We start from the raw sequence: 57671 nt of genomic DNA on the forward strand, positions 1-57671 counted from the left end.
CGCCGAAACGCCGTCCGGCGGGGTGCGCACCATTCATATCCTGGTCGGCATTCTGCAGGATCCCACGTTGCAGCGCAGCCTGTACCGGCTGAGCGACGAGTTCAAAAAACTGCCGATCCCGCAGCTGTTCGATGATTATCCGGCGATTCTGGCGGAGTCCGTCGAGCATGAGGAAGAGGAAGAAGAGGTCTACAGCGCCCACGGCGATGCGCCGGAGGCGTCCGAGACGGTCGATATTCTCGATAAATGGTGCGCCGATCTGACCCGCCAGGCGCGCGACGGTGAAATCGACCCGGTGATTGGCCGCGAAGCGGAGCTGCGCCAGGTGATCGACATCTTGCTGCGTCGCCGGCAGAACAACCCGATTTTGGTGGGCGAAGCCGGGGTCGGCAAAACGGCGGTGGCGGAAGCGCTGGCCTGCAAGATAGCCCAGGGGCAGGTGCCGCCGCTGCTGCAGGGCGCCCGGCTGCTGTCTTTGGATCTGGGGCGCATGCAGGCCGGGGCGAGCATGAGGGGCGAATTCGAATCGCGCCTGAAAGCGCTGATCGACGCCATCGCGCATTCGGCGGTGCCGGTGATCCTGTTTTGCGACGAGGCGCATACGCTGGTGGGCGCCGGCGGGCAGGCCGGCACCGGCGACGCCGTCAACCTGTTGAAACCGATGCTGGCCAGGGGGGCGCTGCGCATGGTGGCGGCGACCACCTGGTCGGAATACAAACAGTTTATTGAGCCGGACGCCGCGCTGACGCGCCGTTTCCAGTACGTGTTGGTTTCTGAACCCGACGAAGAGAATGCGGTGAACATGATGCGCGCCATCGCCCCGCATTTTGCGCAGCACCACAGCGTCAAGATCCGCGAGTCGGCGCTGCAGGCGGCGGTGCATTTGTCGCTGCGCCATCTGCCGTCGCGGCAACTGCCGGACAAAGCCATCAGCCTGCTGGATACCGCCTGCGCGCGGGTGGCGCTGAGCCAGCATGCGCTGCCTGAAAAAATCGAGTCGCTCGAGGCCGGGTTGGCGGTGAAGCGCACCGAAATGAACGGCCTGCAGGAGGAAAGCAAATTCGACGATCTGGCGCTCAGCCGCATCACTGAATTGCAGCAGACCCTCAGCGATATGGAAGGCGAACTGGCTGTGCTGCGTCAGCGGCAGGCGCAGGAGCAACAGGCGGTCACCACCTTGCTCGACGCGGAGCGGCAGTCGCCGGAGCGCTTGCCGCAGTTGGCCTCCGAGCTGGGAGCCTTGCAAGACGGCGGTCTGCCGTTGGTGTATCCGTGGGTGGATGACCGCGTCGTGGCGGAAGTGTTGTCGGATTGGACCGGCATCCCCACCGGCCGCATGCTGCAAAGCGATCTGGACAATGCGCTCAATCTCAATCAACTGCTGAGCCGCCAGATATTCGGCCAGCAGACGGCGATCGATGAAATCGCGCAGGCGGTGCGCATCTCCCGCGCCGGCATTCAGGCGCACGATCGGCCATTGGGCGTTTTCATGCTGTCCGGCCCGAGCGGCGTCGGCAAAACGGAGACCGCGTTTGCGCTGGCGGAGGCGATGTACGGCGGCGCGCATAACCTGATCGTCTTCAATATGAGCGAGTTTCAGGAATCGCATACCGTTTCCACCCTGAAAGGGGCGCCGCCGGGCTATGTCGGCTACGGCAAGGGCGGCAAGTTGACGGAGGCGGTGCGCCGCAAACCTTATTCCATCGTCTTGCTCGACGAATTCGACAAGGCGCATCCCGATATCCACGAGGCGTTTTATCAAGTCTTCGACAAGGGCGTGATGGAAGACGGTGAGGGCCGCATGATCAGCTTCCGCCAGTGTTTCATTTTAATGACGAGCAATATCGGCGCCGGCGAAATAGAAGCGACGCTGGCGGAAACGCCGGATCTGAAAACCGAAGCGCTGCGGCCGATGTTGCACGACGTGCTGGCGCGCTTCTTCCCGGCGGCGCTGTTGGCGCGCATGAACGTCATTCCCTACGTGCCGCTTTCTACCGAAGCGATAACCCATATCGCCACCAAACAGATTTCGCGTTTACAACAGCGTTTGCACAAAGAAGTGGGCGTGTCGCTGGTGCTGGAAGGCGACATTCCAGGCTGGATAGCCAAACGCATCAGCGCCCATCCTTCGCGCGGCAGAGCGGTCGAGTCGCTGTTGCAGCAGGCGATTTTGCCGCCCATCAGCAATGAAGTGCTGAAGCGCAAACGGACGGGACAGGAACTGCAGAATATCCAACTCATGGTCGAGAACGATAGTTTAAGTGTTTATTTCGACTGATTTTTAATTTGCCGCCGGCCCGTAAACGCGGGGCGGGGTTCGATATCGGATCAGAGAGGTTGTTATGCCTTTAATCGAAATTGATAACCCGGTGTTAGCCGAATTAAATGCGTTTCCACTCAGCTTCACCACCAAAGAAGGGTTGTCGAGCAACTCGCAATATACGCTCGAATTCGAATGTGAACAGGCGGACGTTGATTATGAATCTCTGCTGGGTCAAGGGATCAGCATTCAAATAGAAAGGCCGGATTTCGGCGCGCGGCCGTTTTACGCTTACGTGATCGGCGCTTCCGATTCAGGGCAGCATCAGGATAAGTTCGTTTATAAGCTGGAGCTGAGCACCTGGCTGTGGTTTTTGATGCAAAACCGCAACAGCCGCATTTTCCAGGATTTGAACGTGCTCGACATCATCGAGCAAATCTTCTCGCGCTACGGTTTTGCCGACTACCGTCTGGATATTCAAGGCACTTATCCGACGCGTGAATATTGCGTGCAGTTTTCCGAAACGGATTTCGCGTTTATCAGCCGCCTGCTGGAAGACGAAGGCATCTGGTATTACTTCGATCACGCCGAGGATAAACACACGCTGGTGATCACCGACCGGCAGAATTTCGACGATCTGGATTTCGGTTACGCCGTGTTGCCGTTCATGCCGGACAGCGAAGAAAACCGCGCTATCCGCGAAGGGATCCAGCGCATCCAGCGCTCCCGCAAAGTGCGCCCGAATGAAATCGTGCTGCGCGACTTTGACTTCCAGAACCCGCGCAAGAACCTGCAAACCAAGGTGGAAGAAAGCCGCCTCGGCCTGCAGAACACCCCGCTGGAGTGGTACGACTACGCGGCGGGTTATGTGGATACCGAACGCGGTGAAAACCTGGCGCGGCTGCGCCTTGAAGAAATGCAAAGCGACGGCCATCTGCTGTTTGGCGAGAGCAACGCCGTCGGGCTGATGGCCGGTAAGGATTTCTCCTTGATTTTGCACCCGGACGCCAACCGCAACCGCCGCTTCAAACTGACCCGTTGCGACTATGTGTTCGTGCAAGACGGCCCGGACAGCAGCAGCGACGGCCGCAACGTCACCTGCCGTTTCAATGCGTTGAACGACGACGTGCCGTTCCGCCCGCTGCGCGAAACGCCAAAACCGCAGATGCCGGGCATCCAGAGCGCCACCGTGGTCGGCGCGCCCAACTCCGAAGTGCATACCGACAAATTTGCGCGCATCCGCGTGCATTTCCACTGGGATCGCTACAAAACCACCGAGGAAGACAGCTCTTGCTGGATCCGTGTGGTGCAGGCCTGGGCGGGGAAAGGCTGGGGCGTGATCGCCATGCCGCGCGTCGGCCAGGAAGTGCTGGTGACCTATGTCGACGGCGATCTCGATCGTCCGATGGTGACCGGGATTGTGTATAACGGCGACAACCCGCCGCCTTATCAGTTGCCTGAATACATCAACTACTCGGGCATGGTGTCGCGTTCGCTGCGCTTCGGCAAGCCGCAGCATGCCAGCCAGTTGACCTTCGATGACAACCGCAACAACGAACGCGTCATGCTGCATGCCGAACGCGATCTGCAAACCACGGTGGAGCGCAACCAGGCCACCGAGGTGGGAATGGACAAGTTCGACATCATCCGCCGCACCTTTACCGACTGGTTCACCAACCACGTCTCTTACAAGGATTACGTCTTCAGCATTACCGGGTTTGACGCCTCGATTAAAGGCGTCAGCGCGTCGATGACCGGCGTCAGCCTCACCGCCACCGGCGTGAGCACCTCGTTCACCGGCGTCAGCACCTCGTTCACCGGCGTGAGCACGTCATTTACCGGCGTCAGCACTTCGTTCACTGGGCTGAGCACCTCGTTCACCGGGCAGAGCACCAGCTGCACCGGCGTATCAAACTCGATGACCGGCGAAAGCAACTCCTTCACCAGCATCAGCAACAGCATGACCGGCGAAAGCAACAGCTACACCACGGTCAGCACCAGCCAGACCGGCAGCAGCACCAGCTTTACCGGCGTCAGCGTCAGCACCACCGGATCGTCGACCAGCACCACCGGCTGCAGCATCAGCACCACCGGATCGTCGACCAGCACCACCGGCTGCAGCATCAGCACCACCGGCAGCAGCGTGAGCACCACCGGCAGCAGCGTCGGCACCACCGGCAGCAGCGTCAGCAGCACCGGCAGCAGCGTCAGCAATACCGGCAGCAGCGTCAGCAATACCGGCAGCAGCACCAGCACGACAGGGGTGTCGATCAGCTATACCGGCGCGTCACTGTCCGAGACCGGCGTCGATTTGAAAAAAGTCGGGATGCAAAGCAAAAACTAACGAGGCGCGGCAATGAGAATCATACGGCCACAGCAATTGGTGGCGATTAAAGGAAGTTACCAGATCGGGACAGACAGCCGGCTCGGCATCAGCGTCGTGGCCGGATGCTACCTGTCCCGGCCTGAACACTTCGTGAACGAAGCCGAAATCTGGGAGGCGTGGAAGCGTGTGCCGCTCAGCCTGCCGATATTGGATGTTGCCGAGCCGAAGCCGTTCGCCGAATACCTGATCGCCGGCCATGCCGGTATCGGTCAGCCGGTGAAAACGCTGAATGTCAGCGCCGACATCGGCGGGCTGAAGCGCCGTTGGCGGGTCGAGGGCGAGGGACGGCGCGGCGCGATGGAGGTGGAACCCTTCCTCAGCGTGCCGCTGGATCACACCTCCGCCTGGGGCGGCAAAGACAACAAGGAGAACCCGTTTGGCCGCGGCTGCAATGACGGGCTGCGGCCGCTGCTGATGACGCTGTCTCCCGAGGGGACAGCGCAGGAGCGCTCTCCGCTGGCGGCGCCGGCGCCGGTGCCGCACGAGTTTGCGCTGCGCAAGGCGCACATCGATAAGGTGGCGGGCCAGATCGCCGGCAAAGCCTATCTCGAGACGGTATTCCCCGGGCTGCCGGCCAATATCGATCGGCGTTATTTCCAGATGGCGCCGCCGGCGCAATGGTTGCCGGAAGCGGCGTGGCCGGATCGGGTGCCCTTCGAGCTGCAGGGCGTCGGCGCGCAAAGCGAGGCGATTCGCGGCGAGCTGCCGGCGGTGCGCGGACGGGCGTTCATCCGCCGTCACGATAGCGACAGTCTCGAGGAAATCGAGCTGCAGCGCAAAACGCTGTGGTTCCTGCCCGACAGCGACATCGCTTTGCTTATCTTCACCGGCAATGCGCCGTTGACGCATCTGCTGGACGAGTCCATCGAGTCCGTCATGCTGGCGTTGGATCGCTGCGATGCGCCGCGCTCGTTCGACTATTTCCAACAGGTATTCCGCAAGCGCAGCGACGATGACGCCTCGCCATTTGAGTTTCTGTTCGATCCGGATCTGATGCCGGCGGAGATGGGGTTGAACGTCATCCAGGCGGTGTCGGATCACCCCAGCGACTTGCGTTACGATCCGTCGCCCACCTCTCTGGGCGATTCCGCCGTGTTCTATCGACGCATCCGCGAGGCGATCGCCTTGCACCAGCAACAAACGTCGGTGGAGCCGGCTTCCGTGACGCTGCCCGATTTGCCGGATCTTCCCGCCGAAGACGGCAATGACGCGTTTTTCCCCGATAGCGCGACCGTGGAAGGAAAGACCTTCAGCGGTTTGCGCTGCGAGGCGCTGTCGGGCCGGCATTTTCTGCAGTGCCGCTTTGAGCGCTGCGATTTCTCGCAGGCTTCTTTTGAGAACTGCACCTTCGAAAACTGCGTTTTTGATGGGGTCAACCTGACGCAGGCGGCGCTGCGCCAGATCCGCATGATCTCGTGCACGCTGCAAAAGCCGTTGCTGGCGGAAAGCGTGTGGCAAGAGGCGGTCTTCGAACGGGTGACGCTGGCGGAGCCTCAGGGGCAAGGCCTGCGCGCCGACCACGTGAAGCTGGATAACTGCGTTTTCGAGCGGGGCGATTTCACCGCGAGCCGCTTTGAACACGCGGCGATCGGCAACGGCATGTTTAATGGCGCGACGCTGATCCGCGCGCAGTTTCTGCAAGGCGAGCTGGACGCGTGCGTGTTTAACCGCTGCCTCGCCGAAGAGGCGGTTGCGCTGGAGATGACGCTCACCAAAAACTCGTTCCTTGGCGGCAACTGGCGCGGCGTGCGGTTCGAACGCTGCCGTGTCGAGAGCCTGACGGCGGGCATGCAGGCGAACTTTTCCCACGCCGTGTTCAGCGATAGCTGTTTCACCAAAGTGGGATTGAAAGCGGCGCGTATGGAGAGGTGCCAACTGCAGTACAGCGTTTTCACTGAATGCAACTTTGACGAGGCCGATCTGACGGCCTGCGCGATCGCCGGCTGCGATCTGGCCGGCGTGCGGTTTAAAGACAGCCTGTTGACGCACTCACGTTGGCAAAACAGCAGCGCTCAGCAAGGCCTGTTTTATAACGCCGATCTGCGCGATGCGGCATTTGACCAGTGCAATCTGGCGGCGGCGCATCTGGCGATGACCTGGCAGGACGCCGGCACGCGGTTCAGCGGTTGTCTGCTGGAGCGTGCGTGTTGGGTGCCGCGCAGAATCATTCATGGGGACTATGCGCATGAAAACTGAAAGCCGCGTGATTCAACAGGCGCTGCCTGACCGAGAGGCGATCGAACTGGAGGTCGCCCAGGCGGTGGCGCAGACGCCGCCCATGCCGCGGATCTTCAAGAAACGCCGGTTCCACGATCGCGAGCTGAAAGGGTTGACGCTGAGCGACTGCTTTTTCATCGACTGTCATTTCGAACGCGTCACGTTTGAAGGTTGTGATTTGCGGGCGGTGCGCTTTGAGGGCTGCACCCTGCAGCAGGTCAACGTGATCGGCGGCAGCCTGATGCGCCTGTCGTTCAACGAATGCCGGTTTGACAACCTGACGCTGCAACAGGGGCTGCTGTGCAATTTGGCGTGCAACGACACCACGCTGCAGGGGTGTTACGTCGGCGATTGTCTGCTGGATGACTGCGGTTTGATCCGGTGCGAGGTCAACGGCGCGGAAATTGAACGCAGCAGCCTGGGGCATCTGGCGGTGCAGTCCAGCACCCTGACCAACCTGATGTTTCATCAGGACGTGATACAGGACGCCAACTGGTACGCCTGCCAACTCACGCAGTGCCTGTGGCAGGCGTCGACCCTCGAGCGCCACATCATGGGGAGCTGCCGGCTGGAGACGTGCAGCTGGCAGACGATCGCGGGGCAGGCGCGAATCTGGTTCACCTGCCGCCTGTCGGGCTGCACTTTGGCGCAGCTACAGCTGCAGGGCGCCAGTTTTCACCGCAGCGAATTGGAGGGGTGTTCGTTCGCCGACAGCGATCTGACCTCGGCGATCTTCGCTGAAGCTCAGGCGCTGCGCTGCGATTTCGAACGCGCGACGCTGACCCTGGCGCAGGGGCAGAAGGCCCGGTTCAGCGAATGCGCGATGAATGGCGCCAACTGGGGGCGCGCCATCTTGCCGCAAGCGGAATTCAGGGCGTGCGATCTGGCGTTAGCCAATCTTGAGCAGGCCGAACTGCGGGAAGCGAACCTGATCGAACAGCCGTTGACCGCCGCTCAGCAACAGAGCGCTCGCCTGCATGGCGCGCAGCGTCATCGCGCCGAAAACGTGCCGCTTACCGCCGATCCGTTCTTGAGTGCGATCGACGCCTGGTATGCGCATCAACAACCGGGGCCGCGGCAACCGTCGTATCAACGGCCAACAGGAGTAAGCAGATATGTATAAATCCAGAAGAGAGCATCAGAAGGTCTATGCCAACGCCAGGGTGACGCCTTTGCAGTTGGTGCGCAGCGCTCCGCTTCCCGAACAAGGGGGGCGCAAGGTGGTGACGCTGGCGGCCGACGCCAACGGCAGTCTGTATGTCGACGGCATGCGAGCCCATTGTCTGGCGGTCGCCACCAGCTGTCTGGTTCAGCCGCTGGCGGGCGATCGCGTTTGCGTCATCGCCGACGGCGATAAGTTGGTCATCACCGAGATCTTGTCGCGGCAACAGGCGAACGCCGTCATGACGCTGGACAGCCGCTGCGCCAACTTGCGCATCGTGGCGCCGGAGATTGAGCTGCAGGGCGGCAAGCGGCTGACGCTGCGCAGCCCGCACTTCACGCTGCTGACGCGCAGCAGCCGTTGGGTGGCCGAAACGCTGCACCAAATCTCTCAACGCCTGTTTGTGCGCAGCAAGCACGCGAGCCGGCGGGTGGAGGAAACCGACGAGGTGCTGGCGAAGCACATCATTCAGGATGCGCGGCAATCCCTCGTCATCAACAGTGAAATTGGTTCTCTGAAGTCTTCGGCGGTGCTGAAGATCGACGGCGGCCAGATACATATGGGGTAAACCACCATGACTGCAGCCAATAACAACATGGCCGGGATCAGCTTTGCCGGCTGTGACCCGATGATACCGGCGCCGGGCCCGAACACCGCGCCCAACAACACCGGCATACCGAACGTGCCTAACTGTTTCCTTTGCGGCGGCAATGAACAGAACCTCGGCAGCATTCGCGCGGCCACCGTCGATTCGGGCGGGGTGATCGGCGCCGCCTCCGGGACGCATTCGGCCCAGATGCAGCCGGTGCAGGGATCGGGCAAGTATTTCACCGGCGGCATGCCGGTCACGCGGCTAGGCGATTCCAGCACGACGAACAATAACAACATGGTCGCCACTCAGGTCGCGCCGAGTCAGACCAAATGTTTCGTTAATGCATAGGAGTTCAGCATGGTGAAAACGCTCCGGGGGATGGCGACAGGGGGACTGTTGGCGGTGGGGATGCTCGGCGGATGCAGCTGGTTTTCTCATGATGAGGCTGCGGATGCGGGGCGCCGGTTGCGGTTTATCGACGTCGAGGTGACCGCCAACGACAACGTGAACCCGAATGCCGCCGGGGAGGCGCAGCCGGTCAAGGTGTGCGTGATAGAAACCAATCGCTCGGGGTGGATGCCCGAGGGGATTGGCGACGGCGCTCCTTGCCGCGAGACGGCGCCGTCGGAAGGGGCGCTGAGCCGGCACCAGAGCATTTTGCAACCGAGGGAGACGTTGCGTTATCGCTTCGAGGTGCCGGCGGGGCAAGAGCGATGGGTCGTCGTCGGGGCGGAGTTTCAGCAAATCAGCGGCGTGTTGCCGCTCGCCGAGCAAAAGTCCCCTGCGCAGGCTGATTCGCAAATGAAGGTGATGGTGGGGATGACGTCACTCAGCATAGTGACTAACGACAAAATGGATGAATGACATGTTACCTAAACAACGCGTCGCCTGGGTAGAAGGCATGTTGATGGAACCGCAGCATTTCCAGCAGCAGGAACGTTTTTTCGAGCACTTGATTGAAGCGCGCTTGCGCAGCGTCGAAACCTTCACCTGGGGGTTCCTGACGCTGGAGATCGACAACGGGCTATTGGAACAGGGCAAGTTTGCGCTGAAGAAAGCCAAGGGCGTTTTCCCCGACGGCACGGCGTTCAGCATGCCTGAGGATATTCCGCTGCCGCCGCCGCTGGTGCTGGGAGAAGGCTGCCAGGGGAAAGTGGTGTGCCTGTCCGTGCTGATGGACATCGCCGGCAACGCCCAGATCGATCTTATCCAGGATGCGCGAAAAAGCAGCCGTTTTCGCACCATGGACGCCGAGGTGCCGGATCGCAACCACGGCGTCAGCCTGGAAGGGACCCCGCGCGTGTGCACGATGCAACTGGGCAGCCTGGTGACGCGGCTAAGCCTGGAGGACGCGGTCAGCAGCGCGGAAAGCGTGCTGCCGGTCGGTTTCGTGCGCGAGCTGACCAGCGATCGTCGGGTGCTGCTGGATGAGCGCGCCTTGCCGCCGATGCTGGATTTCCGCGCCATCGGCTGGCTGCCCGCTTTCACCACCGAATTGCTTGGGCTGATCAGCCAGCGTCTGGAGTCGGTTTTCCGCCCGGACGTGCATATGACGATCGGCGGGCTTTCCGAGCTGCTGGAGTTGCTGTTGCTGCAAACCTTGAGCGAGTTCAATTTGCGCATCAGCCAACTGCTGGCCAGCCCGCAGGTACATCCTGAAACCCTGTTCGACACGTTGCTGAGCCTGCTGGGGCGGCTCAGCATCATTCCCGGCGGCGAACGCCTCTGGGATCGGGCCGATTTGGTGTATCTGCACGATGAGCCGCACAACTGCTACTTCCAGCTCTTCGCCTCGATTCGCCGCGCGCTGTCGCTGGTGATCGAAGCGCCGGCGGTGGCGTTGCCGTTTATCGATCGCGGCGACAGCATTTATCTGTGCCCGAACGATTCGCAGCTGCGCCTGGAAAAACTGGTGTTCGCCGTCAGCTGCGGTTTGTCCATCGAGCATCTGCGCTCGTATTTCCCCGCACAGGTCAAACTGGGGCCGGTCGAGAAAATCATTCAGCTGATCGATCTGCAATTACCGGGCGCTCGCTTGCTGCCGATGGCCTCGCCGCCGCGGCACATACCGTATTACCCGAACAGCATCTATTTCGAGGTTGATCATGCCGACCCGATTTATAAGGAAATGATGGCCGGCTCGGCGATGGCGCTCAGCATCGTGGGTGATTTCCCCGACCTGCGTTTTGACGTCTGGGGATTAAGGCAAGGGAGGGTGGGATGAACGAATTCGAGAGAAAAATACGCGAGGCGATGGCGGTAACGCGCAACAACGCGACGCCGCGCCTTCCCGCGTCCGGCTCGGTGGGCAAAACGACGGCGGAGATCGCCGCGCTGTCCTTCGGCGCGCGGGCGCTGGCCGCCAAGCTGCGGCCGGGAAGCGCCGGGGTGGCGACGCCCCCCGAACCCAAGCCTTATGAAGCGGAAAGCGTTGCGCCGGAAAGCAGCGAGCCCGCGCCGGGCGAGCGCCCGGCCGAGGCGGCGCCGACCTCGAGCGGGCTGTTTGGCCGCGCCGCGCTGAGCAAGCCCGGCGTGATGATGGGCCATTGGGACAACCCGCTGATCGCCGCCGCTATCCCGGTCCTGCTGCAGGTGGAGCGGGTGCGCGATCAGAAACAGCTGAATCCGGGCGCGGTGCGCGCGCAGATCGTGCGTGAGATCCAACAATTTCAGCAGACGCTGCTGGCGGATCACATCGCGCCGAGCGATGTGGACAAGCTGGCCTATCTGCTGTGCTCCTACGTGGATGAGTGCTGCATGAGCACGCTCGAATCCGGCGAACTGAATCTCAGCCTGCTGGTGGAGTTTTATCGCGACGCCTGGGGCGGGGAAAAGTGCTTCGAGCATCTGCAGGCCTATCTGGCCGCCTCGCCGCGCAACAAGGCGATCCTGGCGTTTTACGATCTGATCCTGTCGCTGGGCTTCGAAGGGCAATACCACGTGATGGAACGCGGCGCGGTGTTGTTGGCCGACGTGCGCAACCGTCTTGACGGCTATCTGTACAGCCAGAACCCGACGCAGACGCTGGCCGATGCCGAGCCGAGCAAAGTGGTGCGCAAGGCGACCCGCATCACGCCGCTGAAGCTGCTGTGCTACGGTCTGGCCATCGCGCTGCTGGCGTATGCCTCGGCCGCCTGGTATCTGCACGATCAGTCCCGCGCGCTGCGCAACGCCATTTTGGCCTGGACACCTCCGCAGCCGCGCAAAATCAACATCATGGAGACGCTGCCGCAGCCGCTGCCGCAAATCCTCAGCGAAGGGTGGCTGGAGGTGCGCGCCGATCCGCGCGGCTGGCTGTTGATCTTCACCTCCGACGGCGCATTCGCCACCGGGCAGTCGAAGCTGTCGGAAGAGTTTAAAAAGAAACGCAACATCGAGCGTTTGGGGGAAGCGCTGGCGCCGTGGCCGGGCGATCTGGAGGTCATCGGGCATACCGACAACAAACCGTATCGCAACACCTCCAACAACTCCAACCTGAAACTGTCCGAGGCGCGCGCGCAGACGGTCGCCGACAAGCTGCGCGAATCCTTGGCCAACAGTAAATACAACCGCACCGTGACCTCGGTCGGCAAGGGCGATCAGGAGCCGCTGGACGACAACGCGACGGAAGAAGGGCGCCGCCGCAACCGCCGCGTGGACATCCTTTGGAAAATCGGCGAGAGGGAGATGGCTTCACCGTCTGCAACGTTAAATCAGGCAGGGGTAGCCGCCGAGGTCCCCGAGGATAACTAAGACATCCGCCGGCGTAGAGATAATAAGGAAATTATATGATACGTAGATCATTCATATTGGTGATTGCCTTGCTGCTGTGTGCGGTGGTGTGGTGGATTGGGCCGTTGATCGCCATCGGCACCTATCGGCCGCTGCTGTCGGTCTGGGTCAGGGGCATCATCATCGCGCTGATCCTGTGCTGGGCGCTGTGGCCGTTCGTGGCGACGTTCTTATCCTGGGTGTTCCGCCACGCGCGAGCGCCGGCCCCGGCCAAACGCAAGACCGCCCAGCGAGATCGCGTGACCTCGCGCTTTTACGACGCTTTGCGCACCTTGCAGTACGTCGGCACGGCGAAGCAGCGCACCCCCTGGCAGCGCTTCAAATACCGCCTGACGCGCCGTTACGTCAGCGAAAAGCCGTGGTTTCTGGTCATCGGGCCGCCGGGCAGCGGCAAAACCTCGCTGATCGGCGAAAGCGGCGAACGCTTCTTGCTGGCCGAGCACTATGGCCTGCAGCAGACGGTGGACGTCGGGCCGACCCAGGATTGCAACTGGTGGCTGGCGGAGAATTCGGTGTATGTCGACACTTCCGGCGAATGGCTGCAGTTGAACGGTCTGGGGGAAGAGGGCGCCAGGGCGCGCGACACCCTGTTCAAACTGATCCGCCGCCATCGCCGCCATCCGGGCATCGACGGCATCATGCTGTGTCTTGATGCGCGTTGGTTGCTGCACGCCTCGCTGACGGAGAGAAAGTCGGTCGCCGACGCGCTGCGCGTGCGCCTGCTGGAGATGGCCTCGTGGTTCCGCAGCGAGCTGCCGGTCTATCTTACCATCAGCCACCTCGATCAACTGGTCGGCGGCGAGACCTTCCTGTCGATGCTGGGCGACGATCTGTTGCAAAAAGGCATGGGGTTCAGCCTGAACCGCGCCGAACAGGGAGAAACCCCCTTCGAACAGTATGAAACCCTCTACCGGGAGATGGTGGCGCGCGTCAGCCATCACGTGCTCGAACTGTTGCACGATGCGCCGGACGGCCAAAACCGCCAGCAGCTGCTGTTCTTCACCGAGTCGCTGGGGTCGCTGGGCAACCCGCTGTATTCCCTGTTAGAGCAGATCTTCCCGCAAACGCCGGTGGGCTACGCCTGCCATCTGCAGCAGGTGTGGCTGGGCAGCACCATCGCCTTGTCGCCGCAGGGGGCGATCTACAACGCGGAAGCGGCGGATATCTATGAAGCTCGCCCGACCGGGCGCATTTATCACCCGGAGCTGGATTACGCCCGGCAAGAACGCGGGGTGATGCAGCAGTCTTCGCACGCCAGGCCGCTCGGCAGCCGCATGAGCTCCCTGGGCCGCTATGTGCTGGTGCTCATTCTGTTGGCGGTCTCGTTTAATCTGCTGGCGATGCGTTACCTGTGGGAGAGCGATTACATCTCCTACATTGCGGCGCGCTTCGATGAGACAAAACGCATCGTGCGGGAAATTCCGGTGACTAACCGCGTCAGCGACGATGTCATTTCCGCCTATGAGCAGCTGGGCTACATGAACGCGCAATTGGGCGGCGAAGTGTCGCCGGTGCCGAATCCCTATTTCGAGCACAAGCTGATCAACAGCGCGGCGCAAAAAACCTACCAACGCCATTTGCTGCAGATCTTCTGGCCGGCGGTGGAAAACTATATCGCGGACGAACTCAAGAATGACGTCTCGGCGTCCAACAAGGACGTCTACGGCACCCTGAAAGTGTACCTGATGATGGGCGAACCTTCGCATCGCTCCGCCGAAGCCTTGGTCGACTGGTTCATGGCGCGCTGGGAAACCTTTATGCCGCAGGGTTACACCGACATGAACAAAGGCATCTTCGCTTACCATCTGCGGGAGATGTTCTCTTTGCCGGACGCGCCGGTCATGAAGATGAACGGCGATCTGCTGCGCCTGGCGCGGGTGAAAGCGATGAACATTCCGATGCAGGTGCGGGTGGTGCGCCGCATCGAAGAGAAACCGCTGCCGGCGGCGATCAACGATATTTCGTTGGCCGACGCCGCCGGACCGAACGTCTCCTTGATGCTGCGCCGCAAGAGCCAGGCGACGGTCACCGATACCGCCGTGCCGGGGTTCTATACCCGCGCCAGCTATCGCGACGTTTTCCTGGCGCAGCTCGATGACGCCGCCAAGGACATGATCGAAGAAGAGTCCTGGGTGCTGCGCGACAGTGGGGAAGGGAAAAACGCGGTGAACTCGCTGGCCTCGGCGCAGAAGCTGGCCGACGAGGCGAGGAAGCTTTACCTCATCGAGTATGCCGACAAATGGGATGCGTTCATGCGCGACGTGCGCGCCCGGCCGGTCAACGGGCTTGAGGATGCGGCGATCCTGGCGCGTCAACTGTCCGATCCTTCTTCTCCGCTGGCCAATCTGGTGCGTTTCGCCGCGCGCGAAACCAGCATGACCGGCACCAACCAGGGCGATGCGGCAAGCTGGTTCGATCGCCAGCGCAACCGCATCGAGCAGCAGCGGCGCGACATCCTGGGCGAGATTTCCGGCGAGCGCGCGCGTTTTCGTCTCACGCCGGAGCGCGCGGTGGAAGATCGCTTCGAGCTGCTGCGCCGTCTGGGCTATCAGCTGTTGCAGACCACCAACGCCAGCAACGATCCGCTGAGCCGCAGTTTCGAAGCGCTGTACAGCCAGTTGACCACCTTGTCCACCTCGCTGCGCGGCGGCCAGGTGGTGCCCGCCGGGGGCACGCTGAAGCGCCTGCAGCTGGATGCGGCGCGCCAGCCGGAACCGGTGCGCAGCGTGATGATGGATCTGTTGCAGGTCGGGGACAGCCAGACGATTCAGCAAAGCCAGAAGAACCTGAGCAAAGGCGCTTCGTCGCTGGCCTCCGGCTTGTGCAAGAGCAGCATCAGCGGGCGTTATCCGTTCTCGCGCAACGCCAGAGCGGAGGTCGGCATCGAGGACTTCTCGCGCATGTTTGGCCAAAGCGGCGCGATGCAGCAGTTCTTCGATGAGAACCTGGCCCCTTATGTGGACGTCAACGCGCAGAAATGGAATGCCAAACCGGGTTCAGAGGGGATCGTCAATGCCAGCACGCTGGGCGCGTTTGAAAATGCCCGGCTGATCCGCGATACCTTCTTCACCGCCGGCGACAAGCTGTCCTTCTCCATGTTCATCAGGCCGCTGTCTCTGACCCCGACCATTACGGAAGCGACCCTGGATATCGATGGGCAGGTGATTAACTACAGCCATGGTTTCAGCCAGCCTACCCGTATCGATTGGCCGGGCCCGAAAGGCGGCAGCTATGTTCGACTGACCTTCCGCACCGGCACCGGCCAGATCCAGGTCGCCAGTTTCGACGGGCCCTGGGCCTTGTTCCGGATGTTCGACGCCAGCAATCCCGTGCCGCTCGCCAGCGACAGACGAGAGCTGACGATGTCGATGTCGTCGGTGGTGGGCGTGCTCAAACTGGAATTGCGCTCGACGATGAAAGATTTCCCACTTTGGTCACGGGCGTTGCGAGGATTCTCGTGCCCGAAAGCGATGTAAACACAACCGTAAAGAGGTGATAAACATGTTAGATCCAGCCAAAATTTTAGAAACCATGAAGGCCGGCGGCAATTTGGGCACCAACTCCCAATCGTCACTGAGTCAACCGTTTATGCAAGGCGTCAGCAATATTCAAATGTCGGGGCCGGATGCGGCCAAGTCGGTCATGAGTAACGTGACAAAATCTTGCGATGATATGTTCGGCAATATGAAGGGCATTTTTAATGGTCTGCAATCGAATGTGAACGCACACCAAAAAATGCAAACGGGCGAGCAGCCGAAAGATTTTAATGTTTCCATGGACGATCTTCGTCCGGCGATTGCGAAAGGGTTCCCGCACGAAATGGCGGACTTCTTTTCCAAAGTACCGAAACTGTAATCAAAAACTTGATGGATAAAATACCGGGAGGCGGAAATGCCTCCCGGCATTCACAAGGAGTGGTGCGATGATCTATGACTGGATGCTCAAAAACGCCAATAAACGCATGGGTTTTTTTATCATGGTGATACCCAGCTTGTTTTTTTGGATATTGGTTTATCTGACCTTATCTATTTTTTGATTCTTTGAAGTAAAAAAAAGCACCCGCGAAGGTGCTTAAAATGAAGCGAATTAAAAAATAGGAAGGGATGATTATGAGTTGTTATTACAGTTTAGAGATGATCTGCAATCCGCTGGAAATCAGCGCATCGACAGCCAGACCAATACCTTTACCGATGGTGCCGACAACGGTTTTGGCATCCGGGTTAACACCGGCAATCGCGGAAATGGTATCAATACCTGTACCTACCGCACTGCCAATCAGTGTGCCTACGTCACCAAAAAAACCAGCACCGTTAACTTGTTCAATTTCTACTGCGGATAGTTCTTTCATGATTGAAACTCCTTTTTCAGTTAGCCCTTTACTTCAGGCCATTTAATTATTGCAAATTAGGTCATTTTTTCAATAAAACTCGCGCTGTTTTTTTATACTATTGTGTTTTTTGTTAGATTGATTTTGCATCGTTAGATTATATATTGATGAAGTCTGGATTATTATGTCTCACTCGCCTTGAACGGCGGCGGTTTTATGAGGTTATTATTTTAAATCGGAATGATATATACCAGAAGGGAGACCTTATGAAGGTATTGACGACGCCGGAAAGACCTTTCCGGTATGATGAGCTTGCGGATAAAATTATCCGCGAGGCCAGGAGCCGCTTGGGGTGCGCCGTTTTGCGGTTTTTAGACTGCATGATCCTGGGTTATGGCCCGCCGGTGATAGTCTTTGATATCTATAATAATCACGGTAAGTTGCAAACGTTCAAAGTCATTCTTCCTCTTGGGAGCGACAAGCAGCTAAAAAAAGATCACCTCGGATTGGTTTCCTGCCTGGAGGCAAAAAAGCTGATGAGGATCAAAAAAATATAATTCACCCCGCTCGTCAACGATGCCGCGTTATCTCTCTGTGCTGCGCATCACTCCTGAAAAATCTTTAATCCTACCTGGCGTTTCTTGCGTGGGCGGCCGATGGGTTCGCCTTCTTCTTTTTTGTTGCCGTCTACATGAAAGGGCGGGAATCACTTACTGCCATAAAGTGTAGCTTTTTTTTATGCAATTTTTTTACAATAAAATGAATATGGTTATACTCTGTTTAATAGGGTCTGCGATGATCCCGCCGCCACGGGCGAAAAAAGCATTATCCTGCCTTTATCATAAGTAAATTCCTAATGCATAAACGGATTCTCTTAACAATCAATGCCGCGCAATGTTATGTTCTATATTATGTGTTTTTTCGATATTTATCTGGATATATTGCGCTCTTGGAGTAAAATTAACGTATCAGAGAAAAATCTTAGCACCGTGATGCTGATGGCAATGATGCCTTATAAATATATCTTACGATAGCAATTTCCCTTGCGAAGCGCGGCAGCTTACCGCGTCTTGCTTTTGTATGCTCTCCAGGGCAGATGATTTATATAACCCTATATATAAAATGCACCTTTGCGAGGCAAGGTCTTTTTTGCTTCGCCTATAACGCTTTTTTATTAAAAAGCACGTTAAAACAAAAAATAATCACAGCAATGATATTGCAGTAAGGAGAGTGAGCAAGCGTAGTCAAAAGGGAGGTTTGTTAATGGAGCGCGTCAATATCGCTATTGTGGATAAAAATCAATTCTTCAAGCTGGGGTTGAGTCTTGCCTTGCAAGAAGGTTTTCTCACGAATGGTATTAAGGCCAAGATCACGGGAGAAGAACGTGCCAACATCATATTCAGGGCGCCGGACAAGCGGGTGTCCATAAATTTTTGCCATACCCAGCTTTTGCAGGGCAACTTTTCTTCTATTCCGCTCTATTTTTCAATATTGGAGCATAAAAAGACATTCCCTAAAATTCATTGCAATTTGGAAGCCGGAAGTATTACGCGCAAAGACAGCGTGGCGGCGATCGTGGACAAGGTCATGTTCTGCTATCGCAAGAAAAATAGTTTGGTTTCAAGCTATTGCCCGCGTTGCCGTACCCAGTTGACCTTTAGCGAGGGGAAAGTGTGCCGTTTGATTCATTTGGGCTATTCACAAAACCAAACGGCGATGTTGCTCGGCATCAGCCCGAAAACGGTGAGTATTCATAAACGTTCGGCCATGAGAAAACTGAACATCGATAATAATATTGAATTCTTGCGCTGGTTAAAAATGCACAGCGACTCTTGTTAATCAGGGAAAGGAAGCGAACGGTCCGGCGCCGTATTATCAACGGCGCTGAGCGGTCATCTTTTATTGATTTCCGCCCGGCATGGAATCGGTTTTATAGGGAGATAAAACATGGCTGTCTTTGTGAGGGAAGCGGTTTCTCATAATCATTTCAAATTATTGCAGGAGCTTTATGGCAGAGATTTGGGCGGGGAGCGTTTCCTGCACTGGAAGCATTTGCTCGATCCGCATTGTGGGGCGCCGATGGAAAAAACGGGCATATTTTACAAGGATCAAGAACGTTATCTCGGGATGTTTGTATCCAGTTTTTATCCTTTTAAAATCAATAAATTGTCTTTTAATGTCAATATGCTTGGCGATCTTGGGATCCACCGTCAGGTCAAATCTTCCACCGTCTTGAAAGATTTTTTCCTGCAGGCTAAGCGTTCGGATGTGGCGGCGGATATCTGCTTTTCCGATGACAGGAAGATCAGGGTTTATGAAAAGATTTTCAGAAAGTATTTAACCACCAATACGCAAATCTATCCCTTCGTCGAATTAACCTTAAAGCCTGATAAGTTTATGGCCTTTCGTTTTACCGAGGGCGGCCAAGCGCGGCAGGCCAGTTTTATCAATAATCTGGGGCGAGAAAAAGATCATCGCGCATTTGAATATATTGAAAAACATCCTCTGTATCATAAAATTCATTATATCAATAAAGGCAATCTCTACGCTGTGATTGGCTGTTCCAGTGAGTGTGCCGAACTTTTGGATATTTCCAATCCTTCCAGGGAGTGTTTTTCCTGGGCCATCGGCGTTTGTCGGCACCTGCATAGCCGTTGCAAAGTGATGATCCCTATTGGTTTTTACAAGTCGATTTGCGCTCAGGCGGCGGAGGTCATTGCAGAAAAGCGCATCAACATGCTGATCGGTTATTACTCAGAAAAGATAAGCGAGCTGATGCCGAAAGAGGTTTGGGTATGCCGCATGGATCGCCGTTAAGCAGGGCACGTGTATTCTAAATGGAGTGTTTGTCATGGAAGAGATTCCTGTATCACCCTATTCAAAAGTTTTTATCGATGAATATGACCGCCATCCAGAAGGCTGTAATTACAACGTATTGGTGCTGCAGCGTATTGAGGGCGCGCTGGATCCCATCAGATTACAAGCTGCGCTGAATGCGCTGGTGCAAGATCATGTCCTGCTGAACAGCCATATTCATGAACAGAATGGCGAGCTGTATTGGCGTCGCAATGACGCAATCCATCCTTTGCAGCATTACACGGACCGCACGCTGCTGACCCAAGTGATTCGCCAGCCCTTCGACATTTACCGCGGGCCGCTTTATCGTTGGGCGCTTTTCGCCGAGGGGGCGGGGCGCTATACCCTGGCGCTGGTGGGCCATCATCTGGTGATCGACGGCGCGTCTTCCGACGAGTTTTTCTCATTGGTGAGCCAGTACTATGGTCAACAGCGGTTATCGACACGCCTCGAGGCGGCCGAGATTGCCGCCATCAACCGGCAGCTGCAGCGCGAGGTGGAACAACTGGCCGCCGACGGAGCGCTGGCGCACTGGCGGGCCGAAGCGGCAAATTTGGGCGCGATAGACGTGCCCTTTGAGAAAAGCGGCGCCGTGCGAAACGATGAGGCGGCCGAGCTGCGTTTCCAGGTGCCCAAAGCGCAATGGAAAGCGCTGAAGCAGGGCGCGGGAATACGGCGAATGAATGACTTTCTGGCGTTGCTGGTGCTGTGGGGCATCTTGATGGCGCGCAGCGGCAATCAGGAAACGGTCTATATCAGCTATCCGGTGTCGATAAAAAAGGGGCAAAGATTTGCGCTTGGCGGGCATGTAAACACCAGCGTGATGCCCCTCTCGCTGCGTGACGGCGAAGGTTTCGCCGCCGTTTATCAACGCGCGCTGGCGTTTATTACCGCCGCGGCGCCGCACTCGCGCCAACGGTTTAACCAACTGCCCACGCAACAGGTGGTGCAGGCGCTGGGGATCCGCGCGATGCCGATTTCCTTTGCCCAGACCAACCTGCGCGATGCGGCCTTGGCGCTGGCCGATTGCGCCACTTCGCCGCTGTTTGAAGCCAACCACGATATGGCCAGTGCGTCGCTTTCCCTGGAATATGAGGATCGGGCCGACAGCGATGCCTTGCAGTTCCGGCTGCGTTTTCGTCAGGACATGTTTGACGAAGAAGATATGCGCGACTGCGCGGAACATTTCATGCGCTTGATGCAAGCGGCGATGCGCGCGCCTGACGCGCCTTTACGCCACCTCGCCTTTTATCCCGCCGCCGACATGCCGCCAGATGACAACGCGGCCCCCGCGTTGCCGAGAGAAACCCTCAGCGCCCGGTTTGAGGCGATCGCGCTGCGTTATCCGGATAAGATTGCGCTGGAGTTTGAGGGGCTGTATGTCAGCTACCGTGAGCTGAACGGCATGGCGAATAGCCTGGCGCGCGAAATTACGCTCCGCTACCAAGCGCTGACCGGGAGCGCCCCCCAGACGGACACGCTGATTGCGCTGTACAGCGAGAAAAGCCTGGAAATGGTGGTGGCGCTGCTGGCGGTGCTGAAAACCGGTGCGGCCTATGTGCCGCTCTCCTGCAATTATCCTCAGGCGCGCATTCGGCATATTCTCGAAGAAACGCGCGCGCCGGTGCTCATCGCCGGGGAAAGCCTGCAATCGGCCGCCGAGGCGCTGGCGGCGATGATGCCGCACGCCGTGTCCGTCCTCACGCTGGGCGATCTGAACCGCCTGCCGCACGAGCGGCAGAATCTGCCAGCCGTCACCGGCGCCGACCGGCTCGGCGCGGTGATCTATACCTCGGGATCGACGGGGATCCCGAAAGGCGTGATGCTCGAGCAACACGCGATGTGCGGGTTGGCGACCGCGTCCGGCATCGCTGTCACGCCCGATGACGCGTTGCTCTTCCTCTCGAGCCCGGCGTTCGATGCGGCGACGTTCGAGGTGTGGGGCGCATTGCTCAACGGCGCCAAATTGGTCGTCGTGCGCGACACGGAGGATATCGCCGGCGATGTGCCGCAGTTGGAAGCCTTGCTGCGTCGGCAGCAGGTATCGATTCTGTGGGCGACGCGCAGCCTGTTCGATCATCTTTACCTCAGTCACCCCGACCTGTTCGCCGGGCTGCGCTGTCTGCTGGTGGGCGGGGAGGCGCTGACCGCCACGCTGATGCAGCGCCTGGTGCGGCAAGCCAACCGCCCGCAGCAGGTCATCAATGGCTATGGCCCGACGGAATGCACCACGTTCACCACGATGTACGCCATCGCGGCCGACGAAACCCGCAGCAGCATCCCGATTGGGCGAGCCATACCGGGGCGCGAACTTCATGTGCTGGATCGCTGGCTGCAGCCGTTGCCGCCAGGGCTGGCCGGCGAGCTGTATATCGGCGGAGACGCGCTGGCGCGCGGCTATCTCAACCAGCCGCAGCAGACGCAAGAGCGTTTCATTACGCTGAACGGGCGACGCTTGTATAAAAGCGGCGATCGGGTGCGAGAGTTGCGCGACGGCAATCTGGAGTATCTCGGCAGAAACGATTGCCAGGTAAAAATCCGCGGTTTCAGAATTGAACTCAGCGAAATAGAAAATACGATCAATGCGCTGGAGGGCGTCGAGAAATGCGTCGTGGTGGATGTCGTCCATCGCGATAGCAAGCGCCTTGCCGCTTATGTGCTGATGGCGCGGGGCGAGCCGCTGGATCCTGCCGATTTGCGCGCCCGGCTGGAGCGGCTCCTGCCGGATTACATGGTGCCGTCCAGCTATGTCGCGCTCGACGAGATACCGCTGACGGTGAACGGCAAGCTGGATCGCACGGCGCTGCCCGCGCCGCAATTCGCGCAAAGCGAGCGATATGCCGCGCCGCAGAATACGCTGGAGGCGTTGATTTGCGCCCTGTGGGCGGAGATCCTCGGCGTTGAACGGGTAGGGGTGGATGACGACTTCTTTCGTCTGGGCGGCGATTCGATCCAAAGCATCGTGTTCACCAGCGAATTGAGCAAGTCGGGCTATCACAGCAACTCGCGTGCGGTGTTCGAAACCCGGAATGCGCGGGCGCTGGCCAAGCGCATTTTGCAGCAACGGGAGGCGATTGCGCCGCTCAATGAACAGGGCGAGCTGCAGGGCGAATTCGAATTGCTGCCGATTCAGCGCTGGTACAACGAGCAGCCGCCGCAACATCGCGCCTTCTTCAACCAGACTTTTTTGGTGCGGGTGCCGCCGATGTCCGCCGAGCGCGTGGCCGATCTGGTGAACGGGCTGGCGTCGCGCCATGACATGCTGCGCGCGCGCTTTAGCGCCGACGACGCCGGCGCGCTGGTCGCGCAGCGCTATCTGTCGGTGGCCGACGGCGGCCCTTCATGGGGATACTATGACCTGGCGCTTTGTCGCCAAAGCCGCGCCGAACTTCTGCATCAATGGCAATCGGGGTTTGATCCGGTAGAAGGGCCGCTGTGCCGCTTCGTCTACATTTTCGACAGCAGCGCGCCCGGCTACGCGCTGATGTTCTGCGCATTCCATCATCTGATCATCGACGTGGTGTCCTGGCGCATCATCGTCAGAGACATGCGACGGTTGCATCAGGGGAAATCGCTGTCGGCGAAAGGCACCAGCTATCGGCAGTGGGGCGAGACGTTAAGGGACTACGCGGCGAGCCGGCATGACCAATGCGCTTACTGGTTGGCGATGATCGCCGGGCAACCCGATTACGCCACGCTCAGCGAGGGGGCGCAGAGTCCGGCGTTTTGCCGCTTCGAGTGCGACGCGGCGTTGACGACGCTGTTGATGGACAGCTGTCATCAGGCCTACCGCACCTCGATCCGCGATGTGTTGCTGGCGGCGCTGGCGCCGGTGCTGCAGGCCTGGCATGGCCGTGCGGACAGTTACCTGACGCTCGAACACCATGGCCGCGATATCAATGACGATAAGATCCAGCTCGACGACACCGTCGGCTGGTTCACCGCCTTACTGCCTTTGCGCATCACCGCCCATCAGAGCCCAAAACACACGCTGCGCGCCATCAAGGACGCATTAAGAAAGATGCCGGATCACGGCATCGGCTATTCGGCGCTGAAATACGGTTCAGCGTCGGACGACGAAGCGATAGCCTGTCTGCGGCGCCACCGCTTGCCGGCCATTTCATTCAACTATCTCGGGGTCTTTAACGAACAGACTGACGACGCCTTGTGGGCCTTGATCGACCAAACGGCGGATCTGGAAAACGGCGCGCTGCCGGCGAGCGACAATGTGCTGGATCTGGTGCTCTACGTGCACGGCGACCGGCTGAGCATCGTGATGTCGGGCTTATTGCCGCAGGCGACGCTGGCCCGGATCGGTTCGCACTATCGGGAGAGCGTGTCGGCGCTGGTCGCACACTGTTGCCACGAGGCGAGCCAGGGCGTTCGCCTCGCCAGCCCGGGGGACTTCCCCCATGCCAACGTCAGCCTCGCCGAGTTGGACCGCTGGCAGCAACGTCATCGCATCGCCGCCGTTTTCGAGGCTACGGTCACGCAGCGGGAATTGATGTATTTCAACCGGCTTAACCGCGAGTTTCAGATCGATCAGGCCGTTTATGAGGTGGCCGGCCCGCTGCAGCCGGAGGTGTTGAACCAGGCCTGGTCGCTGGCGCTGCAGCGATTTGAAATGCTGCGCGCCGGGTTTGGCGATCAAACCCGCCGTGGGCGGCCCAACGTCTTCATCTGCGAGACGCTGCAGGCGCCGATCGCGATCGAGGATTGGACCGACGCGCCGCCGTCCTTGCTGGAAGAAAGGATGGAAGCGCTGTTGGCCCGGGAACGAGAAACCTCGTTTGAGCTGGATGCGCCGCCGTTGATCCGCTGGCGCCTGATCAAGTTGAACGCCGATGAGCACTATCTGGTGCAGACCTTTAACCATATCTTGTTCGACGGTTGGTCCCTCGGCGTTCTGTTCGAACACTGGTTCAACGACTATCTCACCTTGCTGGAAGGGGGCGCGCCGGCGCTGGAAATTAACCGATTTGAGCCTTTCGCCGCTTATGTGCGCGCGCACGGCGGCGATCCCGAGGCGCAGGTGTTCTGGGCGGACTATTTGCGCGGGGCGCCGGTCAACCAACGTTTGCCGTTGAGCGCTTCGCCGGATGCCGCGCCACAGGGGCGACGCATGCGGCAATATGGCGCGGAATTCAGCGCGGAACAGGTGGCAAGCCTCACTGCGTTTTGCCGGCGCCAGGGGATCACGGTCAATCAACTGACGCAGCTGGCCTGGATGCTGGCGCTGGCCGAAGCGCTGGCCTGTGACGATATCGCGATCGGCACGACCATGAGCGAGCGCCCGGCGGACATTGAGCAGGTGCAGACGCTGTTTGGCCTATGTGTCGCCAGCCCGGTGCTGCGCCTGCAGGCGATTCGCCGCCGGCCCATTTATGCGTTGCTGACCGATATCGCGGATTCCCAGACGCTGAGGCAGAAGTACGCCTTTTCCGAACTGAACCGCTACGACGAACAATGGGTGCCCACTTCGCCGTTCGGCAGCCTGTTTGTGTTTGAAAACATGCCGCAACCGCAGAAGGATCCGCGCTTGCCGTTTACGTTCCAGGTGACGGATATCGTCAGCGGCAGCAACCACCAGACGGTGCTGTGCTTGTTCCCCGAAGCGGAACGGCTCGCCATTTCACTGTTTTATGATTCTCACGAGATAGCTCAGGAGACCATCGTTGCGGTAGGACGCCGTTTTCAGGCCATTGCGCTCGCGATCGCCCACCTTCCGCCCGACAGCGAAATCCGCGCCGAAGACGGGATTATCCAGGCGGAGGAGGCGTGATATGTGGCTTGCTATCGACGGCAAAATAAAATACCGGGCGATCGTGAGCGATCTTGACGGAACCTTGCTGGATCCTGCCGGAAATCTGTCGGATCTGACGGTGGAAACGCTCAATATCCTGCATGCCCGCGGACTGGAAATCGTCATCGCGACAGGCCGTTGCGATGCGGATGCGCGCGGGATTGTGGATGGCTTGGGGTTCTCGCCGGCGATCGTCTCCTGCAATGGCGCGATGGTCAATATCGAGGGGCGGCCGGTGGCGGATAAAAGCTATTTCCTGCCTCGCGACAGCCAAATGATGTTGATGGATTACCTCTTCGCCTGTCCGCTCCACGTGACGTTGTTCACCCAGGAAGGATGGATGATGGCCGAAGAGAATCCGCATTTTGCCGACTATATCAAAGCCTCGGGCGTCGCTTGCCGCTATGTCGAGCCGGAGGCGATGAAACGGCAACCGATCCTGAAAGTGCTGCTGCAGGGGGAAGCGGCGCTGATCGAGCGGTTTTACGACGAGGTCAGTCAGGCTTTCGGAAAAACGCTGTCCATCTGTAAGTCCTCTGCGGAAACGATAGACATCATGGATAAGCATATTTCCAAGGCCAGAAGCGTGGCCGACTATCTGAGCGCCAAACAGATAGCGATGCGCGATTGCCTCTCTTTCGGCGATGCGATGAACGATTTGGACATGCTGCGCTGGGCCGGAACGGGGGTGGTGATGGGCAATGCGATGGGCGAATTGAAGCGCGCGCTGCCGTTTAACCCGATTGCGTTGCCCAACAGCCGCAATGGCGTTGCCGATTATCTCTGCCGTGAGTTCGGCCTGTTCTGACATTGTCACCGCCGCGCGGGTGAACGCATTGGCAACAGGGTCTTTCGTGAGCAGATAACAAGGAGGTGAACAAACAGTGAGGGTTTCATTTTTTCATTACTAAACATGTCGATAAATACAAAGGAGACAGTATGAAAGAACTGACTGAAGCAGAAGTCATGACGGTTTCCGGCGCAGGCATCGCTTCCGATGCCGGCAAAATCCTGGGCAATGGCATTGGCGCCATCGTAGATGCCGGTACCGGTCTATTCGGGATCCACGCGGATGCGGCGGGCGCCGGCGCCAAACTCGGTGAGGGCATTGGCGCCGTCATCGATGCCGGGATTAGCGCCTTCTCGCAGCTGTTTGGCCGTAAATCGTCATAAGCCCGGCCCTTAATGAAAAGTGCCCGCAAGGGCACTTTTACCTCGCACATGTCGGGAGCCGCAAGAACGGCAAAGGGAGAGTTCATGGCGAATAAAATCATCTTGATCATGGCCATCAATCTGTTCGTGGCGGTGGCGTTGGCGGTGTTTAACTTTATCTATATCCAAAAGAAGGTGGATATACGCGCCCCCAATGACGCCACGCCCTTTCAGGTGACCGAGAAAGCGCAGGGCAGGATCGTCTCCATGCAGCAGACCTCGGTATTTCTGAACAACAATCCGGTGGTGGCGTTTACGTTGGAAATCAACGCCAGGCGCAAACAGTTTACGATCGCTGACCATCGGGAGGTCGTGCTGTATATCGCCATGAGCCGTTATGAGGAAAACGGCGTTTACAGCCTATTGCTGGGCGAGAACGACAGGGACGTGGCGTTCGAAAAGGACAGCTTTGGCTATCCGATACGCTTTCATCAGGTGCTCTAGGCGCGCGGAAGGTTTCCTGCCGCCAGGCGGCGTACAAGGGATTTGTCACGGACAAAGGGGGGAGGGAAAAATGCTAAAACGCATCGGATACATCGCGCTGATTTGCCTGGCCTTAATCGGCGGCCGGCAGGCCATGGCGGCAGAGGAAGATCGCTGCTTTGCGGACGAACATCCCGCCTTGCACACCGTTATTCCTTGTTATAACAATCAGTTGGCGATATTGCCTCTGTCATATTCGTTAAAGGGCGTGGATAACGGCCATGACGTGTCGATACGCCATTATCGGTTGATGTCGCAATCCTGGTCGCCGCAAGACGCCATCCGGCCGACGCAATGGTGGCACGATGTGGATATTTATATCCCCAACGGGGCGCTTGCCCGTAAAGCGTTGGTGCTGATGAGCGATGACTGCGCTTGCGCCGCCGCAGGGGCGAGCGGGGCAGGCAAGCAAAATGCGACGTTTTCCGTCGCTATGCCGGCGGCATTGGCGGCGGAAAGTCACACCGTCGTGATTGTCGTCAACCGGCTGCCTTATCCGTACCTGGAATATCAAAATGAGGGGCGGCGTCGTGCGGGGGAGGACAGCCAGGCCCGAGGCTGGCGATTGTTCCTGGACGATGCGGATGAATACTTGATGATGCCGCTGGCGATCCCCATGACGGCGGCCTTGTCGCAAACCATGACGCTGGCGCAGCGCGAATTGAGCCGGTGGGGGATAGATAAATTCATCGTGGCGGGCGCGGCGAGCGGCGCAACCGCGGCGTGGCTGGCGTCATTGTCGGATGAGCGCATCGATGCCGTCGTCGCCATGTTCCCGGATGGGGGCGCGGCGCGGCAGGTCTTGAAGCATACCTATCGTACGTATGGCGGCCGTTGGCCGTTGGCGTTTCATCCTTATTACCAACTCGGCATCGATCGGCGCATAGAGACGCCGGCGTTCGACAAACTGATGCAAATAGCGGATCCCACCGCTTATCCGCCGCCGACGGCGGGAGCGCGGCCAGCGGCGGCGAAATATGTCATCATCGCCAGCGGCGACGAACGTTATCCGCCGGACAGCACGCGATTCTATTTCAGCGCCTCACCGGGAGAGGCTTCGCTGCGCGCGATTGCCGACGGGGATCGCGCGGCAAGCCGGCCGGCCGCCGAACGCGCCATACTGGCGATGATCAAGCGCCGCCAGCGCGATATCGCGTTGCCGACGATCGAGGTGCAAGGCAGCGCCGCGGATGCTGCGGTGCGCACGCTGCGTTTTTCCGAACCGCCGGCCACCGTGCGGCGCTGGAGCGCGCACAACCGCACGGCCCGAGATTTTCGTTATTCGTGCGGCGTACGCTTTACCCCGGAGCCGTTGGCCGCAGCGGAGGCCGATCGCGGCGAGTTTCGTCTGGCCGCCCCGGCGCAAGGCTGGGAGGCCACCTTTATCGAGGCGGTGTTCAACGATGGGTTTATCGCGACCACGCCGGTCTTTATCACGCCGGACGATAACTATCCGTCCGCCGTTCCCGCGGGCGATGGCCTGGCGTGTGAAACCCTACCCGGCAGAGGGTTGGGTGAAGATTATCGCCATGACGATTAATTAGCGGCGCCGAAAAACAATAAGGCGGCAATGCGTTATTCTGCGCGACAGAGCGCATTGCCGGCTTTTTTTCGAAATAGTGAACGGCGCCAGACAGAATATTTCTGCGTAACGCCATTTTCTCGTTGTCATATCACTACGCCGGTTTCTTGAACGGCGAATGCCTTATTCTCCCTCCTGTTCGATAAACCGTTATCGCCATGCTTTTGCTATTCTGCCGCCCCTCTCGCTGCCGCCGCGTCGTGATGTCTTTCGTAATATAAATGTCATTTATTTCAGTGCGATTTTTTTCGCCAGGTTTTCATTTTACGGCGATGTCACCTGATTTTTCGCCTGAGGGGGAAATGAGGAGGATCTGGCGAAAACGCCTTCGAATAGCGCGATAATAAATTCCCTTGCGGCCAGATGAATGAATCAAGAAACGCCGATTTGGCGGTTTTTTCAAAATAAAATTAAGAATGATGCTAATTCTATTTGGGGTGATTATCTTTTCTCATCTTTACATTGATTTTATGTATTGCTAAAGGGGGAAAGCTAAGCATAATTAACTGTGAAAGGAGCAGGGCTCCTATTCTCCCTGTCAGGGTTCTTCGTGGCGGGGATATTTTGAAGTCTGTCTAATCAAAAGGAGAAGTACCCATGATGGAAAAAAAAGTGATTATGTTGGCATTTGTCGCGGCAGCGTGTTCAAGCGCTTTACCTGCTCTGGCAGCAGATGGTCAGGTTAATTTTACCGGGAATATTGTCGATGCTGCGTGCAAGGTCACGAATGACTTGAGTAATCCATTAAATGTTGTTTTGGGTGATGTGGCCCGAACGGCATTTGCGGGTGGCAAGGGATCAACGTCCAGCGCGACAAAATTCACGCTGGAAGTCACCGATTGTCCGGATACGGTAAACAGCGCCACCGTTAAGTTTGACGGCGCGGCCGATAACGGCGACAGCAACGTATTGCAGCTGACTCAGGAAACGGATGTCGCTACCGGCGTCGGTATCCAACTGTCTGATATTTCTAACAGTGTTCTGCCGCTTTACACGGCGTCGACGGCTTATCCGTTGGCTTCCGGCAGCGGCGTGAAAAATAACCTCGATTTTACCGCCCGCTATATTTCCACGCAGGCAGATGTGACCGCCGGTAAAGCCAATAGCGTCGCCACCTTTACGCTGAATTATAACTGATAATATTTTCTTGCCCGCTGGTTCACAGCGGGCCGTATTGCCTCGGAGATAATATTATGCGTTTTAATCGCTACGGCGCCTTAGCGGCTCTCATTATTTTATTGTTTGCGTCTACGGTTCACGCCGGCGTGGTGATTGGCGGGACGCGGGTGATATTCAACGGCGAAAAAAAAGAAGCGTCAATCAGCGTGGAGAATCCGGATAAAGAACCGTATTTGATTCAGTCCTGGCTGGAGAATCAACAAAGCGGGGTGGATAAAATCGCGTTTATCGTTACGCCGCCTTTATTTCGGCTGGACGGCAACCAGGAAAATATGCTGCGCATCGTGAAAGTGGGCGATGACTTACCGAAAGATAAAGAAAGCTTGTATTGGATGAATATTAAATCCATTCCTTCAACAACCCAGACGGGTAAATCGAATACGCTGCAAATAGCGGTCAAGACCCGCATTAAATTGATTTATCGGCCGGCGCCGCTGCTCCGCCAGGTACCCGAAGAGGTGACGCAGCAGCTGAAATGGCAGCGTGTCGGTTCAGAATTAAAACTCACCAACCCAACGCCTTATTATATGAACTTCCATTATGTCCGTATCGGGGGGCGGGAAATGAAAGAGGTGGCATATATCGCGCCGATGAGCAGCGAAATGTTTGCATTGCCCGTGGCGGGCGCAACGTCGGTAAGCTGGAAATTAATTAATGATTATGGCGGCACAGGTAAAGAACATCAGTCAGGTATTTAATCTGTAAGGGAAGGCAGAAAAAAGGATAAAACATTTCAATAATGGAGCTAATGAATGATAACTCAAAAGCGTATATTAGCGAAGCGGGATGCTTGGCTGAAACGCATAGCCTTATTCACGGTAACAACGGCGGTATGCGGCAATATGGCTAATCCCGCCTTCTCTCGTGACTATTTTAATCCGGCGTTGCTGGAAACCGGGCGCTCAGGCCAGCAGCACGTCGATCTGTCGATTTTTGAAAATGGCCAGCAGGTTCCCGGCACGTATCGGGTCGATATTTGGGTGAACGACATGCTGCTGGAAACGCGCGAGGTGTCGTTCGCTCTGCGGGCCGGCAGCGACGAGAAGGCCGAGCTGCAGCCTTGTCTGACGCGGGAAGATCTGAAACGGCTTGGGGTGAAAGTTGAGCTGTTTCCCGGTTTGGCCGGCGCCGATCGCTGCGCGAATTTGGCCGCGATCCCACAGGCCTCGGCGCAATTTCAATTTAACCGCCAACGCCTGATGCTGAGTATCCCCCAGGCGGCGTTGGAAAATAAGGTGCGCGGATACGTTCCGCCGGAACAATGGGATGAAGGCCTGCCGGCGATGCTGCTGAACTACGGCTTCACCGGCAGCAACAGCAAGGGGCGCGATCGATTCACCCAGAGCGCAAGCAGTTATTACCTCAACCTGCGGCCGGGCTTCAACCTGGGCGCCTGGCGAGTGCGGAACTACACCACCTGGAGCTACAACAGCGCCGGCGGCGGGCGAGCGTCGGAGGATCGTTGGGACTCCGTCTATACCTACGCCCAGCGCAATATCATCCGCCTGAAAAGCTTGCTGACGCTCGGCGAAAGCAGCAGCCCGTCCGATGTGTTTGACAGCGTGTCGTTTCGCGGCGCGCAGCTGGCTTCCGATGACGACATGTTGCCGGAAAGCCTGCGTGGTTATGCGCCGGTGGTGCGCGGCATCGCGCGCAGCAATGCGCAAGTGGTCATTCGCCAAAACGGCTATGTCATCTACCAGAGTTACGTTGCGCCGGGCGCGTTTGAAATTTCGGACATGTACCCGACCGGCGGCAGCGGCGATTTGGAGGTGACTATCAAGGAGGCGGACGGCAGCGAACAGCACCTGACCGTTCCCTTCGCCAGCCTGCCGGTGCTGCAACGCGAAGGGCGGCTGAAATATGCGCTGACCTCGGGTCAATACCGCACTTACGATCACAGCGTGGATAAAAAGATCTTCTCGCAGGCCAGCCTGATTTATGGCTTGCCCGCCGGTTTCACCCTGTATGGCGGCGGCCAATTCGCCGGGCCGTATCAATCGCTGGCATTGGGTCTGGGCAAGAACCTGGGCGAGTTCGGTGCCCTGTCGGCCGACGTCACCCAGGCATGGGCAAAGCAGGAGCATCAGCCGAAAAGTGATGGTCAGTCGTGGCGCGTGCGCTACAGCAAAAATATCGTCGAGACGGGGACGAACTTCGCCATCGCCGGCTACCGCTATTCGACCAGCGGCTACTATGGGCTGCAGGAAGTGCTGGACACCTATCGCAGCGGCAACCGTTACGCCCCGATAGACCGCCGCAAAAATCGCGGCGAAATCACGCTGAACCAGAATTTATGGGAAGGGGCGGGGTCGCTTTCACTCAGCGCGGTCTCCGAAGACTATTGGGGCTCCGAGCGCAATATGCAATCGCTGAGCGCGGGTTACAACAATAGCTGGAATGGCATCAGCTACGGTTTTAACTACAGCTACAGCCGGAATTCACAGGCTATTTACGGTGATTCGAACCGCGGGCGCATTTACGATCGCGATCAGATCTTCGCTTTCAACATCAGCGTGCCATTAGAGAAATGGCTGAGCAACACCTACGCCACCTACAGTCTCAACACCAGCAAAAAAGGCAATACCAGCCATACGGCGGGCCTCAACGGCACGGCGCTGGCCGGCGGCAACCTCAGTTGGAGCGTACAGGAAGGGTATGGCAGCCAGGGCCAGGGCAACAGCGGCAACGCCAACGCCGACTGGCGCGCGACGTACGGCGAACTCACGGCGGGTTACGCCTACGATCGCAGTCAACAGCGCGTCAACTACGGGGTGAAGGGCGGGGTGATCGCCCATGAAGACGGCGTGACCTTCGGTCAACCGTTCGGCGAAACCGTCGCCCTGGTGCAGGCGGCCGGCGCGAGCGATGTGGCGGTCGGCAATCAGGTCGGGGTGAAAACCGACTGGCGCGGCTACGCGATCGTTCCTTACGCCACGCCTTATCGCAACAATTCGATTCGCCTCGATGTCGACAGCTTGCCGGATGATGTCGATCTCGAGTTGACGAACCAGTCGGTCACGCCGACTCGCGGCGCGGTGAGCCGGGCGAATTTCAAAGCCAACGTCGGCAGACGGATTTTGATGAAGGTGACGGACTCGCAGGGGGCCCCCCTGCCGCTGGGCGCCAGCCTGCGTCTTGCCGAGGGGGCGATTCAGCCGTTCCTGGTCGGCGGCGACGGCGTGGTCTATCTGAGCGGCATGGCGGAAAAGGGCCTGCTCATCGCGCAGTGGGGCAGGAATGGCGAGAACCAATGCCGCATCCGTTATCAGTTGCCGGCGGAGCCGCCGTCAGCGGGTCTCCAAACCCTAAATGGCGTTTGCCAATAGATCTCGCTCTATCTCCATCATGACTTTTAAGTGAGAGTGAAAATGAACGTTTTTCTCAGGATATTGGGTTACGGCGCCCTGGTGTGGCTGGCGACGCTCACGACGGCGGTTTATGCCGGCACCTGTACCACCAACGCGAAAACCGCCCGCATGGGGTTGCTGACGCTGGCCGTGGATCCGCGCATCGAAGTCGGCGAGCAGCTGGCTGTTCGAACCGAGAACAGCATTAACGGCACGACGTTTTCTTTTCTTTGTTCCGGCTCGGTCGCCTATCGCTCCATGTCGCCGCTGACGCCGAGCGCGTTGCCCGGCGTATTTGAAACCGGCATCGAGGGCGTGGGGGTGAAGATTTCAGACTTATGGCAGAGCAATAAGAACGTGCCCGTCAACACGGCGATTTCGCCCAACTTGCTGACGCCGTGGATCAATCGAAACGATGTTCGGCTGACGTTTATTAAAACCGGCCCGATCAAAACCGGCGGCGATATGGGCGGGAAGATTATCGCCAGATATTATCTGGATTCGACCTCAATTTTGGATCTCAGTATTTCCGGCATGAAGGTCATTCAGAAAAGTTGCCTGGTTGATTTGAACTATAAAAATCAAACGGTGAATCTGGGTAGCCCTAAACGCAGCGAGTTTAATGGCGTCGGCAGCACGGCGGCGTCTTCCGAACGCAATTTTTCCGTGGTTCTGCAATGTCAGGAGGACAATATTCCGATTCAGATCACGTTCGAGGCGGCCGGAAATTCGCCAGGCGTGGGAATGATTGATATCGCCGACGGCGCCGATGCGGCGAAGGGCGTCGCCGTGGAAGTGTTGGATGAGAACCGTAATCCATTAACGTTTTCCAGACCGATCAATTACCACACCGCGGCTGAAAGAGAGATCAGGATCCCCTTGATGGCGCGCTATAAGCAAACGGGAGCCATTAGCCCCGGGCAGGCCGACGCGGTGATGACATTCACCATTACGCAGAATTAAAGAGACCCCCATTAAAAATATAATGTCGTCTGTTCGCGCGACATTATTGGTGGCATCAGGCGCTGCAGTTTGATGCCAATGCAATGACAACACGCATGTATGGCCGTGTTTGTCCGTTTAAATATGGAGATTAACCAATGAAAGAACTGTCTGTTATCGAAATGAATGAAGTGTCAGGTGCCTATTCCTGGAATTTGAATAATGGAATTGTCGGCCTCGTTGGCAGCGCTGTCACGAATGCCGCGGAAGCGGCTTCGTCGCTGGTTTTAGGTGCGGCTGCTGCCAGTGCCGCTGGTGCAATTATTGGCGGTCGTCACGGCGGCGACGGTGGCGGCCTGCTGGGCGTCGGTTCTATTGGCCAAGGGGTCGGCATGATCTACGGCGCTATCCACGGTGGTATTGTCGGAGGCATTGGCGGTGCTCTGGCTGGCTGGGAAACGACCCTGGAGTACTCTAAAAAAGCTGCCGAAGGCGTCATCAATGGCACTTTGATTTAAAATATCTAAAAGAGGCCGCAGCGTTTCGCTGCGGCTCTCGTTCATTTAGGCTTGTTATATGAGTGAGAATAAGAGCAGGAATATTTTCCGCCAGGAGGCGGTCAATTATCAACGTCAAAGATGGACCGGCAGGGCGCTGTTAATTTCCGGCGCATCGAGCCATGTGATTGCCGCCACCTGTTTCACTTTTATTCTGATCCTGGCGGGCGCACTCTATTTTTGCGAGTACACGCGCCGGGTCGATGTTGAAGGCGAGGTGATCAGCATCCCGCATTCCACCAATGTGTTTTCCTCCCAATATGGCTACGTGAGCCAGGCATTTCATAAAGCCGGTGACGTCGTGGAAAAGGACGAGCCGCTGTATGCGATTGATGTCTCGAGAAGCACCACGTCCGGCAATATCAGCCATATCGCGGCCAGCGAAATAAGCAAACAGATTAGCAATCTGGATTCGATAATCAGCAAGCTGAATAAAAATAAAACCGCCATGCTGGATAATTTGCGCAAACAGATCAATAGCTATGAAAACGCCTATAAAGAAACCGAGAAACTGAACCTCAGCGCCAAAGAGGGGATGGATAAAATGCGCGATAGCCTGAAAAATTACGAACACTATTTGACGAAAGGCCTGATCACCAAAGATCAGTTAAATTATCAGCGTTCGCTTTTTCAACAACAGCAAAGCTCGTATCAGGCGCTCTACAACCAAAAGATCCAGCAAAATATTCAACTGTCGCAGTTGCGCAGCGATTTGCTGATTCGCGCCGCCGATTACGACAATCAGATATCGCAAAGCGAATCGCAACGCAGTGATTTACAACGCCAGCTGGCGGAGTCCAATGCCGGCGGCCAGGTCATTATCAAAGCGCCGCTCAAGGGGAAAATCGAGTCGCTGAGCGTGACCGCCGGGCAGGTGGTCGAGAGCGGCAGCAGTCTGGCGCAAATCAAGCCGATTGATAACATCAAATATTATCTGGTTTTATGGCTGCCGAATAACAGTTTGCCCTACGTGAAAATCGGCGATGGCATCAACATTCGCTATGAAGCCTTCCCGTCGGATAAATTCGGTCAGTTTCCGGGAAAAATAGAATCCATCTCGTCGGTCCCCGCCTCCCCGCAGGAAATGTCGGAATACAGCAGCGGAAATAAAAGGGAAAGGAACGCCTACTACAAAGTGCTGGCGTCCATCAGCGACACGCAATTCAGCGATAAAGGCAAATATCTCGAAATCAGCAGCGGGCTGCAGGCCAGGGTCATCGTCTTCCTGGATAAGAAACCGCTTTATCAGTGGGCGGTCGCGCCTTTGTATGACATAAAAAACAGCGTTGTGGGGCGAGTCGATGAAGGACAATAATCTCTTTGAACGGATCAACGAGAAGTTAACCTTCTCACTGCGCAAGCGGGTGCCGAGCATCTTGCAGTCGGAATCATCGGAATGCGGCCTGGCGTGCCTTGCCATGATCGCCTCCTATTACGGGTTTAATGTGGATATGCTGAGCCTGCGGCAGCGATTCGGCATTTCCACCCAGGGCGCGACCCTGGGGACGATCTCTCAAATCGCGTCGCAAATCCAGCTGAAGACGCGCGCCTTGTCCTTGGACATCGACGAAATCAATCAGCTGAAAACGCCCTGCATACTGCACTGGAATATGAATCACTTTGTGGTGTTGGTTAAGGTGCAGCGCGCCGGTTTTGTCATTCACGATCCGGCCTTCGGGCGCCGAGTGATCGGGCTGCAGGAGATGTCGAATCATTTTACCGGCATCGCGTTGGAGCTGTGGCCCGACAGGGCATTTCAAAAAGAGACCCTCAAGACCCGTTTGCGCCTGCTGGATTTGATGAAAAACATCGAGGGCCTGCCGGGGACGCTGCTCAAGATCTTTGCGTTATCGATAGTCATCGAATCGGTCAACCTGCTGCTGCCGGTGGGAACGCAACTGGTGACCGACCATGTCATTCAGGCGCATGACTACAGCCTGCTGACGGTCATCTGTTTGGGGCTGATCTTCTTCACCTTGTTCCGCGCGGTGGTCAGCATCGCCAGGGCCTGGATCTCCATCGTGCTCGGGACGCTGACCGATATTCAGTGGAAGACGACGCTGTTTGAACACCTGATGAAGCTGCCGCTGGATTTTTTCGAAAAACGGCACCTGGGGGACATTCAATCGCGCTTTTCCTCGCTGGATGCGATCAGAACCACCTTTACCAATAATATCGTCAGCGGGATCATCGACGGCATCATGACGGTCGGGCTGTTCGCGATGATGATGGTCTACGGCGGCTGGCTGGTCTGGGTCGTGGCGGGCTTCACTCTGATCTACATCCTCATCAGGATGATGACTTACAGAACCTACCGTCAATTCTCGGAGGAGCAGATCGTCAAGGCGGCCAAGGCCAACTCGCATTTCATGGAGACGCTGTACGGCATCTCTACCGTCAAGGCGCTGGGCATCAAGGAAACGCGCTCCAGCTATTGGCTCAATCTGAACGTCGACGCCGCCAATACCAATATCAAAATCACCCGATTCAATATGATGTTCGGCGGGATCAATACCTTTATCACGACGCTCGATCAGGTGGCGATCCTGTGGCTTGGCGCCATGATGGTCATCGACAATTCCATGACGCTCGGCATGTTCATGGCGTTCAATGCCTATCGCGGCCAGTTCTCTCAGCGGGCCTCGAGCCTGATCGACCTGGCGATCGGCTTGCGCATGCTGTCGCTGCACAATGAGAGGATATCCGACATCGTCTTTACCGATGCGGAGACGGAGTCCGCGCCGCGACAGGTTTTCCCCTCGGGCACGGGGATTGCCATTGAGGTAAAAAATCTTACGTATCAATATGACGCGCTGTCGCGGCCGATCTTCAAAGACTTGAACATGCGCATTGCGGCCGGCGAAAGCGTGGCCGTCGTGGGCGCCTCCGGCGCGGGCAAGACCACCTTGCTGAAGGTGATGTGCGGTTTGCTCAGCCCCACTTCCGGCCAGGTTTTGGCCGACGCGATGGATATCCATAAAGTCGGGGTGAATAACTACCGTAACGCGATCGCCTGCGTGCTGCAGGACGACCGGCTGTTCTCCGGGTCCATTGCGGAAAACATCAGCGGGTTTGAGGTCAATGCCAATAAAGAGCTGATCATGGCCTGCGCGATACACAGTAATATCCACGATGAAATCATGCAGATGCCGATGGGCTACGAAACCCTGATCGGCGAGTTGGGCAACGGCATCTCCGGCGGGCAAAAGCAACGTTTGTTTATCGCGCGCGCCCTCTATCGCCGCCCGAGCGTGCTGTTTATGGATGAAGCGACCAGCCATCTGGACGTTGAGAATGAGTCGGCGATCAACCGGGCGATATCTTCGCTGAATATTACGCGCGTGATCGTCGCCCACAGAAAGTCGACCATCGACTCGGCCGACAGGGTGGTGGTGCTGGGGGCCGAGAGCGGCGCGCCGGCAGGCGGCGGTGAATAAAGGGCGCTTGCCGGCGCCGGGGGCGAAACCGGCAACGCAGGCTGTCCCCACGGCGAAAATCGCGGTAAAATGCAGCAGTTGACCCTATCGCATTCCATCAGGCCGTCGAACCCGCTATGAAAACGCGCAAACCGCGCCGCCCGCCCGGGCGGTGGATCTATTACATCCTGCATGAAGACATGCTGTGGCCTTGCCCGGTCAAATGGGAGTGGGAGAGCGGCTATAACGCCTGGTTGCCGTTTTACTATTCCCCCACGCTGGAATTCGTCGCCGGCAACCCCGCCCGCGCCACCAAGGTCAGCAGCGGCCGGCGCTAAGCGTACTGCCCGCCTTGCCGCCCGGCATCCGCTCACCTAAGATCATTGCATCACCCACAGGTTTCCGGGAGCGTCCATGTCTACTCTGTTTCGCACGTCTCTTTGCGGCGTAGCGGCGTTGTTGCTGCTTGCGGGTTGTCAGCAGACGGCGCACCAACCGGCGCCGCCGCTGCAGGCGCAATTGGATCACATCGCTTTGATGTTGGCCGGCGGGCATTTCCTGCGCGTGGACTGCGGGCGCAGTGACGTGCCGGACGACGTGAAATTACAACGTACCGCGATGCGTGCAGCGCAGCACCGCGGCTGGGATACGCAGGCGGCAGGGTATCGGCAGTTGCCGGCGCTCACCCAGGCGCGTTACCTGACTCTGCAACAGGATAGTCAACTGCTGACGGACAAATGCGCCACGCTCAGCCGCAGCACCGCGCGCTTTATCGCGGCGGCGCAGGCCGATCAGGAAGACTACATGGAGTAGCGCTACGGTGTGCCTGTCGGGCGCTCGCCACGGGCGCCCAAAAATTCTTTGCAGGATAACGATTTATCGCTCATCATTTGAAATGATGTTTCACTTTTATCCATCGAGCCCACCTTGAACCTGTATGCCGCACTGCGTCAGCGCGTGGAAAATACGCCCTGGTACGCCAAACGGAAAAGCTACCGCGTGCTGTTCTGGCGCGAAATCACGCCGCTGGCGGTGCCGATTTTTCTGGAGAACGCCTGCGTTCTGTTGATGGGGGTGCTGAGCACCTTTCTGGTGAGTTGGCTCGGCAAAGAGGCGATGGCCGGGGTGGGGCTGGCGGACAGCTTCAACATGGTGATTATCGCCTTTTTTGCCGCGGTGGATCTCGGCACCACCGTGGTGGTGGCCTTCAGCCTCGGCAAGCGCGATCGCCGGCGGGCGCGGGCGGCGGCGCGTCAGTCGCTGGTGCTGATGACCGGCGTGGCGCTGCTGTTGGCGGCGGGCATTCACCTGGCGGGCGAACCGATCATTGATGTGATCGCCGGCGCGGCCTCGCCTGAGGTGAAAGCGCTGGCGCTCTCTTACCTGCAAACCACGGTGTGGAGCTACCCGGCGGCGGCGATTGCGCTGATCGGCAGCGGCGCCCTGCGCGGCGCAGGCAACACCAAGATCCCGCTGCTTATCAATGGCGGCATGAATATCCTCAATATCATCATCAGCAGCATCCTGATTTACGGCATGCTTGGCTGGCACGGGTTGGGGTTCGTCGGCGCCGGGCTGGGGCTGACGATTTCCCGCTATATCGGCGCCATCGCCATCCTCTATGTACTGGCGATCGGTTTTAATCCGGCGCTGCACATCACGCTGAAAAGCTATTTCACGCCGCTGAAGATGAGCATCCTGTGGGAAGTGCTGGGGATCGGCATTCCCGCCAGCGTCGAGTCGGTGCTGTTCAACGGCGGCAAACTGTTGACGCAGATGTTCGTCGCCGGCATGGGCACCAACGTGATCGCCGGTAACTTTATCGCCTTCTCCATCGCTTCGTTGATCAATTTGCCGGGCAACGCGCTGGGCTCGGCTTCGACTATCATCGTTGGCCGGCGGCTAGGCAAAGGCGAGATCGGTCAGGCGGAACGGCAGCTGCGCCATATTTTCTGGCTGTCTACCCTCGGGTTGACCGCTATCGCCTGGGGCACGGCGCCGTTGGCTGGGGTATTCGCCGCGTTTTATACCTCGCAGGATGACGTGAAAACGGTGGTGAAAACCCTGATTTGGCTCAACGCCGCCTTTATGCCGATCTGGGCCGCTTCCTGGGTGTTGCCCGCCGGGCTGAAAGGCGCGCGCGACGCCCGCTTCGCCATGTGGGTGACGATGCTTGGCATGTGGGGCTGCCGCGTGGTGGCGGGCTACGCGCTGGGTATCGAACTGGGCATGGGCGTGGTGGGTGTCTGGTTGGGGATGTTCCTCGATTGGGCGGTGCGCGGCGCCTTGTTCTACTGGCGCATGGTCAGCGGGCGCTGGCTGTGGAAATATCCGCGGGCCAAACGCCGGGAGGCCGGGTAACGTCGGCCGCGGGGCACCGGCGAGATGGCCTCAGTATAAAAGCGTCATCGCGCTGAAGAACAGCAGCGTCAACGCGATGATGATGAGGTTTTGCGTGGCTTTGCGCACCAGCTTGCTGGCGCTCAGGCGGCTGTCGATGACGTAGAGCAGCGGCACCATCAGCAGCACATAGGCGAACATCAACATGGCGGTAAAGGGCTGCAGATTCATTCATGTTCCTCCTGTGCGCTATCATGGCCGACCAGATGCACCAGCACCGCCTTCGGCTGATGCGGCAAACCAATAAAGGGCGGGGTGGCTGGGGAGTCCGCCGTGAACGGCAGACCGGCACGCCGTGTCTTCACCGCCGCTTGCAGGATCTTCTTTCGATGCTTCCGAGTATGGTCGACCATGCGCCTCCGAATAGGGCCGCCCGAAGGCGGCCGATCGTTGTATTGCCCATATAAACTGGAGAGGATCGCAGCCTCTGCCGGGGCCGCAGAGGTATAATATTGCGAATGATAACCATTATCAATAATGCGAGTGAAAAAATTAAGGGTATTGCGAGGGGACAGCCGGCGGGCGGGAAAAGAAAAAGCACGCCTTGCGGCGTGCTTTGCGGGGTACTAACGGCGGTGGTTACTTCTGATCGGGCAGAGCGTAAGCGACCACGTAGTCGCCCAGCTTGGTGCCGAAGGAACCGTGGCCGCCGGCGTAGATCAGCACGTACTGCTTGCCGTTGACCTCATAGGTCATCGGCGTCGCCTGGCCGCCGGCCGGCAAGCGCGCTTCCCACAGTTTTTCACCGTTGGTCACGCTGAAGGCGCGCAGGTAGTTGTCTGCGGTGGCGCCGATGAAGAACACGTTACCGGCGGTGGTCACCGGGCCGCCCAGCATTGGCATGCCCATTTTGAACGGCAACGGCAGCGGTGAGCTGTCGCGCACGGTGCCGATGCGTTTTTTCCACACGATGTCGTTGGTTTTCAGATCCACGGCGGAAATGTAACCCCAGGCCGGCTGTTTGCACGGCAGGCCGAACGGCGACAGGAACGGGTTCAGGGTAACGCCGAACGGCACGCCATACTGCGGCTGTACGCCGGACTCGGTGCCGCTGCCGCCTTTGTCGCCTTCCGGCGGCTCAATCGGGTTGCCTGGGCCGCGCGGGATCAGTTTGGAGACGAACGGCAGCGCGATCGGGTTGGCGATGGCGATTTCGCGATCGGTATCGACGGCCAGGCCGCCCCATTCGAACATGCCCAGGTTACCCGGGAACACCAGCGTGCCCTGCTCGGAAGGCGGGGTGAAGGTGCCTTCATAACGCAGGCTGTGGAACATCACGCGGCAGACCAGCTGATCATAGATGGTCGCGCCCCACATGTCGGCGCCGGTCAGTTTCTTCTCAGGACGGAAGGTCAACTCGGAGAACGGCTGGGTCGGCGACAGGCGATCGCCTTTGGCCGGGCCCTGCGGTACCGGTTTCTCCGGCGCCGGCACCACCAGTTCGCCGTTGGTGCGGTTCAGCACGAAGATGTTGCCGGTTTTGGTCGGCACATAGATCACCGGCACTTTTTTACCGCTCTTGTCGGTAATGTCCGCCAGGGTCGGCTGCGCCGGCACGTCCATATCCCACAGGTCATGGTGGACCGTCTGATAGAACCAGGCCAGTTTGCCGGTGGAGGCGTTCAGCGCCAGCAGGCCGCTGGCGTAGCGTTCCATTTCCGGGGTGCGATCGCCGCCCCAGATGTCCGGAGTGGAAACGCCCATCGGCAGGTAAACGATATCCAGCTTGGCGTCATAGGCGGCAGGCGCCCAGGAGTTCGGCGAGTTAGGCACGAAGTGGTGCTCGTCCGCCGGGATGGCGTTCGGATCCTTCGCGCCCGGATCGAAGGCCCACAGCAGCTTGCCGCTGTTGATGTCGAAGCCGCGGATCACGCCGGAAGGCTCGCGGTTGGAGTAGTTGTCGGTCACGGCGCCGGCGATGACGATCACTTTATCGGTGATCACCGGCGGCGAGGTCGGCTCGTAGTGGCCCGGCGTCGCATACGGCATATTGCTCTGCAGGTTCAGCTCACCGTTGTTGGCGAAGTCCGGGCATGGTTTGCCGGTTTCGGCGTCCAGCGCGAACAGACGGCCGTCGTTGACCGGCAGAATGATGCGGCGTGCGCACATCGCCGGTGCGGCATCGCCGGCAGCGCCTGCGGCTGCGGCGGTTTCGTGGTAAGACACGCCGCGGCAGGTGATGTGCTGGAAAGTTGGGTTGTATTTCAGCTGCGGATCAAACTTCCACTTTTCTTTACCGGTGGCGGCATCCAGCGCAAACAGCTTCTGGTGCGGCGTACACATGTAAAGGGTATCGCGGATTTTGATCGGCGTGACTTCGTTGGTGATCTCACCCGGATCGTTGGCGGTCTTCAGATCGCCGGTCTGGAAACGCCAGGCTTCTTGCAGCTGGCCAACGTTTTTGTCGTTGATCTGGCTCAGCGGCGAGTAACGGGTGCCTTCCTGGGTGCGGCCATAGGCCGGCCAGTCGGCACCGGTGGCGTCTTTCGGCTGTACCTGCGCGGCGTCGAGCGTGCCGTTGATCTCTTGCGGATCGTTGAACACGGCATAGGCCAACGCGATGACGGTGATCGCCAGCGCCGCGCTCAGCGCGCCGTAGGCGAATTTGCCGTTGGCCACCAGCTTGCGGTAGATAAACGGCAACACCAGCCACAGGCCGAAGAAGAAGGTGACGTCCAGGCGCGGCGTCAGCGCCCAGAAGTCCGGGCCCACTTCCCACAGGGCCCAAATGGTGGTGCCCAGCAGGAATACCGCGTACAGCAGCAGCGCGGTGGCGCGGCGGCGGAACAGCAGCCAGGAGGTCGCCAGCAGCACCAGCCCGGCGATGATGTAATACAGCGAACCGCCCAACTTGGCCAGCCAGATGCCGCCGCCGAGCAGATAAAGCCCGCTCAGCGCGGCAAACAGCGCCGTTATGACGATAAGCGGCGATAGTGACGCTTTATTTTGCATAGCAATACCCTTACCAAAAATGAAAGTCCCCGATTTAGAGATTAAGCTAAATCGGAAAAAACACGCGGTTTCTCCCTATTATTTCAGCGAGAAGCCGCTAGGGTGACGTAAAACCCATCCCTTTTTTTAACCTTAAGGTGCTTTGCCTTATTCAAAGCGATAAGACAAGGTGGCGCCGCCACCCCAGTTGCGCCCCGGCGCCGGCTCGAAGTAGCGGCCGTTGCCTTCGTTGACGATCACCGAACCGACGTATCGGCGATCGAAAACATTGTCCACCCGGCTGAACACGTCCAGCGCCCAGCGGTTCCAGGTAAAGCGATAACCGGCGTTTACGCCGGCCACGGTGTAAGCGGGAGCCTGCGCGCTGTTGGCGTCATTGGCCTGAATGTCGCTCATGTAGCGCAGCTCCGCGCCGGCGTGCCAGCCTTCCGGCGGGGCATAGGCCAGCGAGGCGTAGCCCATGTTGCGGGCGATGCCCGGCAGGCGATTGCCGGCGGGGGTACAAACGGCTTTGCCGCACATATCGCTGCGGTAGGTGGCGTCCAGCAGCGTCCAGGCCATATGCAGACGCCAGTCCAGCGCAAACTCCTGATCCAGCGCCAGCTCCAGGCCGCGCCGCCGGGTTTTGCCGGCGTTGGCGTAGCTGGTGCGCCCACCGCTGCTTTCCGCCACCACCAGCTCGTTGTCGGTATCGGTCTGGAACAGGGCGGCGCTCACCAGGCCGTTGCCGAGGCGCAGTTTGCTGCCCAGTTCGACGGTGTCGCTGGTGGACGGCTGCAGGCCGATGTTCAGGCCGGCCTGGCCGTCGGGGCGGTAGGAGAGTTCGTTGATGGTCGGGGTTTCAAAGCCGCGGCCGGCGGAGAGATAAACGTTCCACGCCGGATTGATTTTATAGTTGAGCGAACCCATCGGCAGCCACTGGTGGTAGCGTTTGCTGCCGCTGTCGTCGCCGTTGCGCGGCGTGATGTAGTAGTCGGTCGAGTCGAAGCTGACCGTGCTGTAGCGCAGGCCGGCGTCCAGCGTCCAGTGCGGCGTCAGTTGCCAGGAGGTTTGCAGGTAAGGATCCAGGTTCCAGATGCGGTTTTTCTCGTTGCGCCGCTGGTCGCCTTTCTCGCCGTAGTCCACTGTGCCGTCTCGCAGAATAAAGTTTTCAAACCCCTGCCGGCGTTCGGCCATGGTTTCATAATCCAGACCGCCGATCAGTGTTACCGGTAACGAGGCGAGAGTATCCTCATGCTTCCAGCGAGTGTCAATGCCCTGATATTTTCTTTCCAGCACGATCACCCCGCCGGCGTGGGTAGGGTTGAGCTGCGGCCCGCGTGGAATGGATTGGTACTGTGTGGTGTGGCGCTCGCCGTGGTAGGCGGTCAGCGTCAGTTCGTCGCGCTCGCTCATCTGGCGCTGATAGCGCAGGCCGGCCTGGGTCTGATCGAGCGACTTGCGGGTGTTGTATTGATCCGCGCGCGGCGCCTGGCGCGGGTTTTCCTTCCATTCCGCTTCGGTCAGGCCGCCCGGATCGCCGGCGTCAATCGAGACGCTGTTGAACATCAGCGTCAGGGTGCTGACGTCGTCCAGCCGCACGCCGAGCTTGCCGTTGCCGAGGTTTTTGCGCGCGGCGCTGTGATCGCGATAGCCCTGAGTAGTGAAGCGGGTTCCCGATATAGCATAGTTGACGTCGCCGGCCTGGGTGCCGTCGCCGGTGGCGCCGGTCGCTTTCACCCCGTAGCGCCAGGTGTTGTCGCTGCCGAAATAGCCGCCGGCCTCCAGCGTCGGCGGCTGGGTGCCGGTAATCGTATCAACATTGATTACCCCGCCCGAGGCGTTGCCATATAGAGCGGAATAGGGGCCGCGCAGCACCTCGATGCGTTCGACGGAATTGATGTCGATATTGGAGGTTTGCCCCTGGCCGTCGGGCATGGTGGCGGGAATGCCGTCGACGTACATGCGCACCCCGCGCACGCCGAACATCGATCGGCTGCCGAACCCGCGTATCGACAGCTGCAGATCCTGCGCATAGTTTTGCCGGTTTTGAAGCTGCAGGCCCGGCACGCTGCCGAGGTTTTCCGACAGGTTAATCTGCGGGGCGGCGTTGCGCAGGTCTTGCCCGTCGATCACGCTGACGGACACCGGCGATCCCAGCTCGGTCAATCCGATGGGTTGCGCCATCACCACCAGGGTGTCGCTTTTCTCTTCATTATTTTCTGCCGCCAGCGCCTGGCTGGCAAACATGGGTTGTAGCAATAGCATTGCAGCCGGGGTAAGCACGGCGCTTTTCTTATTGGTCATGGAATAAATCTGCCACTGGTATTGAAAGGGAATCGCAGGTCGATTCAGAGTTAGCCATCTGTCGCTCCATCTACATGACGCTAAACGAAAAGGGTAAGGCATCCTGACATCAGTATAGAGTATCTCGGGCAGGAACGTTCCCGCAAAAACGCTGGTCCCAGCAACGGTTAACGGATTCATGAGCCTGGTTCATAAGCTCAAGCGTATTTTGCCCCATAGTCATGGCGGCAGCCGCCTTTTACAGTCACCACACCGGAGCGGCGCCGCGTCAGGCGGAGCCGGTATCATTCAGTGGGAGAGTGAAGATGCAAACACGCAAGTTAGGGCGAGAAGGGCTGGAAGTATCGGCGTTGGGTCTGGGTTGTATGGGGCTGAGTTTTGGCTACGGCCCGGCCACCGATAAACGGCAGGCGATCGATCTGATCCGCGCCGCGGTCGACGAAGGCGTGACGTTCTTCGATACCGCCGAGATTTACGGTCCGTTCACGAACGAGGAATTGTTGGGCGAAGCGCTGGCGCCGGTGCGCGATCGGGTCGTCATCGCCACCAAGTTCGGTTTCGACTTGCCGCAGCCGGCGGGGCAGCAGGTGTTGAACAGCCGTCCGGAGCATATTCGCCAGGCGGTGGAAGGTTCGTTGAAGCGCCTGCGGGTGGAGACGATCGATTTGCTGTATCAGCACCGTGTCGATCCCGAGGTGCCTATCGAGGAGGTGGCCGGTACGGTGCAGCAACTAATTCGCGAAGGGAAAGTGAAGTATTTCGGCTTGTCGGAAGCCGGAGCGCAAACCATTCGGCGAGCTCACGCGGTGCAACCGGTCACGGCGCTGCAAAGCGAATATTCGCTATGGTGGCGCGAGCCGGAGCGTGAAATCTTGCCGACGCTGGCAGCGCTGGGCATCGGTCTGGTGCCATTCAGCCCGCTCGGCAAGGGCTTTCTCACCGGCGCCATCACCGAGGACACCACCTTTGACAGCGGCGATTTTCGCAACGTGGTGCCGCGCTTCAGCGCCGAAGCGCGCCGGGCCAATCAGGCGCTGGTGAGCGTGCTGGGGCAGATAGCGCAGCGCAAGGGCGTGACGCCGGCGCAGATCGCCCTGGCCTGGCTGCTGGCGCAGCAGCCGTGGATCGTGCCAATCCCGGGAACCACCAAGCGTCATCGGCTGCAAGAGAACCTCGCGGCGGCGTCGGTGGTGTTGGCGGCGGACGAACTGGGCGAGATTGAGCGCGCGCTCTCCGCTATCGACGTGATCGGCGATCGTTACCCGGCGCATCTGCAGAAAAACGTCGGGCGTTAAGCCCCGCGCCGCAATGCCTCAATCAGCAGCGCAAAGGCGGTGGTGTGTTGCCTGCGGCTTGGATAATAGAGGTAATAACCGGGAAACGGCGGGCACCAGTCGTCCAGCGCCATCTGCAACCGCCCGTCGGCCAACGGCTCGGCGACGCTGTCTTCCGGCACAAAGGCGATACCGAGGCCGAGCTGCGCAGCGTCGATCCGCTGGCGCAGGCTGTTGAAGGTCAGTTGCCCCTCCACACGTACTTTGATCTCCCGGCCATCGCGGGCAAATTCCCAGGCGTACAGCCCGCCGAGGGTGGGCAAACGCATGTTGATGCAACGGTGGTTTTGCAATGCCTGCGGCGTGGCGGGGAGGCCGTGACGGGCGAAATAGGCGGGTGAGGCGACGGCCACCATGCGCATGTCCGGCCCGATGCGCACCGCGATCATGTCCTTCGCCACCTGTTCCCCCAGCCGGATGCCGGCGTCGAAACGCCCGACGACGATGTCGGCCAGACTATTGTCGACGGTGATTTCCACGTTGATGTCCGGGTAATCGATGAGGAAAGTGCGCAGCACCGGCCACAGCACCGCATCCACCGCATGTTCGCCGGCGGTAATGCGGATGTTGCCGGCCGGGCGATCGCGCATTTCACCCAGCGCGTTCAGCGCGTTTTCTATCTCCGCAAAGCGCGGACCGATGCTGTTGAGCAGCCGCTCACCGGCCTCGGTAGGGGCGACACTGCGGGTGGTGCGCGTGAGCAAGCGCAGCGCCAGGCGCTCTTCCAGCCCGCGTATAGCGTGGCTGAGCGCCGATTGGGAAACGCCAAGCTGCGCCGCCGCTTTGGTGAAGCTGCGTTCTCTGGCCACCATCAGGAAAGCGATCAGGTCGTTAACGTTTTCTTTCAACATATCGGCACCGAAGAGCAAGGTTAGGGCGCGGCCGCGCGTAGATTTATGAATTTAGCTCATAGCTCCTTGCGCATTTTACCCGCTAGTCGGCGGAAAAGCATGGCGCTATCTTGGCATCACTCACTTATGACTATCAGCGCCGGTTGTGAGAGCCGGCGCGGAGGATAAAACAGATGAAAATACAACGCAGCGGTTCGATCCCATCACAGCGCGGTTCGGCGGATTATTTTACCGGGCAGGTGCGCATCGACGCGCCGTTCGCCGGCGAAGCGCCGGCCAGAGTGGGCGGCGCAACCGTCACCTTTGAGCCCGGCGCCCGCACGGCCTGGCATACGCATCCGCTCGGCCAGACGCTGATCGTCACTCAGGGACGCGGTTGGATCCAGATGTGGGGCGAGGCCACGCAGGAAATGCACCCCGGCGATATCGTCTGGATCCCGGCTGGCGTCAAACACTGGCACGGTGCGACGCCGGACACCGCCATAACTCATATCGCCATCGCCGAAGCGCTGGACGGCACTCCGGTGACCTGGCTGGAGCCGGTCAGCGAGGCGGAGTACCGGCAATAACGGCGCTCAGGACCTGCGGTTCTGTTCGCAGAACCGCAGGCGGTTGCCGAACGGATCGGTGAGGTTCAGTTCCTTGCCCCAATCGACAATCTCCAGGCCCGGCCGTGCATAGCGGTAGTTTTTGGCCGTGAGCTCCCGGTGCAGCGCATCGATGTCCTGCATCGGAATGAAAATGGCGGCGCCGGGCGTGCTGTCGCCGTAGTGTTCGCTCAGGTGCAGCGTCAGCCCGGCGCGGGCAATCTGCATGTACAGCGGCAGGTCTTCGCTGAAACGGTGCTCCCATTCCAGCGTGAAACCGAGAAAATCCAGGTAAAACTCTTTGGCCTTGTCGACCGAAAAGATACGCAGGATCGGAATGGCGGGCGAGAAGGCGATCATCGTTGACCTCATTGTCGCGTTAGCGGCAGCCGATGTGGATATCGACCGCGTCGGGGCCGGTATAGGCTTCGAAGTCGGTCAGGAAGCGGCGTTCGATCTCAGGGTGTTGTTCGAAGTAGGCCCAGATGCGCTGCCAGCTTGCGATGACCGCCGCCGGCATCGCGCCACGGGCGGGGAAGACCAGATAGCGGCCGGGTTGGATGTGTAAACCGCTCTGTGCCTCACTGCCGGCGGTGACGTCAAACGGCCCGCTGGCGTCGGAAGCGTAATTGGAATAGACCCCGTATACCGGCAGGGCGGGTGAGGTAGCGAAAAAATCCGACCACAGCGCGGGAATCTTTGCCGTTTCGGCTTGGGTTTCGTTCTGGTTGGTGGTTCTGACTGTTTGGCCGGCGACGTAAAAGCCGGGCAGATGTACCGAGATGGGCCGCATAGAGACAATCCCTTTTAACCGCACAAAGATGCCTAACCTAAAGATAGCAAACGCCAGACAGAACCCCCGCAGGTGCGGGGGCCGAACGCATCAGGCATCCACGCCGCCAAGGCATAGGTATTTGATTTCGAGATAGTCCTCGATGCCGTACTTCGATCCTTCGCGGCCCAAACCGGAGTGTTTCATGCCGCCGAACGGCGCCACCTCGGTGGAAATCAACCCTTCGTTGATGCCGACAATGCCGTACTCCAGCGCTTCGGCCACGCGCATCACTCGGCCGATGTCGCGGCTGTAGAAGTAAGCGGCCAGGCCGAACGGCGTGTCGTTGGCCAGTTCGACGGCGTCGGCCTCCTGGCTGAAGCGGATCAGGGGCGCCACCGGGCCGAACGTCTCCTCGCGGAAGATTTTCGCCGTGCGCGGCACATCGGTCAGGATGGTCGGGGTGAAGAAATTGCCGCCCAGCGCGTCAGGCTTGCCCCCCAGCAGCACCGAGGCGCCGTGCTCGACGGCGTCGGCGATATGCTCGCGCACTTTTTCCACCGCGTCCGGGTTAATCAACGGGCCGATGGTGACGCCGTCATCCAGGCCGTTGCCGACTTTCAGCTTGGCGACGGCGGCTTTCAGTTTGGCGGCGAAAGCATCGTATACGCCGTCCTGCACCAGAAAACGGTTGGTGCAGACGCAGGTCTGGCCGGCGTTGCGGTATTTCGAGGCGACCGCGCCGGCCACGGCGGCGTCCAGATCGGCGTCGTCAAACACGATAAACGGCGCGTTGCCGCCCAGCTCCATGCTGGTTTTCTTGATGGTGGGCGCACACTGGGCCAGCAGCTGCGCACCGACTTCGGTGCTGCCGGTGAAGGAGAGTTTACGCACGTCCGGGTTGGCGGTGAGTTCGCCGCCGATGCCTTTGCTGGGGCCTGTTATCACGTTGCATACCCCGGCGGGCAGCCCGGCGCGCTCCGCCAGCACGGCGATCGCCAGCGCCGAGAACGGGGTCTGGCTGGCGGGGCGGATCACCCCGGTGCAGCCTGCGGCCCAGCCGGGGCCGGCTTTGCGGGTGATCATCGCCGCCGGGAAGTTCCACGGGGTGATGGCGGCGAACACGCCGATCGGCTCTTTTTGCACGATGATGCGGCGACCGGCCTGGGGCTGTGGAATGGTGTCGCCATACACCCGTTTGCCTTCCTCGGCGAACCATTCGATAAAGGAGGCGGCATAGGCGATTTCACCGCGGCTTTCGGCCAGCGGTTTGCCCTGTTCCGCCGTCATGATGCGCGCCAGATCTTCCTGATTTTCCATCATCAATTCAAACAGCCGGCGCAGCTTGCCGGCGCGCTCTTTGGCGGTCAACGCGCGCCAGGCGGGCAGCGCTTTTTTGGCGGCGGCGATGGCGCGTGCGGTTTCTTCGGCGCCGAAGGCCGGTACGTGGCCGATCCGTTCGCCGTTGGCGGGATTATGAATGGCGATCGAACGGCCTTCCTGGGCCGGCAACCATTGCCCGTCGATGTAGTTGGCCTCGCGGAACAGCGTGGGATCCTTGAGGGTAGCGCAGATACTGGTGCTCATGAGTCTCTTCCTTTGCTGAGTTCAACAGAGTGGTCTATCCCATACGGCTACTCTTTACCCTAGCAAATTTTGCCGCCGCCGTTTGCCCACGCGGCAACAAGATGGTGGTTTTCTTTATGCGCACCTTCTGTACAAAAAATATCCTTTGCCGGGCCGATACTAAAAGAGCAGGCATATGACCCTTTTCGATGTAATTAAAAGGAGTGTGCGAATGATGAAATCAGTGGACAGACATCTCGCGGCCTACGGCAGCGAAATGGATTTTTTGGCGTCGAGCATCGCTCTGATGGAATGGCAAGGGCGGCAGATTGACGCCGGGCAGGTGGCCGGCAATATGTCGGAGCAGCAAAGCCGCCTGTTCTTTGCGCGGTTGAATTATTTTCGTCAGCTTTATCAGGCCGCATCGGCGGCCGAACACAGCCTGTAATTTCCGAACCAGCCCCGCCGCAGCGGGGCTTTTCATTTCAGCGCTGCCACACCCCGGTCGCGAGCGTCGCCGGCGAATACTCCAGATTACGCCCCCGCCACGGCAACGCCGCCGTAAAACGCCAGGCGCGGCGCACGTCAAACCGCCAATAGCGTTCTGCGCCTTCAACGCCGGGATGCCCCTCCGCTTGCCAGAGGATCTGCGTTTCCCCCTGCAGATGCAGCACGTCACCGCGTTCAAAATCGATGAGCAGCAGCGCCGCCCGCGGTTCGGCCAGCAGATTGCCCAGCGTGTTCATATAGCGGTTACCGCGAAAGTCCGGCATCCACAGCGTGTCACCTTCCAGGTGGATAAAGCCGGGGCGGCCGCCGCGATGGGAAATATCGACGCCGCCCTGCGCCAGTGCCAGGTGCGCGCAGCTGGCAACGAAGCTGGTATCCGCGGTGCGGATCAGCGCCTGCGCCGCCGCATCCAGCGAGGCTAAATGCTCAACCGGCTGTGGCCGGCTGTCCACCGGGTAGAGTTCGCGGCGCTGAATGTACTGCGGGCAGTTACCGAAGCTTTGCTGAACGACGATCTCCACCCGGTTTTTGTCGGTGCGGCCGACGGTGCCGTTGGCGCGGTTGCGCCGCCGGTTGCTGAAATCCAGCCCGAGCGCGCCGACCGGTTTGCCGGGCAGCAACAGCGCCTGGGCGGGATCGTCGCTGCGACGCGGTGCGCTGATACGCAGGTGCGTGTCGTCCGGCGTGCGTAAAAATCTGGGCGGGCCGGTGAACAGGGTGGCGATCGGCCAGCCTTGTTCATCCAGCGTGGCGACGAACAGGTAGGGCAGCGCGGCGAAAAACGCGCGGTGCTGATCCGGCATCGCAGGGTAGATGCCACCGCCTACGCCGCCAAACCCGGCCAGCGTCTGCGCGCGCAGCTCATCGGGATGGAACAGTTGCGGGATCATGGCGTCAGCTCCCCGCCGGTTCCGGCAGGGCCGGCATGGCAAAGAAGCCGGGCAGTGCAGCGATGCGCGCCGCCCAGCGACGTATCGCAGGGTAAGGCGACAGCGAAATGCCGCCTTCGGCCGCGACCGCCACGTAGCTGTGGCAGGCCAGATCGGCGATGGTCGGGTGTTCGCTGGCCAGGTAGTCGCGTTCGCTCAGGTGCTGTTCCATCTGCGGCAGGAAACGATCGCTGACCGCCCGCGCCGTCTGATAATCCTCCGGCACGGCGAATTGGGCGATCAGTCGGCAGGCCGCCGGGCCGTAGCGGACTTCACCGGCGGCTTTGGAAAGCCAGGCCTGCACTCGCGCCGCCGCCGCCGGCTGTTCCGGCAGCCAGTGGCTGTCCGGCGCATAGCGCTTCACCAGATAGACCAGAATGGCGTTGCTGTCGGCCAGCGTCAGATCGCCATCCTGCAAGACCGGGATCTGGCCTAACGGGTTCAGCCGGCGAAAGGCTGCGCTCTGCCGTACGTCCGTTGAGGCTTCGACCCATGCATAGGGCAGCGCCAGCATGCGCAGCAGCAACGCCACGCGATGAACGTGGCCGGAAAGCGGGGTGCCGTAGAGTGTGATGGTGGACATGGCGTTTCTCCTCAGTGCTTTTTGTCAGCATACTCTTGCGTTGAACGAGCGAAATCCGGCAATGTGGAAATTGATAATTTCACTTTTCGGAAGAATCTATGGATCGGCTAGACGAGTTGGCCATCTTCGTGGCGGTGGTGCAGCAGGGCAGCCTGGCGGCGGCCGGGCGCAAGCTGCGGCGTTCGGCGCCGGCGGTCACCCGGGCGATCGCCGCATTGGAACAGCGTTTCGGCACCCGATTGGTGGAGCGCACGACCCGGCGGCTGGCGCCTACCGAAGCGGGCGCGCGGCTATTGGAGCGTGCGCAACAGCTGCTGCAGGATTATCAGGCGGTGGTGCAGGATACCGCCGAAGCACAGCTGAGCGGCTTGCTGCGCGTTACTTCGCCGGTGCAGTTCGGCCGCCGCTACGTGGCGCCGGTGGTGATGGCGTTTCTCGATGACTACCCGCAGATGCAGATCGAAATGGTGTTGAACGATCGCAATCTCGACCTGATTGACGAAGGGTTGGATATCGCGGTGCGCATCGGTCATCTGCAGGATTCTTCCCGCGTGGCGCGGCGGCTGGGGCAGGTCAGCCGGGTGACGGTCGCCAGCCCGGATTACCTGGCGCGCTGCGGTGAACCGCGATCGCCGGCGCAGCTGGCGGAGCATGCCACCATCGTCGGCACCCAGCGGCCGTCGCTGCGCGAATGGCGCTTCGGCCCGCAGGAAAACGGCGAGCGCGTGCGATTGACTCCCCGGCTGTTGCTCAACGACGTGGAAGCGCAACTGCTGGCGGTGCGCGCCGGCAAGGGCGTCACCCGGTTGCTCTCGTATCAGGTGGCGGACGATTTGGCCGCCGGTACGCTGGTGCGGCTGTTGACGGATCATGAGCCGTTGCCGATGCCGGTACAGCTGGTGGCGCAGCAGGCGCAGCACATGCCGCTGAAGGTGCGCGCCTTTTGGGATTATGCATTTGAACGGCTCAGCGCCTTGCCGCAAATTCAGCCGGACGGGCGGGGGAAATAAGCGCAAAAAGTTTCATGGGTTAAACTTTTTCATTATTCATCAGGTTTTATTTTACCGGGCGCGCATTGCTGATGCGCCCGTCTTGACAATAATTTTGCCGGTGCTAATAGTTAATTTACATTTTAAATAATAAACGAAGTTTAATATATGAAACCACTTACGGGGAGTTATGATAACGGCGCCACGGTGGATAATGAAGCGGCTATTTTGACTTCATTTCAAACTCGCAGCGCGGCTGTTTATAAACAGACGCGCCATGAAAATAATATTGCTTATGGCAACGGCGAACGAGAAACATTTGATTGGCTCTATTCTGCAAAGCGGCATCAGGGGACGTTAATTTTTATTCACGGCGGCTATTGGCAATTCTGCGATAAGGCGGATTTCGCCTTTATCGCCGCCGGGCCGCTGGCGTTGGGTTTTGACGTGGTGTTGGTGGAATATGCGCTGGCGCCGGCGGTGGATCTCGACGAAATATGCCGACAGATCGGGATGGCGCTGGATGCCATTCAGCGCCGCCTGCCGCCGCACTATGCCCATCCGGTTTATCTGTGCGGCCATTCCGCCGGCGGGCAGCTGGCGGCGTTCTGGCAGCAGCATGCGTTGGTGGATGCTGTCTTTCCCATCAGCGGCCTGTTCGAGCTGGCGCCGTTGCAACAAAGCTATGTTAATCGGGCGCTGCAGCTGAGCGCGCGGCAAATTGAAACGCTCAGCCCGGCACGCCGCCTGCCGACGCGCGGCAAACCGCTTACGCTGTATTACGGCGCATTGGAACTGCCGGAACTGAGAGGCCAGTCGCAACACTATCATGCGGCGCTGCGCCAACGCGGGCTGCCGGCCGATCTGGTCGCGGTGCCCGGCGCCAATCATTTTACCATTCTGGATGCGTTGTTCGCCGCCGACGGCGCGCTGCTTCACCAACTTAACCACCACGGGAACCACTGACATGCGCGAGATCGTAGAGACCGGGCTGCCGGAGATCGGCCAGCCTTTTTCCTGGGCCACCCGGGGCGGCGGCATGCTGTTTACCGCTCACGGCCCGGTGCGGGCGGACGGCAGCATCGACACCGGCGCGCCGGAGCGACAGATTACGCTGACCTTCGATAATCTGGCGCAGACGCTGAAGGCGGCGGGCAGCCACAGCGATAAGGTGCTGCAGGTGATCGTGTATCTCACCGACGTCAACGACGTTAAATGTCTCGATGATATTTACCGGAAATACTTTAATTATCCTTATCCCAATCGCTCCACGGTCATCGTCGAAAAATTGGTGGTGCCGGGAATGAAAATAGAAATTACCGTCAGCGCCATCGCCTGATTTAATTTCTTCTTAAGTCAACCTTCATATTAATTCAATAACGAGTTAAGGATGCGTCATGTTTAAACAGATTGCACCTTCCGCCGCCGATCCTATTATGTCGCTGATGGAAGCCTATTTGCAGGATCCCAATCCGGAAAAAGTGAATTTAGGCATTGGGCTGTATTACGACCGACAGGGGAATATTCCGCTGATGCAGGCGGTTGAGGCCGCCGAGCAGCGGCTGCTGGCGCTGCGTTGCCCGCACGGTTATCCGCCGATCGAAGGTTCGCCGCAGTTCGCTCGCCAGGTGCAGTCGCTGCTGTTCGGTGAGCAACAGGCGGCCGAGATCGCCACGGTGCAGACCGTCGGCGGTTCCGGCGCATTGAAGCTGGCGGCGGATTTTTTGCGCCACTTTCTGGCGCGCGGTGAAATTTGGGTGTCCGATCCCACCTGGGCCAATCACTGGGCGATTTTCGAAGGCGCCGGGCTGCGGGTGAATACCTATCCCTACTTTGATGAAGCGGCGGGCGGCCTGCGTTTCGCCGCCATGCTCGACGCATTGGACAGCCTGCCGCCCGGCAGCGTAGTCCTGCTGCATCCTTGCTGCCATAACCCGACCGGCACCGATCTGACGGCGGAGCAGTGGCGCGCCACGCTCGCCGTGCTGCAGCGGCGTAACCTGCTGCCGCTGTTCGACATCGCCTATCAGGGCTTCGGCGATGGGCTGGAGGAGGACTGCTTTGCATTGCGCGAAGCGCTGAAAACCGATCTGCCGTTTTTGGTCTGCAACTCGTTTTCCAAAAACGTCGCGCTGTACGGCCAGCGTCTGGGCGCGCTGTCGGTGCGCTGCGCCGACGCGGAAAATGCCGCCAACGTCAAAGGGGCGTTAAAAACGCTGATCCGCCGCAGCTACTCCTGCCCGCCGACGCACGGCAGCCAGATTGTGGAAACCCTGCTCGGCGACGCCGAACTCGGCGAGCTTTGGCGCAATGAGCTGGCGGAAATGCGCTCGCGCATCAAGCAAATGCGTGAACAGCTGGCCGCCGGGCTGGCGCAGGGCGGCTCTTCGCTGGATCACCGGCGCATACGCGATCAGCGCGGCATGTTCAGCTATACCGGCCTGAACGAAGCGCAACTGCAGACCCTGCGGCAGCGCTACGCCATCTATCTGGTCTCGCCCGGCCGCATGTGTCTGCCGGGGCTTAACCCCGGCAACATCGACTATGTGACCGCCGCGATCCTCGACGTCACTCGCACCGCCTAACTCCGCTCGGGAACCCAGCCATGCCACAGATGAATGATTTTGAGCATATCGCCCGCCGTCAGGGTGGGTTGAACAAGCATCTTACCGCCGGGCAGATGTCGATGCTGGCGATTGGCGGCGCCATCGGCACCGGGCTGTTTCTCGGCAGCGCCTACGCCATTCAGATGGCGGGGCCGTCGGTATTGCTGAGCTACCTGATCGGCGGCGTCATTGCGCTGCTGCTGATGGGCAGCCTGGCGGAAATGACCTCCGAACACCCGACGCCCGGCTCGTTCGGCGACTACGCCGAATTCTATCTCGGCCCGCTGTTCGGTTTTCTGGTGCGTTATTCTTATTGGTCCTGCGTGGTGCTGGCGGTGGGCACCGAAGTCACCGCCATCGGCATGTACATGCAGTTCTGGTTCCCGGCGACGCCGACCTGGCCGTGGGTGCTGCTGTTCTCGGCGGCGGTGATCGTCGTTAACGTGATCGGCGTGAAGTCGTTCGGCCAGGTGGAATACGCGCTGTCCACCGTCAAAGTAACGGCGATCGTGGCGTTTATTCTGATCGGCATCGGCATTCTGGCGTTCTCGGGCAACCCGGCCTATGGCCTGCGCAACCTGACCGCCGGCGGCTTTATGCCGTTTGGCGTCAAGGGCATGTGGTTTGCGGTGATCGTGTCCATCTTCAGCTACCTGAGCATTGAGATGATCGCGGTGGCCGCCGGCGAGGCGAAAAATCCGGTGATTGCGGTGAAGGCGGCGTTCAAGGGCACCATCGTGCGGCTGTTCATCTTCTACATGCTGTCGATTGCCCTAATGTTGGCCATCGTGCCCTGGCGGCAGTCCGGCACCGGCGAAAGCCCGTTCCTGATGGCGATGAACGTGATCCATTTGCCCGCCGCCGCCGGTATTTTCAACTTTATCGTGCTGGTGGCGGCGCTGTCGGCGATGAACAGCCAGCTGTACATCACCACCCGCATGATGTTCTCGCTGTCGCGCGCCGGGCAAGCGCCGGCGGCGCTGGGGCGCGTCAGCCGGCGCGGCATTCCGGTCAATGCGCTGGCGATGTCGTGCATCGGCATCGTGGTGTCCATCGTCCTGAGCCTGGTGGCGCCGGAAACCTCGTTCGCCGCCATGATGTCTATTTCGGTGTATGGCGCCTGTTTTACCTGGCTGATGATTTTTGTCACCCACCTGTTTTTCCGCCGCCGGCATCGGCAGACTCACCTGAAGTTCCGCATGTGGGGGTTC

At 59.2% G+C, this 57671-nt stretch carries 48 protein-coding genes (2 of these 48 cut by a window edge); 37 read left to right on the top strand and 11 right to left on the bottom strand.

Annotated elements, in window-relative coordinates:
* From tssH to ACMGF7_RS16475, 11 genes are all read left to right on the top strand, one after another.
* On the top strand, window positions 1–2278 hold the 3' portion of the coding sequence (tssH, locus tag ACMGF7_RS16425) for a type VI secretion system ATPase TssH (protein ID WP_197763429.1). The gene continues 308 nt to the left of window position 1, outside the view; the window shows 2278 of its 2586 coding nt (coding positions 309–2586); the start codon falls outside the window, past its left edge; its stop codon occupies window positions 2276–2278.
* Between the two features lie 64 nt (window positions 2279–2342).
* Window positions 2343–4604: a type VI secretion system tip protein VgrG gene (gene vgrG, locus ACMGF7_RS16430; RefSeq protein ID WP_004935351.1), complete on the top strand. Its 2262-nt coding sequence runs from the start codon at window positions 2343–2345 to the stop codon at window positions 4602–4604.
* Window positions 4605–4616: 12 nt separating this feature from the next.
* On the top strand, window positions 4617–6842 hold the full coding sequence (locus ACMGF7_RS16435) for a DUF2169 family type VI secretion system accessory protein (protein ID WP_049240768.1): 2226 nt from the start codon (window positions 4617–4619) through the stop codon (window positions 6840–6842).
* Window positions 6832–7986, top strand: coding sequence for a pentapeptide repeat-containing protein (locus ACMGF7_RS16440; protein WP_239504341.1), 1155 nt, complete (start codon window positions 6832–6834; stop codon window positions 7984–7986). Before ACMGF7_RS16435 ends, ACMGF7_RS16440 begins: the two co-directional genes overlap by 11 nt.
* Window positions 7979–8593 carry a DUF3540 domain-containing protein gene (locus tag ACMGF7_RS16445; RefSeq protein ID WP_004935341.1) on the top strand — a complete coding sequence of 205 codons (615 nt, stop codon included), beginning with the start codon at window positions 7979–7981 and terminating at the stop codon, window positions 8591–8593. Before ACMGF7_RS16440 ends, ACMGF7_RS16445 begins: the two co-directional genes overlap by 8 nt.
* Window positions 8594–8599: 6 nt before the next feature.
* Window positions 8600–8965, top strand: coding sequence for a PAAR-like domain-containing protein (locus ACMGF7_RS16450; RefSeq protein WP_031300673.1), 366 nt, complete (start codon window positions 8600–8602; stop codon window positions 8963–8965).
* A gap of 30 nt (window positions 8966–8995) precedes the next feature.
* On the top strand, window positions 8996–9481 hold the full coding sequence (locus tag ACMGF7_RS16455) for a type VI secretion lipoprotein TssJ (RefSeq protein WP_232095014.1): 486 nt from the start codon (window positions 8996–8998) through the stop codon (window positions 9479–9481).
* A gap of 1 nt (window position 9482) precedes the next feature.
* A complete protein-coding gene (gene tssK, locus ACMGF7_RS16460) occupies window positions 9483–10841 on the top strand; it encodes a type VI secretion system baseplate subunit TssK (protein ID WP_021505816.1) in 1359 nt (452 codons plus the stop codon).
* On the top strand, window positions 10838–12349 hold the full coding sequence (gene icmH / locus ACMGF7_RS16465) for a type IVB secretion system protein IcmH/DotU (protein WP_021505815.1): 1512 nt from the start codon (window positions 10838–10840) through the stop codon (window positions 12347–12349). The genes tssK and icmH overlap by 4 nt, the downstream gene beginning before the upstream one ends.
* Window positions 12350–12384: 35 nt before the next feature.
* Window positions 12385–15864, top strand: coding sequence for a type VI secretion system membrane subunit TssM (gene tssM / locus ACMGF7_RS16470; RefSeq protein WP_031300672.1), 3480 nt, complete (start codon window positions 12385–12387; stop codon window positions 15862–15864).
* A 25-nt stretch (window positions 15865–15889) separates the two neighbouring features.
* Window positions 15890–16243, top strand: coding sequence for a DUF6277 family protein (locus tag ACMGF7_RS16475; RefSeq protein ID WP_004935323.1), 354 nt, complete (start codon window positions 15890–15892; stop codon window positions 16241–16243).
* 265 nt (window positions 16244–16508) lie between these two features.
* Here ACMGF7_RS16475 and ACMGF7_RS16480 read toward each other — a convergent pair whose 3' ends face one another.
* Window positions 16509–16736, bottom strand: coding sequence for a hypothetical protein (locus ACMGF7_RS16480; protein WP_004935320.1), 228 nt, complete (start codon window positions 16734–16736; stop codon window positions 16509–16511).
* A 245-nt stretch (window positions 16737–16981) separates the two neighbouring features.
* Between ACMGF7_RS16480 and ACMGF7_RS16485 the strand changes: the two genes are divergently transcribed.
* The 18 genes from ACMGF7_RS16485 to ACMGF7_RS16570 all read left to right on the top strand — a co-directional run bounded on the left by ACMGF7_RS16485 (window position 16982) and on the right by ACMGF7_RS16570 (window position 40456).
* Window positions 16982–17272, top strand: coding sequence for a hypothetical protein (locus ACMGF7_RS16485; protein ID WP_004935318.1), 291 nt, complete (start codon window positions 16982–16984; stop codon window positions 17270–17272).
* 706 nt (window positions 17273–17978) lie between these two features.
* On the top strand, window positions 17979–18554 hold the full coding sequence (locus ACMGF7_RS16490) for a helix-turn-helix transcriptional regulator (protein WP_004935315.1): 576 nt from the start codon (window positions 17979–17981) through the stop codon (window positions 18552–18554).
* A gap of 108 nt (window positions 18555–18662) precedes the next feature.
* Window positions 18663–19532 carry a hypothetical protein gene (locus ACMGF7_RS16495; RefSeq protein ID WP_015378383.1) on the top strand — a complete coding sequence of 290 codons (870 nt, stop codon included), beginning with the start codon at window positions 18663–18665 and terminating at the stop codon, window positions 19530–19532.
* Between the two features lie 34 nt (window positions 19533–19566).
* On the top strand, window positions 19567–25353 hold the full coding sequence (locus tag ACMGF7_RS16500) for an amino acid adenylation domain-containing protein (RefSeq protein ID WP_420286524.1): 5787 nt from the start codon (window positions 19567–19569) through the stop codon (window positions 25351–25353).
* Between the two features lies 1 nt (window position 25354).
* A complete protein-coding gene (locus ACMGF7_RS16505) occupies window positions 25355–26182 on the top strand; it encodes an HAD family hydrolase (RefSeq protein ID WP_049240761.1) in 828 nt (275 codons plus the stop codon).
* A 131-nt stretch (window positions 26183–26313) separates the two neighbouring features.
* Window positions 26314–26547, top strand: coding sequence for a hypothetical protein (locus tag ACMGF7_RS16510; protein ID WP_049240759.1), 234 nt, complete (start codon window positions 26314–26316; stop codon window positions 26545–26547).
* A gap of 84 nt (window positions 26548–26631) precedes the next feature.
* Window positions 26632–27030 carry a hypothetical protein gene (locus ACMGF7_RS16515; RefSeq protein WP_004935300.1) on the top strand — a complete coding sequence of 133 codons (399 nt, stop codon included), beginning with the start codon at window positions 26632–26634 and terminating at the stop codon, window positions 27028–27030.
* A 70-nt stretch (window positions 27031–27100) separates the two neighbouring features.
* Entirely contained in the window at window positions 27101–28609 is a 1509-nt protein-coding gene (locus ACMGF7_RS16520) for a PhoPQ-activated protein PqaA family protein (protein WP_420286526.1), read from the top strand.
* A gap of 639 nt (window positions 28610–29248) precedes the next feature.
* Window positions 29249–29788 (top strand): fimbrial protein, encoded by a 540-nt coding sequence (locus ACMGF7_RS16525; RefSeq protein ID WP_075201887.1) that lies wholly within the window; start codon window positions 29249–29251, stop codon window positions 29786–29788.
* A 56-nt stretch (window positions 29789–29844) separates the two neighbouring features.
* Complete coding sequence (locus tag ACMGF7_RS16530; RefSeq protein WP_049240755.1) at window positions 29845–30528, top strand: molecular chaperone; 684 nt, start codon at window positions 29845–29847, stop codon at window positions 30526–30528.
* A gap of 54 nt (window positions 30529–30582) precedes the next feature.
* The gene (locus tag ACMGF7_RS16535) at window positions 30583–33159 is read left to right on the top strand and encodes a fimbria/pilus outer membrane usher protein (protein ID WP_420286527.1); all 2577 of its coding nucleotides are present in this window, start codon (window positions 30583–30585) and stop codon (window positions 33157–33159) included.
* A 42-nt stretch (window positions 33160–33201) separates the two neighbouring features.
* Window positions 33202–34143 (top strand): fimbrial protein, encoded by a 942-nt coding sequence (locus ACMGF7_RS16540; protein WP_164095697.1) that lies wholly within the window; start codon window positions 33202–33204, stop codon window positions 34141–34143.
* Between the two features lie 137 nt (window positions 34144–34280).
* Window positions 34281–34640: a hypothetical protein gene (locus ACMGF7_RS16545; protein WP_049240751.1), complete on the top strand. Its 360-nt coding sequence runs from the start codon at window positions 34281–34283 to the stop codon at window positions 34638–34640.
* 58 nt (window positions 34641–34698) lie between these two features.
* Window positions 34699–35994 carry an HlyD family secretion protein gene (locus ACMGF7_RS16550; RefSeq protein WP_049240749.1) on the top strand — a complete coding sequence of 432 codons (1296 nt, stop codon included), beginning with the start codon at window positions 34699–34701 and terminating at the stop codon, window positions 35992–35994.
* Complete coding sequence (locus ACMGF7_RS16555; RefSeq protein ID WP_004935271.1) at window positions 35981–38116, top strand: peptidase domain-containing ABC transporter; 2136 nt, start codon at window positions 35981–35983, stop codon at window positions 38114–38116. The genes ACMGF7_RS16550 and ACMGF7_RS16555 overlap by 14 nt, the downstream gene beginning before the upstream one ends.
* Window positions 38117–38232: 116 nt before the next feature.
* A complete protein-coding gene (locus ACMGF7_RS16560; protein WP_015378375.1) occupies window positions 38233–38433 on the top strand; it encodes a hypothetical protein in 201 nt (66 codons plus the stop codon).
* A gap of 76 nt (window positions 38434–38509) precedes the next feature.
* A complete protein-coding gene (gspS, locus tag ACMGF7_RS16565) occupies window positions 38510–38908 on the top strand; it encodes a type II secretion system pilot lipoprotein GspS (RefSeq protein WP_049188282.1) in 399 nt (132 codons plus the stop codon).
* A gap of 114 nt (window positions 38909–39022) precedes the next feature.
* Window positions 39023–40456 (top strand): EmmdR/YeeO family multidrug/toxin efflux MATE transporter, encoded by a 1434-nt coding sequence (locus ACMGF7_RS16570; protein ID WP_004935263.1) that lies wholly within the window; start codon window positions 39023–39025, stop codon window positions 40454–40456.
* 30 nt (window positions 40457–40486) lie between these two features.
* Here ACMGF7_RS16570 and ACMGF7_RS16575 read toward each other — a convergent pair whose 3' ends face one another.
* From ACMGF7_RS16575 to pqqU, 4 genes are all read right to left on the bottom strand, one after another.
* Entirely contained in the window at window positions 40487–40666 is a 180-nt protein-coding gene (locus ACMGF7_RS16575) for a hypothetical protein (RefSeq protein ID WP_015378373.1), read from the bottom strand.
* Complete coding sequence (locus ACMGF7_RS16580) at window positions 40663–40848, bottom strand: hypothetical protein (RefSeq protein WP_049240746.1); 186 nt, start codon at window positions 40846–40848, stop codon at window positions 40663–40665. The genes ACMGF7_RS16575 and ACMGF7_RS16580 overlap by 4 nt, the downstream gene beginning before the upstream one ends.
* 226 nt (window positions 40849–41074) lie before the next feature.
* Window positions 41075–43447, bottom strand: coding sequence for a glucose/quinate/shikimate family membrane-bound PQQ-dependent dehydrogenase (locus tag ACMGF7_RS16585; RefSeq protein WP_044030922.1), 2373 nt, complete (start codon window positions 43445–43447; stop codon window positions 41075–41077).
* A 147-nt stretch (window positions 43448–43594) separates the two neighbouring features.
* Window positions 43595–45733, bottom strand: a complete 2139-nt coding sequence (pqqU, locus tag ACMGF7_RS16590) for a TonB-dependent receptor PqqU (protein WP_197799728.1) — start codon at window positions 45731–45733, stop codon at window positions 43595–43597.
* A gap of 305 nt (window positions 45734–46038) precedes the next feature.
* On the opposite strand from pqqU, the gene ACMGF7_RS16595 reads away from it, so the two are divergent.
* Entirely contained in the window at window positions 46039–47028 is a 990-nt protein-coding gene (locus tag ACMGF7_RS16595; protein ID WP_197763437.1) for an aldo/keto reductase, read from the top strand.
* Here ACMGF7_RS16595 and ACMGF7_RS16600 read toward each other — a convergent pair.
* Complete coding sequence (locus tag ACMGF7_RS16600; RefSeq protein ID WP_016927175.1) at window positions 47025–47918, bottom strand: LysR family transcriptional regulator; 894 nt, start codon at window positions 47916–47918, stop codon at window positions 47025–47027. The genes ACMGF7_RS16595 and ACMGF7_RS16600 overlap by 4 nt on opposite strands.
* 173 nt (window positions 47919–48091) lie before the next feature.
* On the opposite strand from ACMGF7_RS16600, the gene ACMGF7_RS16605 reads away from it, so the two are divergent.
* Window positions 48092–48487, top strand: a complete 396-nt coding sequence (locus ACMGF7_RS16605) for a cupin domain-containing protein (RefSeq protein ID WP_197763438.1) — start codon at window positions 48092–48094, stop codon at window positions 48485–48487.
* Window positions 48488–48493: 6 nt separating this feature from the next.
* On the opposite strand, the gene ACMGF7_RS16610 is transcribed toward ACMGF7_RS16605, so the two are convergent.
* The 3 genes from ACMGF7_RS16610 to gabD form a co-directional block, all read right to left on the bottom strand.
* Complete coding sequence (locus ACMGF7_RS16610; protein WP_025159860.1) at window positions 48494–48862, bottom strand: glyoxalase/bleomycin resistance/extradiol dioxygenase family protein; 369 nt, start codon at window positions 48860–48862, stop codon at window positions 48494–48496.
* Window positions 48863–48884: 22 nt separating this feature from the next.
* Window positions 48885–49298 carry a GyrI-like domain-containing protein gene (locus ACMGF7_RS16615; protein WP_016927177.1) on the bottom strand — a complete coding sequence of 138 codons (414 nt, stop codon included), beginning with the start codon at window positions 49296–49298 and terminating at the stop codon, window positions 48885–48887.
* 90 nt (window positions 49299–49388) lie between these two features.
* Window positions 49389–50864 carry an NADP-dependent succinate-semialdehyde dehydrogenase gene (gabD, locus tag ACMGF7_RS16620; RefSeq protein ID WP_015378365.1) on the bottom strand — a complete coding sequence of 492 codons (1476 nt, stop codon included), beginning with the start codon at window positions 50862–50864 and terminating at the stop codon, window positions 49389–49391.
* Between the two features lie 211 nt (window positions 50865–51075).
* On the opposite strand from gabD, the gene ACMGF7_RS16625 reads away from it, so the two are divergent.
* Window positions 51076–51291: a glycogen synthase gene (locus ACMGF7_RS16625; RefSeq protein ID WP_004935234.1), complete on the top strand. Its 216-nt coding sequence runs from the start codon at window positions 51076–51078 to the stop codon at window positions 51289–51291.
* A gap of 37 nt (window positions 51292–51328) precedes the next feature.
* Here ACMGF7_RS16625 and ACMGF7_RS16630 read toward each other — a convergent pair whose 3' ends face one another.
* Together ACMGF7_RS16630 and ACMGF7_RS16635 are read right to left on the bottom strand one after the other, a co-directional pair.
* A complete protein-coding gene (locus ACMGF7_RS16630; RefSeq protein WP_420286530.1) occupies window positions 51329–52243 on the bottom strand; it encodes a pyridoxamine 5'-phosphate oxidase family protein in 915 nt (304 codons plus the stop codon).
* A 4-nt stretch (window positions 52244–52247) separates the two neighbouring features.
* Window positions 52248–52865, bottom strand: a complete 618-nt coding sequence (locus ACMGF7_RS16635) for a glutathione S-transferase family protein (RefSeq protein ID WP_049240733.1) — start codon at window positions 52863–52865, stop codon at window positions 52248–52250.
* A gap of 98 nt (window positions 52866–52963) precedes the next feature.
* Here ACMGF7_RS16635 and ACMGF7_RS16640 point away from each other — a divergent pair, with 98 nt between their 5' ends.
* From ACMGF7_RS16640 to ACMGF7_RS16660, 5 genes are all read left to right on the top strand, one after another.
* Window positions 52964–53875, top strand: a complete 912-nt coding sequence (locus ACMGF7_RS16640) for a LysR family transcriptional regulator (RefSeq protein ID WP_164095701.1) — start codon at window positions 52964–52966, stop codon at window positions 53873–53875.
* Window positions 53876–54022: 147 nt separating this feature from the next.
* The gene (locus ACMGF7_RS16645; RefSeq protein ID WP_197763440.1) at window positions 54023–54820 is read left to right on the top strand and encodes an alpha/beta hydrolase; all 798 of its coding nucleotides are present in this window, start codon (window positions 54023–54025) and stop codon (window positions 54818–54820) included.
* A 1-nt stretch (window position 54821) separates the two neighbouring features.
* Window positions 54822–55193, top strand: a complete 372-nt coding sequence (locus ACMGF7_RS16650; protein ID WP_021505797.1) for a RidA family protein — start codon at window positions 54822–54824, stop codon at window positions 55191–55193.
* Window positions 55194–55251: 58 nt separating this feature from the next.
* On the top strand, window positions 55252–56439 hold the full coding sequence (locus ACMGF7_RS16655; RefSeq protein WP_420286531.1) for an aromatic amino acid transaminase: 1188 nt from the start codon (window positions 55252–55254) through the stop codon (window positions 56437–56439).
* 20 nt (window positions 56440–56459) lie between these two features.
* Window positions 56460–57671, top strand: partial view of an amino acid permease gene (locus ACMGF7_RS16660; RefSeq protein WP_021505795.1) — the 5' portion only. It continues 186 nt past the right edge of the window; 1212 of the gene's 1398 nt are visible here — the first part of the coding sequence; its start codon is at window positions 56460–56462; the stop codon falls past the right edge of the window.

Source organism: Serratia sp. BNK-17 (genome assembly GCF_048684935.1).
Taxonomy (GTDB): Bacteria; Pseudomonadota; Gammaproteobacteria; order Enterobacterales; family Enterobacteriaceae; genus Serratia; species Serratia nematodiphila.

What these genes read in the sequence shown, in the direction of transcription:
- ACMGF7_RS16625 (WP_004935234.1), top strand. Translation starts at nt 51,076, where the DNA reads ATGATGAAATCAGTGGACAGACATCTCGCGGCCTACGGCAGCGAAATG.
- vgrG (WP_004935351.1), top strand. Translation starts at nt 2,343, where the DNA reads ATGCCTTTAATCGAAATTGATAACCCGGTGTTAGCCGAATTAAATGCG.
- ACMGF7_RS16505 (WP_049240761.1), top strand. Translation starts at nt 25,355, where the DNA reads ATGTGGCTTGCTATCGACGGCAAAATAAAATACCGGGCGATCGTGAGC.
- tssK (WP_021505816.1), top strand. Translation starts at nt 9,483, where the DNA reads ATGTTACCTAAACAACGCGTCGCCTGGGTAGAAGGCATGTTGATGGAA.
- ACMGF7_RS16520 (WP_420286526.1), top strand. Translation starts at nt 27,101, where the DNA reads ATGCTAAAACGCATCGGATACATCGCGCTGATTTGCCTGGCCTTAATC.
- ACMGF7_RS16480 (WP_004935320.1), bottom strand. Translation starts at nt 16,736, where the DNA reads ATGAAAGAACTATCCGCAGTAGAAATTGAACAAGTTAACGGTGCTGGT.
- ACMGF7_RS16490 (WP_004935315.1), top strand. Translation starts at nt 17,979, where the DNA reads ATGGAGCGCGTCAATATCGCTATTGTGGATAAAAATCAATTCTTCAAG.
- ACMGF7_RS16530 (WP_049240755.1), top strand. Translation starts at nt 29,845, where the DNA reads ATGCGTTTTAATCGCTACGGCGCCTTAGCGGCTCTCATTATTTTATTG.
- ACMGF7_RS16445 (WP_004935341.1), top strand. Translation starts at nt 7,979, where the DNA reads ATGTATAAATCCAGAAGAGAGCATCAGAAGGTCTATGCCAACGCCAGG.
- icmH (WP_021505815.1), top strand. Translation starts at nt 10,838, where the DNA reads ATGAACGAATTCGAGAGAAAAATACGCGAGGCGATGGCGGTAACGCGC.
- ACMGF7_RS16635 (WP_049240733.1), bottom strand. Translation starts at nt 52,865, where the DNA reads ATGTCCACCATCACACTCTACGGCACCCCGCTTTCCGGCCACGTTCAT.
- ACMGF7_RS16495 (WP_015378383.1), top strand. Translation starts at nt 18,663, where the DNA reads ATGGCTGTCTTTGTGAGGGAAGCGGTTTCTCATAATCATTTCAAATTA.
- ACMGF7_RS16600 (WP_016927175.1), bottom strand. Translation starts at nt 47,918, where the DNA reads ATGTTGAAAGAAAACGTTAACGACCTGATCGCTTTCCTGATGGTGGCC.
- ACMGF7_RS16585 (WP_044030922.1), bottom strand. Translation starts at nt 43,447, where the DNA reads ATGCAAAATAAAGCGTCACTATCGCCGCTTATCGTCATAACGGCGCTG.
- gabD (WP_015378365.1), bottom strand. Translation starts at nt 50,864, where the DNA reads ATGAGCACCAGTATCTGCGCTACCCTCAAGGATCCCACGCTGTTCCGC.
- ACMGF7_RS16555 (WP_004935271.1), top strand. Translation starts at nt 35,981, where the DNA reads ATGAAGGACAATAATCTCTTTGAACGGATCAACGAGAAGTTAACCTTC.
- gspS (WP_049188282.1), top strand. Translation starts at nt 38,510, where the DNA reads ATGTCTACTCTGTTTCGCACGTCTCTTTGCGGCGTAGCGGCGTTGTTG.
- ACMGF7_RS16435 (WP_049240768.1), top strand. Translation starts at nt 4,617, where the DNA reads ATGAGAATCATACGGCCACAGCAATTGGTGGCGATTAAAGGAAGTTAC.
- ACMGF7_RS16640 (WP_164095701.1), top strand. Translation starts at nt 52,964, where the DNA reads ATGGATCGGCTAGACGAGTTGGCCATCTTCGTGGCGGTGGTGCAGCAG.
- ACMGF7_RS16515 (WP_004935300.1), top strand. Translation starts at nt 26,632, where the DNA reads ATGGCGAATAAAATCATCTTGATCATGGCCATCAATCTGTTCGTGGCG.
- tssM (WP_031300672.1), top strand. Translation starts at nt 12,385, where the DNA reads ATGATACGTAGATCATTCATATTGGTGATTGCCTTGCTGCTGTGTGCG.
- ACMGF7_RS16615 (WP_016927177.1), bottom strand. Translation starts at nt 49,298, where the DNA reads ATGCGGCCCATCTCGGTACATCTGCCCGGCTTTTACGTCGCCGGCCAA.
- ACMGF7_RS16475 (WP_004935323.1), top strand. Translation starts at nt 15,890, where the DNA reads ATGTTAGATCCAGCCAAAATTTTAGAAACCATGAAGGCCGGCGGCAAT.
- ACMGF7_RS16605 (WP_197763438.1), top strand. Translation starts at nt 48,092, where the DNA reads ATGAAAATACAACGCAGCGGTTCGATCCCATCACAGCGCGGTTCGGCG.
- ACMGF7_RS16630 (WP_420286530.1), bottom strand. Translation starts at nt 52,243, where the DNA reads ATGATCCCGCAACTGTTCCATCCCGATGAGCTGCGCGCGCAGACGCTG.
- ACMGF7_RS16525 (WP_075201887.1), top strand. Translation starts at nt 29,249, where the DNA reads ATGATGGAAAAAAAAGTGATTATGTTGGCATTTGTCGCGGCAGCGTGT.
- ACMGF7_RS16645 (WP_197763440.1), top strand. Translation starts at nt 54,023, where the DNA reads ATGAAACCACTTACGGGGAGTTATGATAACGGCGCCACGGTGGATAAT.
- ACMGF7_RS16650 (WP_021505797.1), top strand. Translation starts at nt 54,822, where the DNA reads ATGCGCGAGATCGTAGAGACCGGGCTGCCGGAGATCGGCCAGCCTTTT.
- ACMGF7_RS16485 (WP_004935318.1), top strand. Translation starts at nt 16,982, where the DNA reads ATGAAGGTATTGACGACGCCGGAAAGACCTTTCCGGTATGATGAGCTT.
- ACMGF7_RS16550 (WP_049240749.1), top strand. Translation starts at nt 34,699, where the DNA reads ATGAGTGAGAATAAGAGCAGGAATATTTTCCGCCAGGAGGCGGTCAAT.
- ACMGF7_RS16595 (WP_197763437.1), top strand. Translation starts at nt 46,039, where the DNA reads ATGCAAACACGCAAGTTAGGGCGAGAAGGGCTGGAAGTATCGGCGTTG.
- ACMGF7_RS16540 (WP_164095697.1), top strand. Translation starts at nt 33,202, where the DNA reads ATGAACGTTTTTCTCAGGATATTGGGTTACGGCGCCCTGGTGTGGCTG.
- ACMGF7_RS16535 (WP_420286527.1), top strand. Translation starts at nt 30,583, where the DNA reads ATGATAACTCAAAAGCGTATATTAGCGAAGCGGGATGCTTGGCTGAAA.
- ACMGF7_RS16510 (WP_049240759.1), top strand. Translation starts at nt 26,314, where the DNA reads ATGAAAGAACTGACTGAAGCAGAAGTCATGACGGTTTCCGGCGCAGGC.
- ACMGF7_RS16655 (WP_420286531.1), top strand. Translation starts at nt 55,252, where the DNA reads ATGTTTAAACAGATTGCACCTTCCGCCGCCGATCCTATTATGTCGCTG.
- ACMGF7_RS16500 (WP_420286524.1), top strand. Translation starts at nt 19,567, where the DNA reads ATGGAAGAGATTCCTGTATCACCCTATTCAAAAGTTTTTATCGATGAA.
- ACMGF7_RS16440 (WP_239504341.1), top strand. Translation starts at nt 6,832, where the DNA reads ATGAAAACTGAAAGCCGCGTGATTCAACAGGCGCTGCCTGACCGAGAG.
- ACMGF7_RS16545 (WP_049240751.1), top strand. Translation starts at nt 34,281, where the DNA reads ATGAAAGAACTGTCTGTTATCGAAATGAATGAAGTGTCAGGTGCCTAT.
- pqqU (WP_197799728.1), bottom strand. Translation starts at nt 45,733, where the DNA reads ATGACCAATAAGAAAAGCGCCGTGCTTACCCCGGCTGCAATGCTATTG.
- ACMGF7_RS16455 (WP_232095014.1), top strand. Translation starts at nt 8,996, where the DNA reads ATGGCGACAGGGGGACTGTTGGCGGTGGGGATGCTCGGCGGATGCAGC.
- ACMGF7_RS16575 (WP_015378373.1), bottom strand. Translation starts at nt 40,666, where the DNA reads ATGAATCTGCAGCCCTTTACCGCCATGTTGATGTTCGCCTATGTGCTG.
- ACMGF7_RS16560 (WP_015378375.1), top strand. Translation starts at nt 38,233, where the DNA reads ATGAAAACGCGCAAACCGCGCCGCCCGCCCGGGCGGTGGATCTATTAC.
- ACMGF7_RS16580 (WP_049240746.1), bottom strand. Translation starts at nt 40,848, where the DNA reads ATGGTCGACCATACTCGGAAGCATCGAAAGAAGATCCTGCAAGCGGCG.
- ACMGF7_RS16450 (WP_031300673.1), top strand. Translation starts at nt 8,600, where the DNA reads ATGACTGCAGCCAATAACAACATGGCCGGGATCAGCTTTGCCGGCTGT.